Origin of the sequence: Herbaspirillum sp. alder98 (assembly GCF_020179755.1) — a bacterium.
Taxonomy (GTDB): domain Bacteria; phylum Pseudomonadota; class Gammaproteobacteria; order Burkholderiales; family Burkholderiaceae_D; genus Herbaspirillum.
Map to the genome: position 1 here is coordinate 1 of NZ_JAIUCY010000017.1, position 57,671 is coordinate 57,671.

51 protein-coding genes and 1 tRNA gene (1 of these 52 running past the window's edge) are annotated in these 57,671 nt (G+C 62.3%); 10 read left to right on the forward strand and 42 right to left on the reverse strand.

Going from position 1 to position 57,671, the window contains the following annotated elements; translation table 11 throughout:
- On the forward strand, positions 1-788 hold a 788-nt coding region (locus tag LBW87_RS23285), incomplete at its 5' end, for an electron transfer flavoprotein-ubiquinone oxidoreductase (RefSeq protein ID WP_225203613.1).
- Positions 789-1,024: 236 nt separating this feature from the next.
- Here LBW87_RS23285 and LBW87_RS23290 read toward each other — a convergent pair.
- Positions 1,025-1,924 carry a LysR family transcriptional regulator gene (locus tag LBW87_RS23290; RefSeq protein ID WP_225203867.1) on the reverse strand — a complete coding sequence of 300 codons (900 nt, stop codon included), beginning with the start codon at positions 1,922-1,924 and terminating at the stop codon, positions 1,025-1,027.
- A 127-nt stretch (positions 1,925-2,051) separates the two neighbouring features.
- Here LBW87_RS23290 and LBW87_RS23295 point away from each other — a divergent pair, with 127 nt between their 5' ends.
- A complete protein-coding gene (locus LBW87_RS23295) occupies positions 2,052-2,915 on the forward strand; it encodes an aldo/keto reductase family oxidoreductase (protein ID WP_225203868.1) in 864 nt (287 codons plus the stop codon).
- Between the two features lies 1 nt (position 2,916).
- On the opposite strand, the gene LBW87_RS23300 is transcribed toward LBW87_RS23295, so the two are convergent.
- The 28 genes from LBW87_RS23300 to LBW87_RS23435 all read right to left on the reverse strand — a co-directional run bounded on the left by LBW87_RS23300 (position 2,917) and on the right by LBW87_RS23435 (position 30,375).
- The gene (locus LBW87_RS23300) at positions 2,917-3,483 is read right to left on the reverse strand and encodes an NUDIX domain-containing protein (RefSeq protein ID WP_225203869.1); all 567 of its coding nucleotides are present in this window, start codon (positions 3,481-3,483) and stop codon (positions 2,917-2,919) included.
- A 114-nt stretch (positions 3,484-3,597) separates the two neighbouring features.
- Positions 3,598-3,912 (reverse strand): DUF2818 family protein, encoded by a 315-nt coding sequence (locus LBW87_RS23305; protein WP_225203870.1) that lies wholly within the window; start codon positions 3,910-3,912, stop codon positions 3,598-3,600.
- Positions 3,912-5,417 carry an NADH-quinone oxidoreductase subunit NuoN gene (gene nuoN, locus LBW87_RS23310; protein WP_225203871.1) on the reverse strand — a complete coding sequence of 502 codons (1,506 nt, stop codon included), beginning with the start codon at positions 5,415-5,417 and terminating at the stop codon, positions 3,912-3,914. The genes LBW87_RS23305 and nuoN overlap by 1 nt, the downstream gene beginning before the upstream one ends.
- A 143-nt stretch (positions 5,418-5,560) precedes the next feature.
- Positions 5,561-7,054, reverse strand: a complete 1,494-nt coding sequence (locus LBW87_RS23315) for an NADH-quinone oxidoreductase subunit M (protein ID WP_225203872.1) — start codon at positions 7,052-7,054, stop codon at positions 5,561-5,563.
- A gap of 9 nt (positions 7,055-7,063) precedes the next feature.
- Complete coding sequence (gene nuoL, locus LBW87_RS23320; protein WP_225203873.1) at positions 7,064-9,184, reverse strand: NADH-quinone oxidoreductase subunit L; 2,121 nt, start codon at positions 9,182-9,184, stop codon at positions 7,064-7,066.
- Positions 9,185-9,279: 95 nt separating this feature from the next.
- A complete protein-coding gene (nuoK, locus tag LBW87_RS23325) occupies positions 9,280-9,588 on the reverse strand; it encodes an NADH-quinone oxidoreductase subunit NuoK (RefSeq protein ID WP_225203874.1) in 309 nt (102 codons plus the stop codon).
- A gap of 18 nt (positions 9,589-9,606) precedes the next feature.
- Complete coding sequence (locus LBW87_RS23330; protein ID WP_225203875.1) at positions 9,607-10,269, reverse strand: NADH-quinone oxidoreductase subunit J; 663 nt, start codon at positions 10,267-10,269, stop codon at positions 9,607-9,609.
- 102 nt (positions 10,270-10,371) lie between these two features.
- Positions 10,372-10,860 carry an NADH-quinone oxidoreductase subunit NuoI gene (gene nuoI, locus LBW87_RS23335; protein ID WP_008115445.1) on the reverse strand — a complete coding sequence of 163 codons (489 nt, stop codon included), beginning with the start codon at positions 10,858-10,860 and terminating at the stop codon, positions 10,372-10,374.
- Positions 10,861-10,881: 21 nt separating this feature from the next.
- Complete coding sequence (nuoH, locus tag LBW87_RS23340) at positions 10,882-11,952, reverse strand: NADH-quinone oxidoreductase subunit NuoH (protein WP_225203876.1); 1,071 nt, start codon at positions 11,950-11,952, stop codon at positions 10,882-10,884.
- The gene (gene nuoG, locus LBW87_RS23345) at positions 11,952-14,282 is read right to left on the reverse strand and encodes an NADH-quinone oxidoreductase subunit NuoG (protein ID WP_225203877.1); all 2,331 of its coding nucleotides are present in this window, start codon (positions 14,280-14,282) and stop codon (positions 11,952-11,954) included. Before nuoG ends, nuoH begins: the two co-directional genes overlap by 1 nt.
- A gap of 74 nt (positions 14,283-14,356) precedes the next feature.
- Positions 14,357-15,652 carry an NADH-quinone oxidoreductase subunit NuoF gene (nuoF, locus tag LBW87_RS23350; RefSeq protein WP_225203878.1) on the reverse strand — a complete coding sequence of 432 codons (1,296 nt, stop codon included), beginning with the start codon at positions 15,650-15,652 and terminating at the stop codon, positions 14,357-14,359.
- Complete coding sequence (gene nuoE, locus LBW87_RS23355; RefSeq protein WP_225203879.1) at positions 15,649-16,140, reverse strand: NADH-quinone oxidoreductase subunit NuoE; 492 nt, start codon at positions 16,138-16,140, stop codon at positions 15,649-15,651. Before nuoE ends, nuoF begins: the two co-directional genes overlap by 4 nt.
- Positions 16,141-16,222: 82 nt before the next feature.
- Entirely contained in the window at positions 16,223-17,476 is a 1,254-nt protein-coding gene (locus LBW87_RS23360; protein ID WP_225203880.1) for an NADH-quinone oxidoreductase subunit D, read from the reverse strand.
- Positions 17,476-18,072: an NADH-quinone oxidoreductase subunit C gene (locus LBW87_RS23365; protein ID WP_225203881.1), complete on the reverse strand. Its 597-nt coding sequence runs from the start codon at positions 18,070-18,072 to the stop codon at positions 17,476-17,478. The genes LBW87_RS23360 and LBW87_RS23365 overlap by 1 nt, the downstream gene beginning before the upstream one ends.
- A gap of 10 nt (positions 18,073-18,082) precedes the next feature.
- Entirely contained in the window at positions 18,083-18,559 is a 477-nt protein-coding gene (locus tag LBW87_RS23370) for a NuoB/complex I 20 kDa subunit family protein (protein WP_006712940.1), read from the reverse strand.
- A 3-nt stretch (positions 18,560-18,562) separates the two neighbouring features.
- Positions 18,563-18,922, reverse strand: coding sequence for an NADH-quinone oxidoreductase subunit A (locus LBW87_RS23375; protein WP_225203882.1), 360 nt, complete (start codon positions 18,920-18,922; stop codon positions 18,563-18,565).
- Between the two features lie 122 nt (positions 18,923-19,044).
- Positions 19,045-19,129 (reverse strand) — tRNA-Leu (locus tag LBW87_RS23380).
- Between the two features lie 109 nt (positions 19,130-19,238).
- The gene (secG, locus tag LBW87_RS23385) at positions 19,239-19,613 is read right to left on the reverse strand and encodes a preprotein translocase subunit SecG (protein ID WP_225203883.1); all 375 of its coding nucleotides are present in this window, start codon (positions 19,611-19,613) and stop codon (positions 19,239-19,241) included.
- Between the two features lie 71 nt (positions 19,614-19,684).
- Positions 19,685-20,446: a triose-phosphate isomerase gene (gene tpiA, locus LBW87_RS23390; RefSeq protein WP_225203884.1), complete on the reverse strand. Its 762-nt coding sequence runs from the start codon at positions 20,444-20,446 to the stop codon at positions 19,685-19,687.
- A 104-nt stretch (positions 20,447-20,550) separates the two neighbouring features.
- On the reverse strand, positions 20,551-21,528 hold the full coding sequence (locus LBW87_RS23395) for an NAD(P)H-quinone oxidoreductase (protein ID WP_225203885.1): 978 nt from the start codon (positions 21,526-21,528) through the stop codon (positions 20,551-20,553).
- A 112-nt stretch (positions 21,529-21,640) separates the two neighbouring features.
- Positions 21,641-22,204, reverse strand: coding sequence for a winged helix DNA-binding protein (locus LBW87_RS23400; protein ID WP_225203886.1), 564 nt, complete (start codon positions 22,202-22,204; stop codon positions 21,641-21,643).
- Between the two features lie 107 nt (positions 22,205-22,311).
- Positions 22,312-23,925 (reverse strand): methyl-accepting chemotaxis protein, encoded by a 1,614-nt coding sequence (locus LBW87_RS23405; protein ID WP_265113049.1) that lies wholly within the window; start codon positions 23,923-23,925, stop codon positions 22,312-22,314.
- A gap of 171 nt (positions 23,926-24,096) precedes the next feature.
- Positions 24,097-25,188 (reverse strand): porin, encoded by a 1,092-nt coding sequence (locus tag LBW87_RS23410; protein WP_225203887.1) that lies wholly within the window; start codon positions 25,186-25,188, stop codon positions 24,097-24,099.
- 407 nt (positions 25,189-25,595) lie between these two features.
- Entirely contained in the window at positions 25,596-26,303 is a 708-nt protein-coding gene (locus LBW87_RS23415; protein ID WP_225203888.1) for an ABC transporter ATP-binding protein, read from the reverse strand.
- Positions 26,303-27,016 (reverse strand): ABC transporter ATP-binding protein, encoded by a 714-nt coding sequence (locus LBW87_RS23420; protein WP_225203889.1) that lies wholly within the window; start codon positions 27,014-27,016, stop codon positions 26,303-26,305. The genes LBW87_RS23415 and LBW87_RS23420 overlap by 1 nt, the downstream gene beginning before the upstream one ends.
- Complete coding sequence (locus LBW87_RS23425; RefSeq protein ID WP_225203890.1) at positions 27,013-28,047, reverse strand: branched-chain amino acid ABC transporter permease; 1,035 nt, start codon at positions 28,045-28,047, stop codon at positions 27,013-27,015. The genes LBW87_RS23420 and LBW87_RS23425 overlap by 4 nt, the downstream gene beginning before the upstream one ends.
- 32 nt (positions 28,048-28,079) lie before the next feature.
- Positions 28,080-28,946 (reverse strand): branched-chain amino acid ABC transporter permease, encoded by an 867-nt coding sequence (locus tag LBW87_RS23430; RefSeq protein ID WP_225203891.1) that lies wholly within the window; start codon positions 28,944-28,946, stop codon positions 28,080-28,082.
- Positions 28,947-29,097: 151 nt separating this feature from the next.
- Complete coding sequence (locus tag LBW87_RS23435) at positions 29,098-30,375, reverse strand: ABC transporter substrate-binding protein (protein ID WP_225203892.1); 1,278 nt, start codon at positions 30,373-30,375, stop codon at positions 29,098-29,100.
- A 684-nt stretch (positions 30,376-31,059) separates the two neighbouring features.
- On the opposite strand from LBW87_RS23435, the gene LBW87_RS23440 reads away from it, so the two are divergent.
- A complete protein-coding gene (locus LBW87_RS23440; RefSeq protein WP_225203893.1) occupies positions 31,060-34,686 on the forward strand; it encodes a hydantoinase B/oxoprolinase family protein in 3,627 nt (1,208 codons plus the stop codon).
- A gap of 101 nt (positions 34,687-34,787) precedes the next feature.
- Here LBW87_RS23440 and LBW87_RS23445 read toward each other — a convergent pair whose 3' ends face one another.
- From LBW87_RS23445 to rpsO, 3 genes are all read right to left on the reverse strand, one after another.
- On the reverse strand, positions 34,788-36,071 hold the full coding sequence (locus LBW87_RS23445) for an NAD(P)/FAD-dependent oxidoreductase (protein ID WP_225203894.1): 1,284 nt from the start codon (positions 36,069-36,071) through the stop codon (positions 34,788-34,790).
- 745 nt (positions 36,072-36,816) lie between these two features.
- Positions 36,817-38,934: a polyribonucleotide nucleotidyltransferase gene (pnp, locus tag LBW87_RS23450; protein ID WP_225203895.1), complete on the reverse strand. Its 2,118-nt coding sequence runs from the start codon at positions 38,932-38,934 to the stop codon at positions 36,817-36,819.
- 274 nt (positions 38,935-39,208) lie between these two features.
- Entirely contained in the window at positions 39,209-39,478 is a 270-nt protein-coding gene (gene rpsO, locus LBW87_RS23455; RefSeq protein WP_008119265.1) for a 30S ribosomal protein S15, read from the reverse strand.
- A gap of 222 nt (positions 39,479-39,700) precedes the next feature.
- On the opposite strand from rpsO, the gene LBW87_RS23460 reads away from it, so the two are divergent.
- Positions 39,701-40,213 (forward strand): DUF2845 domain-containing protein, encoded by a 513-nt coding sequence (locus LBW87_RS23460; protein ID WP_225203896.1) that lies wholly within the window; start codon positions 39,701-39,703, stop codon positions 40,211-40,213.
- A gap of 75 nt (positions 40,214-40,288) precedes the next feature.
- On the opposite strand, the gene LBW87_RS23465 is transcribed toward LBW87_RS23460, so the two are convergent.
- From LBW87_RS23465 to LBW87_RS23480, 4 genes are all read right to left on the reverse strand, one after another.
- Positions 40,289-41,641 (reverse strand): GntP family permease, encoded by a 1,353-nt coding sequence (locus tag LBW87_RS23465; protein WP_225203897.1) that lies wholly within the window; start codon positions 41,639-41,641, stop codon positions 40,289-40,291.
- 112 nt (positions 41,642-41,753) lie between these two features.
- Positions 41,754-42,137: a RidA family protein gene (locus LBW87_RS23470; RefSeq protein WP_006712914.1), complete on the reverse strand. Its 384-nt coding sequence runs from the start codon at positions 42,135-42,137 to the stop codon at positions 41,754-41,756.
- Between the two features lie 54 nt (positions 42,138-42,191).
- Positions 42,192-43,679: an N-acyl-D-amino-acid deacylase family protein gene (locus tag LBW87_RS23475; protein ID WP_225203898.1), complete on the reverse strand. Its 1,488-nt coding sequence runs from the start codon at positions 43,677-43,679 to the stop codon at positions 42,192-42,194.
- Between the two features lies 1 nt (position 43,680).
- A complete protein-coding gene (locus LBW87_RS23480) occupies positions 43,681-44,565 on the reverse strand; it encodes a MurR/RpiR family transcriptional regulator (RefSeq protein WP_225203899.1) in 885 nt (294 codons plus the stop codon).
- Positions 44,566-44,714: 149 nt separating this feature from the next.
- Here LBW87_RS23480 and LBW87_RS23485 point away from each other — a divergent pair, with 149 nt between their 5' ends.
- The 3 genes from LBW87_RS23485 (at position 44,715) to LBW87_RS23495 (ending at position 49,336) form a co-directional block, all read left to right on the forward strand.
- Positions 44,715-46,007: an amino acid deaminase gene (locus tag LBW87_RS23485; RefSeq protein WP_225203900.1), complete on the forward strand. Its 1,293-nt coding sequence runs from the start codon at positions 44,715-44,717 to the stop codon at positions 46,005-46,007.
- Positions 46,008-46,025: 18 nt separating this feature from the next.
- On the forward strand, positions 46,026-46,943 hold the full coding sequence (locus LBW87_RS23490) for a sugar kinase (protein ID WP_225203901.1): 918 nt from the start codon (positions 46,026-46,028) through the stop codon (positions 46,941-46,943).
- A 155-nt stretch (positions 46,944-47,098) separates the two neighbouring features.
- Entirely contained in the window at positions 47,099-49,336 is a 2,238-nt protein-coding gene (locus LBW87_RS23495) for a dermonecrotic toxin domain-containing protein (RefSeq protein WP_225203902.1), read from the forward strand.
- Positions 49,337-49,371: 35 nt separating this feature from the next.
- On the opposite strand, the gene LBW87_RS23500 is transcribed toward LBW87_RS23495, so the two are convergent.
- Positions 49,372-50,913, reverse strand: coding sequence for a PLP-dependent aminotransferase family protein (locus LBW87_RS23500; RefSeq protein ID WP_225203903.1), 1,542 nt, complete (start codon positions 50,911-50,913; stop codon positions 49,372-49,374).
- Positions 50,914-51,084: 171 nt separating this feature from the next.
- On the opposite strand from LBW87_RS23500, the gene LBW87_RS23505 reads away from it, so the two are divergent.
- From LBW87_RS23505 to LBW87_RS23515, 3 genes are all read left to right on the forward strand, one after another.
- A complete protein-coding gene (locus LBW87_RS23505) occupies positions 51,085-51,471 on the forward strand; it encodes a hypothetical protein (RefSeq protein ID WP_225203904.1) in 387 nt (128 codons plus the stop codon).
- Between the two features lie 82 nt (positions 51,472-51,553).
- Positions 51,554-53,050, forward strand: coding sequence for a sensor domain-containing diguanylate cyclase (locus LBW87_RS23510; RefSeq protein ID WP_225203905.1), 1,497 nt, complete (start codon positions 51,554-51,556; stop codon positions 53,048-53,050).
- Between the two features lie 3 nt (positions 53,051-53,053).
- Entirely contained in the window at positions 53,054-53,746 is a 693-nt protein-coding gene (locus LBW87_RS23515; protein WP_225203906.1) for an alpha/beta fold hydrolase, read from the forward strand.
- Between the two features lie 27 nt (positions 53,747-53,773).
- Here LBW87_RS23515 and LBW87_RS23520 read toward each other — a convergent pair whose 3' ends face one another.
- The 5 genes from LBW87_RS23520 to LBW87_RS23540 all read right to left on the reverse strand — a co-directional run.
- Positions 53,774-54,400: a hypothetical protein gene (locus LBW87_RS23520; protein WP_225203907.1), complete on the reverse strand. Its 627-nt coding sequence runs from the start codon at positions 54,398-54,400 to the stop codon at positions 53,774-53,776.
- Between the two features lie 177 nt (positions 54,401-54,577).
- Positions 54,578-55,447 carry a CDP-diacylglycerol--serine O-phosphatidyltransferase gene (gene pssA / locus LBW87_RS23525; RefSeq protein ID WP_225203908.1) on the reverse strand — a complete coding sequence of 290 codons (870 nt, stop codon included), beginning with the start codon at positions 55,445-55,447 and terminating at the stop codon, positions 54,578-54,580.
- Positions 55,448-55,545: 98 nt separating this feature from the next.
- Positions 55,546-56,190, reverse strand: a complete 645-nt coding sequence (locus LBW87_RS23530) for a phosphatidylserine decarboxylase (RefSeq protein WP_225203909.1) — start codon at positions 56,188-56,190, stop codon at positions 55,546-55,548.
- Positions 56,191-56,326: 136 nt separating this feature from the next.
- A complete protein-coding gene (locus tag LBW87_RS23535) occupies positions 56,327-56,872 on the reverse strand; it encodes a vesicle formation protein (RefSeq protein ID WP_225203910.1) in 546 nt (181 codons plus the stop codon).
- 81 nt (positions 56,873-56,953) lie between these two features.
- Positions 56,954-57,671, reverse strand: the 3' portion of a protein-coding gene (locus LBW87_RS23540) for an SIMPL domain-containing protein (RefSeq protein WP_225203911.1). 56 nt of this gene lie beyond the right edge of the window; the window shows 718 of its 774 coding nt (coding positions 57-774); its start codon lies beyond the right edge, outside the window; the stop codon is at positions 56,954-56,956.

Sequence of the window (57,671 nt, forward strand, 5' to 3'; positions counted from 1 at the left end):
AGATCAGCAAGTTCTTCGCGGGCGGCAAGCGCATTTCGTATGGTGCGCGGGCGATCACGGCGGGTGGCGTGCAGTCGTTGCCGAAGCTGGTCTTCCCCGGCGGCGCGCTGATCGGGTGCGATGCGGGTTTTTTGAATGCGTCGCGCATCAAGGGTAGCCATGCCGCGATCAAGAGCGGCATGCTGGCGGCGGAAGCGGCTTTCCATGCGCTGGGCGAAGACCGCCAGCTGGACGAATTGAGCAGTTACCCGGCCGCCTTCGAGCAATCGTGGCTGAAGGAAGAATTGCACAAGGCGCGCAACTTCAAGCCATCGATGAGCCGCGGTCTGGTCACCGGCACGCTACTGGTCGGCATCGACCAGGTATTGCTGGGCGGCCGTGCGCCGTGGACCCTGCATCACGCGCATGCCGATCACGAATGCCTGAAGCCGGCGTCGCAATTCACGCCTATCGTCTATCCGAAGCCGGATGGCAAGCTGACCTTCGATCGTTTGTCGTCGGTGTTCATCTCTAACACCAACCACAGCGAGAACCAACCGGCGCATTTGACGCTGAAGGACAAGAGCGTACCGGTGCAGATCAACCTGGCGCAGTATGCGGGGCCGGAATCGCGTTATTGCCCGGCGGGGGTGTATGAGTTCGTGAAGAACGAGGATAACTCGGAGCGGCTGCAGATCAATGCGCAGAACTGCGTGCATTGCAAGACCTGCGACATCAAGGACCCGACGCAGAATATCGTGTGGGTCACGCCTGAGGGCGGCGGTGGGCCTAACTATTCGGGGATGTAATTAAACCGCCCGTCATCTCGGCGATTTATGCAACAACATCGAGGTGCGCTGGAAGACGCTGGGTCCTGACCTTCGTCAGGACGACGGAGTTACTTCATAACCCAAATTTCGTCGTCCCGGCGAATGCCGGGACCCAGTGACTTATGCAACAACACCGAGACGCGCCGAAAGACGCTGGGTCCTGACTTTCGTCAGGACGACGGAGGTAGTGTTATAAACCAGCTTATCAACTCCCCCTACCACCGCATCCCCTGCACAAACTCCACGAACGCCCGCAACGGCGCTGGCAGATGGCGACGCCCCGGGTAATACAGCGAGGGACCGCCGAACTGCGGCCACCAGCGCTCCAGCACCGGTTCCAGCTGGCCACGGTCGATATAGGGCCGCAACCAGTCCTCGAACAGATACACCACCCCCGTCCCGCCCACCGCCGCCTCCACCGCCAGATCGGCGGCTGCCCCCAGCGTGACCAGCAGTGGCCCCGACGGCTCGATCTCTACGCGCTTGCCCCGATACTCGAATAGCCAGGCCGGCGTCGCCCCGCTGGCAAAGCGCCCGCGCATGCAGGTGTGATGGGCGAGATCCTGCGGATGGCGCGGTCGACCGCGTGCATCAAGGTAGGCGGGTGCAGCTGCGGCCGCCATGCGCTGGTGGCGCGGGCCGATGGGAATCGCCACCATGTCCTGCTCCATGCTTTCTTCATAGCGAATACCGGCGTCGCAACCCGCCTGCACCAGATCGACGAAGCGGTCCTCGACGATGACCTCCAGCGAAATCTCGGGATAAGCCGCCAGGAATGCCGGCACGATGCGCGGCAATACCAGTCGCGACGCGCTCAGCGGCACGTTGAGCCGCAGCCGCCCGGCAGGCCGGTCGCGAAAGCCATTGACCACATCGAGCGCCGCTTCGATCGCCCCCAATGCCGGACGCAACTGGTCAAGCAGGCGCTGCCCGGCTTCCGTGGCGACCACGCTGCGGGTGGTTCGGTGCAATAGCCGCACCCCCAGCCGGGTCTCGAGCCGGCGTATCGCTTCGCTCAGTTGCGAGGCGCTGTCCCCGCTGTGGCGCGCAGCACCGCGAAATCCGCCGTGGGTGGCCACGGCCACAAAGGCATTCAGGTCTTGCAGGTCGGCCATGGGGTTTCCGGGCTGGGAAGGAATAAGCATTGTACGATTTTCGGCACAGGGTGTGCGATTGTGCGGGATTGTGATACAGGCGTGACGTGCCTAGACTAGACCTGTCCACTCATTCAAAGGAATCCCGATGACACACGCAAGCAATGCCGGCCATTACACGCTCGGCGAATTCACCGTCAATCGCATGGGATATGGCGCCATGCAACTGGCCGGCCCCCATGTGTTCGGCCCGCCGCGCGATCGCGACCAGGCACTGGCAGTATTGCGGGCAACCGTCGAACTGGGGATCAATCACATCGATACCAGTGACTTCTACGGCCCGCACGTGACCAATCAACTGATCCGCGAGGCCTTGCACCCTTACCGCGATGAGCTGGTGATCGTGACCAAGATCGGCGCGCGACGCGGCAAGGACGGCAGCTGGTTGCCGGCGCAGTCGCCGGCCGACCTGCAATCGGCCGTGCACGACAACCTGCGCAACCTGGGGCTGGAGGCAATGGATGTGGTCAACCTGCGCTTGATGTTCGATGTGGCGGGACCAGCCGAAGGCGATATCGAGCCACACATGACGGCGCTGGCGCAATTGCAGCAGCAGGGGCTGGTGCGACACATCGGCCTGTCCAACGCGACGGCCGCCCAGGTGGCGCAGGCGCGCCGGATCGCGCCGATCGTGTGCGTGCAGAACCAGTACAACCTGGCACACCGGAAAGACGACGCGCTGATCACGCAACTGGCCGCCGACGGCATCGCCTATGTGCCGTTCTTTCCGCTCGGTGGATTTTCGCCGCTGCAGTCGTCGACGCTTGAAGAAGTGGCCGCCGAATATGGGGCCACACCACTACAGACGGCGCTGGCCTGGCTGCTGCAGCGCTCGCCCAATATCCTGGTGATCGCGGGTACCTCGTCGCCCGATCACCTGCGCCAGAACGTGGCAGCGGCCGACCTGAAGCTGTCGGCGCCATCCATCGCCGCGCTCGACAGCATCGCCTGAATCAGGCGCCGACCGGCGCCGTCCAGGCGCCGCTGGTGATCTTCTCCAGCCAGAACACGCCGATCACCGTCTTGACGTCGGTGATCTGGCCGCTGCGCACCTGTTCGATCAACTCGGACAAGGGCGCACGGTAGATATCGAGGAACTCGCCCTCGTCCAGCTGCCGTGGCCCTTCCTTCAGGCCACGCGCGACATACAGCTCCAGCCGCTCATCGGCATAGGCGATGGCGTTGTGGATGGTGCAGATATGCTGCCAGTCGGTGGCCGTATAACCGGTCTCTTCCAGCAGTTCGCGCTTGGCACAGGCCAATTCGTCCTCACCGGGATCGATCTTGCCAGCGGGAAATTCAATGAACACGCGATTCAGCGGATAACGGAACTGGCGCTCCATCAACACCGTGCCATCATCGAACACCGGCAGGACCGTGACGGCGCCGGGGTGCTTGATGTATTCGCGGATCGACTCCTTGCCGTCAGGCAGGATCACGGTGTCGCACTGCACTTTCAGAAAGTGACCATCGTAGACTTGCTGGCCGTCTTTCTTCGTTTCTTTCAGGTGGGCATCCATGGGGACTCTTCTCGTTGGCAAAGTGGGAGATCTGATGCAACAAAGGGCAGGCGGCCCGTGGTGGCCGCCTGCCCTTGGACAAGAGATTGTACCGAGTTGTCCCAGTTCGCGTGATCAGTTGTGCTTCTTGCGCAGATAGCGCAGCACATAACCAGGATAGGCCAGCACCAGGAATACGCAGGCGGTGATGGCATAGAACTCCCAGCCCTGCGAAAACGCATTGCCCTGGCTGGATTCCAGCAGGCGCGCCACGCCGCCGACGGCAAAATACAGTAGCAGCAATTCGATCAGCCGCACCCACACCGGCTTGACCCAGCCGCTGACCTTGCTCAGCGGGACCAGCGCAAACAGCTGCTGGTTGAAGAACGGCAAATTGGCCGCAAGCGCGGCCAACAGGATGATGCCCAGACTGAACAGGGAAACGTTCATCAAGCCACGACTTTGCTGAGGAACGTTGCCAGTGTGGTGACGATGGCATTGGTGCAGGCATCCATCAGGTGACCAGGCCACAGGCCCAACACCAGGGCCGCCAGGCCATTGATGCTCAACACCACGCGCACGTCCGGTGCGGCGACGATCTTGCTGGTGTCGACCGGCTCATCGAAGTACATCACTTTGACCACGCGGATGTAGTAGAACGCGCCGATCAGCGAGAACACCACCGCCAGCACTGCCAGCCAGATCTGGCCGGTACCCAGCACCGCCTGCAGCACCGACAGCTTGGCGTAGAAGCCAACCAGCGGCGGCAAGCCTGCCAGCGAGAACATCAGGATCATCATCACGGCGGCAAACCAGGGGCTGCGCTGGTTGAGGCCCTTGAAGTCGTCGATAGTGTCGGCTTCGAAACCGGCACGCGACAGCAGGATGATCACGCCGAAGGTGCCCAGCGTGGTCAGCACGTAGGTGACGCCGTAGAACAAGGCGGCGCTGTAGGCATTCACGGCCGAGAACAGGTTACCGTCAACCACGCCCGACAGCAGGCCCAGCAGCATGAAGCCCATGTGCGAGATGGTCGAGTAGGCCAGCATGCGCTTGAGGTTACTTTGCGCGATGGCGGTGACGTTGCCCAGCATGATCGACAGCACGGCCATCACCATCAGCATCTGCTGCCAGTCCACTGCCAGTGGCAGCAGGCCTTCGACCAGCAGGCGGAAAGTGATCGCGAAGGTCGCCAGCTTGGGCGCCGCGCCCAGCAGCAGCGTGACCGGCGTCGGCGAACCCTGGTAGACGTCCGGGACCCACATGTGGAACGGCACGGTACCCAGCTTGAAGGCCAGGCCGGCCACCACGAACACGATGCCGAATACCAGCACGGTGCGGTCGACGGTGCCCGAGACGATGGCGCGGAAGACTTCGTTGAGCTCCAGCGAACCGGTGGCGCCGTACAACATCGAGATGCCGTACAGCAGGAAGCCGGAGGCCAGTGCGCCCAGGATGAAATACTTCATGCCCGCTTCGGTCGCGGCGACGTTGTCGCGGCGCAGGGCGACCAGCGCATACAGCGACAGCGACATCAGTTCGAGGCCGAGGTAGATCGACAGGAAGCTGTTACCCGAGATCATCACCATCTGGCCCAGCGTGGCAAACAGCGCCAGCGCATAGAATTCGCCGCCCAGCTGGCCGCCGGTGATGCCGCGCACGCTGTTGTACTGGCGCGAATACACCAGCGTGACGCCAACGCCGAGGTAGGTGAACAGCTTCAACAGGGCCGACAGCGGGTCCGACACGAACATGTTGTTGAAGGTGTAGACCGTCGCACCGCTGTTGAGGTCGCCAAAGGTCAGCGCCGCGCAGACTGCCAGCGCCAGCAGCGACAGCAGGTAGGTGATGACGCGCTTGGCTTCCGGCAGGAACATATCGATCAGCAGGATCACGGAGGTCGCGATCAGCAGAAATATTTCCGGATAGACAGGGATCAGATTCATGTTGTTCATTTAGTTACTACCGCTTGTTCGCCGCTTGTCGCAGTGGCCCGCCAGGAATGACCGGCCTCTGCTTCGCTTTACCGGCATTGCCGCACCGGCTTGTCTCGTTGCCGGCGGGGCCTTGCTGCGCCCCGCCCTTTGCTGCCATTACATCAGGATGGAATCTTCGTCTGCGCCACGTGCTGCAGCAGGTCGGTCACCGAGGTCTGGATGGTATCGGTGATGATCGCCGGGTACAGGCCCATGACCATGGTGGCAATCGCCAGCACGCCCAGGATGAAGAATTCACGACCGTTCAGGTCGACCAGCTCCGACACGTGATGGTTGGTCACCGCGCCGAAGATGACGCGCTTGGCCAGCCACAGCGAGTACGCCGCGCCCAGGATCAGGGCGGTGGCCGCCAGCAGGCCGATCCAGAAATTGAACTTGACCGCGCCCAGGATCACCATGAATTCGCCGACGAAACCGGAAGTGGCCGGCAGGCCGCAGTTGGCCAGCGAGAACAGGATGAAGAAGAACGCAAAACGCGGCATCTTGTTGACCACGCCACCGTACTGGGCGATGTCGCGGGTATGCATCTGGTCGTACAGCACGCCGATACACATGAACATCGCTCCCGACACGAAGCCGTGCGAGATCATCTGCACGATACCGCCCTGCACTGCCATGTCGTTGAACATGAAGAAGCCCAGCGTGACGAAGCCCATGTGGGCAATCGACGAGTACGCCACCAGTTTCTTCATGTCCTGCTGCACCAGCGCCACCAGGCCAATGTAGATCACCGCCACCAGCGACAGGAAGATCATGAAGCCGGACAGCGCATGGCTGGCGTCAGGCAGGATCGGCAGCGAGAAGCGCAGGAAACCGTAGGCGCCCAGCTTGAGCATGATCGCCGCCAGCACGATGGAGCCGCCGGTCGGCGCCTGCACGTGGGCGTCGGGCAACCAGGTGTGCACCGGCCACATCGGCACCTTCACCGCAAAGGCGGCCAGGAAGGCGAAGAACAGGATCTTCTGCTCCAGCATCGACAGCGGCAAGGCGTGCCAGGTCGGGATGTCGAAGGTGCCGCCCGAGACGAAGTACAGGTAGATCAGCGCCACCAGCATCAGCAGCGAGCCGGCCAGCGTGTAGAGGAACAGCTTGAAGGCCGCATAGACGCGGTTGTCGCCGCCCCACACACCGACGATGATGAACATCGGGATCAGGGTCGCTTCGAAGAACACGTAGAACAGCATCGCGTCGAGCGACGAGAAGACGCCGATCATGATGCCCGACAGGATCAGGAAGGCGCCCATGTACTGGCCGACGCGCTTCTGGATCACGACCCAGCCGGCCAGCACCACGATCACCGTGATGAAGGCGGTCAGCGGCACGAACCACAGCGAGATGCCGTCCAGGCCCAGGAAGTACGAGATGTTGAAGCGATCGATCCAGGGCGTCTTCTCGACGAACTGGTAGCCGTGTGCGGCCGGATCGAAATGCTGGATCAGCGGGAAGGTCGCAACCAGGCCGACCAGCGCACCGAACAGGGACAGCCAGCGGGCCAGGCCCGGATTGCTGTCACGCCCGATGGCCAGAACAAGAATGCCGAAGACGATGGGTGTCCAGATCGCCAGGCTCAGGATGGGAAAAGTTGACTGCATCATGGTTGTTATTTACTTGGCGAACGGAAACGGCATGAACCACACCAGGAAGCCCAACACCCCGATGATCATCACGAAGGCATAGTGATAGATGTAACCGGACTGCCACAGGCGCGTGAACTTCGCAAACCAGCCAACTACCTTGGCGCTGCCGTTGACGGCCAGGCCATCGATGATGGCGCGATCGCCGATCGACGACAGACCACCGCCGAGCAGGCGCGCACCACCGGCAAACACCACTTCGTTGAACTTGTCCATGTAGTACTTGTTGTCCAGGATGGTGTAGATCACGCTGAACTTCTGCTTGAACCAGGCCGGCACGCGGGGGTTGATCATGTAGCAGTAGTAGGCAGTTGCCACACCGGCAATGGCCAGCCACAACGGCGCGGTCAAGAAGGCGTGGATCACCATGCCGACCGGACCGTGGAACTCGTGGGCCAGCTCTTCCATCACCTTGTGGTTTTCACCGAAGAAGATCACGCCCTTGAAGAAGTCGCCATACAGCATCGGCGAGATCGCGAAGAAACCGACGATCACCGAAGGAATGGCCAGCAGGATCAGCGGCAAGGTCACCACCAGTGGCGATTCGTGCGGCTTTTGTCCCGGCGCCAGGCCGTGGTGATGCTCGTCATGGCCGTGATCATCGTGCGCTGCATGATCGTCGTGGCCGTGCGCATCGTGACCATGTGCGTGGTCGTCGTGGGCCGCATGGGCCGCGGCCGGTGCGTGATGATCATCGTGCGCATGCGCCTTGCCGAAACGCTCTTCACCGTGGAACACCAGGAAGTACATCCGGAACGAATAGAAGGCGGTCACGAAGACGCTGGCCAGCACGGCGAAATAGGCAAAGCCCGAACCCGCCAGGTGCGACTCGGCGGCCGCTTCGATGATGCTGTCCTTCGAGTAGAAACCCGAGAAGAACGGGGTACCGATCAGCGCCAGCGAACCCAGCAGCGACGTGATCCAGGTGATCGGCATGTACTTGCGCAGGCCGCCCATGTTGCGCATGTCCTGGTCGTGGTGCATGCCGATGATGACCGAACCGGCGCCCAGGAACAGCAGTGCCTTGAAGAAGGCGTGGGTCATCAGGTGGAACACCGCCACCGAGTAGGCCGAGGCGCCCAGCGCCACGGTCATGTAGCCCAGCTGCGACAGGGTCGAGTAGGCGACCACGCGCTTGATGTCGGTCTGGATGGTGCCCAAAAAGCCCATGAACAGGGCCGTGATGGCGCCGATCACCAGGATCACCGACAAGGCCGTATCGGACAATTCGAACAGCGGCGACATGCGGGTGACCATGAAGATACCGGCCGTCACCATGGTGGCGGCGTGGATCAGCGCGGAAATCGGGGTCGGGCCTTCCATCGAGTCAGGCAGCCAGACGTGCAGCGGGAACTGGGCCGACTTGCCCATCGCGCCCACGAACAGGCAGATACATGCCACCGTCAGCAGCATCCAGTCGGTGCCCGGCAGGGTCAGCTGCGCCAGTTCGGCGCGCTTGTCGAACACTTCGGTGTAGTTCATCGAACCGGCGTAGGCCAGCAACAGGCCGATGCCGAGGATGAAGCCGAAGTCGCCCACGCGGTTGACCAGGAAGGCCTTCATGTTGGCCTTGATCGCCGTCGGGCGGGTGTACCAGAAACCGATCAGCAGGTACGACACCAGGCCCACCGCTTCCCAGCCGAAGAACAGCTGCAGGAAGTTGTTGCTCATGACCAGCATCAGCATCGAGAAGGTGAACAGCGAGATGTACGAGAAGAAGCGGTTGTAGCCTTCGTCGTCCTTCATGTAGCCGATCGTGTAGATGTGCACCATCAGCGACACCGAGGTCACCACGCACATCATCAACGCCGTCAGGCTGTCGACCATGAAGCCGATTTCCAGCTTCAGGCCAGCCACCGTCATCCAGGTGTACAGGGTGCCGTTGTAGGTGGCGCCGTCAAGCACCGCGAACAGGGTCTGCAACGAGATGATGGCAGCGATCAGCACGCCCAGGATGGTCGCGGTATGCGACACCTTGCGTCCGACCACATTGCCGAAGAACCTGGTGCCCAGGAAGCCGGCAATGGCAGAACCCACCAGCGGCGCCAGTGGGACTGCAAGAAGAAGATGTGGGTTAAGTTGCCCCGCCATGATGAACCTTATCGCTTATTGGCTGCCCCGCATTGCCGCCGCGGGGCCTCCCATCTTTAATTGAAATTCAAACCGTACCGCACCATGCGGGGTGATCAGCCCTTGAGGCTATCCAGATCTTCGACATTGATGGTGTCGAGGTTACGGAACAGCACCACCAGAATCGCCAGGCCGATGGCCGACTCGGCCGCCGCTACTGTCAGGATGAAGAACACGAAAATCTGTCCAGCTGCGTCACCCAGGTAATGCGAGAACGCAATGAAGTTCATGTTCACCGCCAACAGCATCAGTTCGATGGCCATCAGCAGCACGATGATGTTCTTGCGATTCAGGAAGATACCGACGACCGAGATCGCGAACAGGATCGCGCCGAGGGTCAGGTAATGAGAGAGCGGAATTGCCATGATGTCTTGTCGCCCTTCTTAAGATTGATTGCCGGAGGCCGGGGTGCCGTCGCCGCCGGTCTCGCCAGGCACGCTGGTGGCGCCCGCATTGCGGGTCGACTCGGCCTTCATGCTGACCAGACGGATACGGTCCGATGCCTTGACCTTGACCGCTTCGGCCGGGTCGAAATACTTGGTGTCCTTGCGACGACGCAGCGTCAGCGCCACGGCGGCGACGATGGCCACCAGCAGGATCACGGCAGCGATTTCGAAGGCGTACACGTATTCGGTGAAAATCAGCTTGCCCAGCGGCTTGGTCTGGCCGAGCGTGTCGGAAATGGCCGGGACGCTGGATTCCTTGAAGTTGGCCAGCAGCACCGACGACATCATGATCACGATCACCACGCCGATGGTGGTGGCCAACGGGAAGTAACCCCAGAAGCCTTCACGCATCTTGTCGAGGTTGATGTCGAGCATCATCACCACGAACAGGAACAGCACCATCACCGCCCCGACATAGACCAGCACCAGCACGATGGCCAGGAACTCCGCCTTGAGCAGCATCCAGATGGCGGCGGCCGCAAAGAACGACAGCACCAGGAACAGGGCCGCGTGGACCGGGTTGCGGGCCGTGATGACGCGTACGGCGCCGATCACGAGGATCAGCGAGAACACGTAGAACAAGACAGTTTTGAATTCCATAATCAACCAGAAGTTGGTTTTCTCAGCACCAGGGCGGCCACATCGGCTGCCCCATCGCGACATTCGCATCCGGCCGGCACATCGTGCCGGCCACCTACCGCATCAGCGATAGGCCGCATCGGCGGCGCGCGCCTCTGCGATGTCCTTCTCGTAACGATCCCCCACGGCCAGCAGCATTTCCTTGGTGTAGTACAGGTCACCGCGCTTTTCACCGTGATACTCGAGAATGTGGGTCTCGACGATCGAGTCGACCGGGCACGATTCTTCGCAGAAACCGCAGAAGATGCACTTGGTCAGGTCGATGTCGTAGCGGGTGGTGCGGCGCGAACCGTCATCACGCTGCTCGGACTCGATGGTGATCGCCATGGCCGGGCACACTGCTTCGCACAGTTTGCAGGCGATGCAACGCTCTTCGCCGTTCGGGTAGCGGCGCAACGCGTGCAGGCCGCGGAAACGCGGCGACATCGGCGTCTTTTCTTCGGGGAACTGCACCGTGATCTTGCGCTTGAACAGGTAGCGGCCAGTCAGGGCCAAGCCCTTGAACAGCTCCCGAAGCATCAGGCTGCCGAAAAAATCCTTAATAGCTTCCATGTTTAGCCTCAGCCCTCAATCTTATTTCCAGATATTCCAAGGCGACTGAATCCAGATCGCCACGACCACCAGCCACACCAGGGTCAGCGGAATGAAAACCTTCCAGCCGAGGCGCATGATCTGGTCATAACGGTAGCGCGGGAAAGAAGCGCGGACCCAGACGAACACCGACAGGAAGAAGAATGTTTTTGCACCCAGCCAGATCCAGCCCGGGATGAAATCGAGCGCCGAGATCGGAGCCGACCAGCCGCCGAAGAACAGCAGTGCGGTCAGGATCGAGATCAGGATCATGCTGGCGTATTCGGCCAGGAAGAACATCGCGAACGACATGCCCGAGTATTCGATCATGTGGCCGGCCACGATTTCGGATTCGCCTTCCACCACGTCGAACGGGTGACGGTTGGTTTCGGCGATGCCCGACACGAAATAGATCACGAACACCGGCAGCAGCGGCAGCCAGTTCCAGGACAGGAAGTTCAGGCCCATGTCGTGGAAGGTGCCCTTGGTCTGGGTCAACACGATATCGGTCATGTTCAAGCTGCCGGTGACCATCAGCACCACCACCAGACAGAAGCCCATCGAGATTTCGTACGACACCATCTGCGCCGACGCCCGCATGGCGCCCAGGAAAGCGTACTTCGAGTTGGACGCCCAGCCGGCGATGATGACGCCGTAGACTTCCAGGGAAGTGATGGCCATCAGGTACAGCAGACCGGCGTTGACGTTGGCCAGCACATGTTCAGGCGAGAACGGCACCACCGCCCAGGCCGCCAGCGCGGGCATGATGGTCATCACCGGCGCCAGGTAGAACAGGAACTTGTTGGCCTTGGCCGGGGTGTTGACCTCTTTGAAGATCAGCTTGACGGCATCGGCGATCGGCTGCAGCAGGCCGGCCGGACCGACACGGTTCGGGCCCAGACGCACGTGCATCCAACCGATCAGCTTGCGCTCCCAGTAGGTCATGTAGGCCACGCAGATCAGCAGCGGCACCATCACCACCAGGATCTTGACCAGGGTCCACACCAGGGTGAACAGGCTCGGACCCAGCAGTGCCGGACCGGCCGAGTTGATATGGGCGATCAGCTGATCCATTACGCTTTCTCCACTACGATTGCGCCGAACATGCCGCCCAGTGCTGCGGTCGAGGCGTGGCTGGCAGCAACGCGAACCACGTTCGCAGGCAGTTTCTTGTCGATACCGGCGGTCAGTTGCACACTGCCCTGCCCTTGCTTGACGGTCACGCGGTCACCGGCGAGCACGCCCAGCTTTTCAGCCAGCGCGGCCGGCAGCCATGCCTTGGGCGCCTGGCCGTCGGCAGTTTCCTGCAGCGGCGGCGAACGGCGGGCAACCGGGTCGGCCGCGTAGATCGGCACGTCGGCCACACGTTCCAGGGCGCCCGCCGCAGCCGGGGCCGCAGCTTGCGGTTGCAGCGTGGCGATGTTGTTCAGGCTGGCCGACAGGTCGGTCTGCTTGCCCAGCAGTTCGTCGCGGATCGATTCCGAAGTCTCGTAGTCGAAATTGGGCAGTTCCAGCAAGTTGCCCAGCACGCGCAGCACCTTCCAGCCCGGACGCGCATCGCCCTGCGGCTTGACGGTACCGTTGAAGCTCTGGGCGCGGCCTTCGGCGTTGACGAAGGTGCCGGAGGTTTCGGTGAAGGGCGCGATCGGCAGCAACACGTCGGCATAGTCGGCGCCGTGCTTGAAGGCCGACATCACCACCACCATCTCGGCCTGCTTCAGTGCGGCAGCGGCGGCTTGCGGGTTGTAGCTGTCGAGTTCAGGTTCTGCATTGAGCAGCAGGTAGGCCTTGCGCGGTTGGGCGAATGCGTCCAGCGCGTTGGCGCCACGACCGACGGTCGGCACCGCGTTGGCCAGGTAGCCGCCGACGGCATTGCCGCCTTCGACCAGCACGCCCAGCTTGGCGCCGGTCTGTTCGGCAATCCATTGTGCTGCTGCGTGCAGTTGCGAGGCTTGCGGGTGTTGCAGGGCGGTGTTGCCCAGGAACACGCCACGGCCTTCGCCCGACAGCAGGGTCGCAGCGGTAGCACGTGCGGCGTCGGAGACGGTCGCGCCGGCGAACGCTGCCGGTGCGGCTACGCCCTTGGACTCGGCCACGGCCACGGCGACTTCGGCCAACGCTGCCAGCCAGGCCGATGGTGCGGCCACGATCTTGCTGGCCAGCGGCAGCAGCAGGTCGTCGTCGGTGGCGTGCAGCACGCTGATCTTGGCGCCGCTCTTGGCCGATTGGCGCAGGCGTGCGGTCAGCAGCGGATGATCCTTGCGCAGGAAGGAACCGATCACGAAGACCCGGTTCAATTCGGCGAATTCGTTGATCGACATGCCCAGCCATGGCTTGATCTGGCCATCCAGCGCAAAGTCGGACTGGCGCAGGCGGAAGTCGACGTTGTCGGAACCGACACCGCGCACCAGCTTCTGCAGCAGGTTCAGTTCTTCCAGCGTGGAGTACGGGGTACCCAGCGCGGCGATCGATTCGGCGCCGTGCTCATGACGGATGTTGCGCAGGCCGTGGGCGACGTATTCGAGGGCGGTCTGCCAATCGACTTCCTGCCACTTGCCGTCCTGCTTGAGCATCGGCTTGGTCAGGCGCTCTTCGCTGCCCAGTGCCTCGTACGAGAAACGGTCCTTGTCCGAGATCCAGCATTCGTTGACGTCGTCGTTCTCGAGCGGCAGCACGCGCATGACGCGGCCGTTCTTGACCTGCACCGTCAGGTTGGCGCCGACGCTGTCGTGCGGGCTCACCGACTTGCGACGCGACAGTTCCCAGGTACGGGCGCTGTAGCGGAATGGCTTGGAGGTCAGGGCACCCACCGGGCACAGGTCGATCATGTTGCCCGACAGTTCGGAGTCGACCGTCTTGCCCACGAAGGTGGTGATCTCGGAATGCTCGCCACGACCCAGCATGCCCAGTTCCATCACGCCGGCCACTTCCTGGCCGAAGCGCACGCAACGGGTGCAGTGGATGCAGCGGTTCATTTCCTTCATCGAGATCAGCGGACCGACGTTCTTCGGTTCCACCACGCGCTTTTCTTCTTCGTAGCGCGAGGTCGAGCCGCCGTAGCCGACCGCCAGATCCTGCAGCTGGCATTCGCCGCCCTGGTCGCAGATCGGGCAATCCAGCGGGTGATTGATCAGGAGGAATTCCATCACGCCCTTCTGGGCCTTGATTGCCTTGTCGCTAGCGGTGCGCACGATCATGCCGGCGGTCACCGGCGTGGCGCAGGCAGGCAGCGGCTTCGGCGCCTTTTCGACGTCGACCAGGCACATGCGGCAGTTGGCCGCGATGGACAGTTTCTTGTGATAGCAGAAGTGAGGGATGTACGTGCCGAGTCTGTTGGCAGCGTCCATGACCATGCTGCCTTCCTGCACTTCAACCTTCTTGCCGTCTATTTCGATTTCAACCATGGCTGTTTGCCCAAGCTAAATATTCTTTCAATGATGACCGGTGGCGCCTGCCGCCAGTCATCCCCTGCCCTGGTTCAGATGTAGGCCGGAACCAGGCAGTGTTTATGCTCGATGTGGTATTCGAACTCTTCGCGGAAATTCTTGATGAACGCGCGCACCGGCATCGCCGCGGCATCCCCGAGCGCACAGATCGTACGCCCCTGGATGTTGTCGGCCACCGAATTGAGCACGTCCAGGTCTTCCAGCTTGCCGTGACCGCTTTCGATCCGTTCGACCATGCGGTACATCCAGCCCGTGCCTTCACGGCATGGAGTGCACTGACCGCAGGACTCTTCGAAGTAGAAGTACGACAGGCGCAGCAGCGACTTGACCATGCAGCGGGTCTCGTCCATCACGATCACCGCGCCCGAGCCCAGCATCGAGCCGGCCTTGGCGATGGCGTCGTAGTCCATCGTGGTGTCCATCATCACGTCGCCGCGAATCACCGGCGCCGACGATCCACCCGGGATCACGGCCTTGATCTTCTTGCCGCCGCGCATGCCGCCGGCCAATTCCAGCAAGGTCGAGAACGGCGTGCCCAGCGGGATTTCGTAGTTGCCCGGACGCTCGACGTCACCCGAGATCGAGAAGATCTTGGTGCCGCCGTTGTTGGGCTTGCCCATCTCGGCGTACGCCTGCGCGCCGATCTTGAAGATGAACGGCACCGCCGCGAAGGTCTCGGTGTTGTTGATCGTGGTCGGCTTGCCGTACAGGCCGAAACTGGCCGGGAACGGCGGCTTGAAGCGCGGCTGGCCCTTCTTGCCTTCGAGCGACTCCAGCAACGCGGTTTCTTCGCCGCAGATGTAGGCGCCGTAACCGTGGTGGGCGTGCAACTGGAAACTGAAACCGGTGCCCAGGATGTTGTCGCCCAGGAAGCCGGCAGCGCGGGCTTCTTCCAGCGCTTCCTCAAATACTTCGTAGGCCGAGAAGATCTCGCCGTGGATGTAGTTGTAGCCGACCGTGATGCCCATTGCGTAACCGCCGATGATCATGCCTTCGATCAGCGCGTGCGGGTTGTAGCGAATGATGTCGCGGTCCTTGAAGGTGCCCGGTTCGCCTTCGTCGGTGTTGCAGACGAGGTATTTCTGGCCCGGGAACTGGCGTGGCATGAAGCTCCACTTCAGGCCGGTCGGGAAACCCGCACCGCCACGACCGCGCAGGCCGGAGGCCTTGAGTTCGGCGATGACCTGTTCGGGCGTGATGTTGTCATTGAGGATGCGCTTGAGCGACTCGTAGCCGCCGCGCTTGACGTAATCCTCGAGGTGCCAGTTCTCGCCATTGAGATCGGCGAGGATCAGCGGCTTGATGTGACGATCGTGCAGGCAGGTCATTTCTTCAGTTCCTCCAGCAGTGCGTCGATCTTGTCGTCCGACATCCAGCTGCACATGCGATGGTTGTTGACCAGCATGACAGGTGCATCGCCACAGGCGCCCATGCACTCGCCTTCCATCAGGGTGAACTGGCCATCCTCGGTGGTCTCGCGGTAGTTCACGCCCAGCTTGTGCTTCAGATGATGGGCTGCACGCTCGCCACCCGACAGCAGGCAAGGCAGGTTGGTGCAGACCGTGATCTTGTGCTTGCCGACCGGGCTGGTGTTGAACATGTTGTAGAAGGTCGCGACCTCCTGCACCGCCACCGCAGGCATACCGATGTAATCGGCAATCTCCTGCTGCAGTTCGGCCGGCAACCAGCCGTGTTCAACCTGGGCGATGCGCAGTGCGGACATGACCGCAGACTGGCGCTGGTCGTCCGGATACTTCGCGAGTTCGCGATCGATCTTCTTCAGAGTTTCTTGACTTAACAACATATCGTTGGCCATCCATGCGCATTATGCTGCGCGGTGTTATTGGATATTCCCCAAACCCGGACGGTCCTTTGCGAGGACCCTCCGTTACTCGACATCAACGGTCGATTTCACCAAACACGATGTCCTGCGTTCCGATGATCGTGACCGCATCGGCAATCATGTGACCCTTGGCCATTTCGTTGAGGGCTTGCAAGTGCGCAAAGCCGGGAGCACGAATCTTCAGGCGGTAAGGCTTGTTGGCGCCATCCGAGACCAGGTAGATGCCGAACTCGCCCTTCGGGTGCTCGACCGCGGCATACGCTTCGCCTGGCGGCACGCGGAAGCCTTCGGTGAACAGCTTGAAGTGGTGGATCAGGTCTTCCATGTTGGACTTCATTTCAGTCCGCTTCGGAGGTGCAATCTTGTGGTTGTCGGTGATGACCGGGCCCGGATTGTTGCGCAGCCATTCGACGCATTGCTTGATGATGCGGTTGGACTGGCGCATTTCGGCCACGCGCACCAGGTAGCGGTCGTAGCTGTCGCCGTTCTTGCCCACCGGGATATCGAAATCGAGCAGGTCGTAGACTTCGTAGGGCTGCTTCTTGCGCAGATCCCATTCGACGCCCGAGCCACGCAGCATCGGACCCGAGAAGCCCATCGCCAATGCGCGCTCCGGCGACACCACGCCGATGCCGACCAGACGCTGTTTCCAGATGCGGTTGTCGGTCAGCAGGGTTTCGTATTCGTCGACATAGGTCGGGAAACGATTGGTGAAGTCTTCGATGAAGTCCAGCAGCGAACCCTGACGGTTTTCGTTCAGGGAGCGGATCGCCTTTTCGTTACGCACGATCGATGCCTTGTACTGCGGCATGCTGTCAGGCAGGTCACGATAGACGCCGCCCGGGCGGTAGTAGGCGGCGTGCATGCGCGCGCCGGATACCGCTTCGTAACAGTCGAACAGGTCTTCACGTTCGCGGAAGGCATACAGCAGCACGCCCATGGCGCCGACGTCGAGCGCGTGCGCGCCGATCCACATCAGGTGGTTCAGCAGACGGGTGATCTCGTCGTACATCACGCGGATGTACTGCGCCCGCAGCGGCACTTCGAGGCCCAGCAGACGCTCGATGGCCAGCACGTAACCGTGCTCGTTGCTCATCATCGAGACGTAGTCGAGGCGATCCATGTAGGGCACCGACTGCAGGTAGGTCTTTTGCTCGGCCAGCTTCTCGGTGCCACGGTGCAGCAGGCCGATGTGCGGGTCGGCACGCTGGATGACTTCGCCATCGAGCTCCAGCACCAGACGCAGCACGCCGTGCGCGGCCGGGTGCTGGGGACCGAAGTTCAGCGTGTAGTTTTTAATCTCAGCCATTATTTGATCCCGTAGTTTTCTTCACGAATGATGCGCGGCGTGATTTCGCGCGGCTCGATCGTTACGGGTTGATAAATGACGCGCTTCTGCTCGGGGTCGTAACGCATTTCGACATAGCCCGAAATCGGGAAGTCCTTGCGGAACGGATGGCCGATGAAGCCATAGTCGGTCAGGATGCGGCGCAGGTCGTTGTGACCATCGAACAGGATGCCGTAGAAGTCGAACGCTTCGCGCTCGTACCAGCCGGCCGAGTTCCAGATGCCATCGACCGATGCCACGATCGGCAGGTCGTCGTCAGGCGCAAACACGCGCACACGCACGCGCCAGTTGTGCGAGATCGACAGCAGGTGCGACACCACGGCAAAGCGCGGGCCTTCCCAGACGCCATCACCGTAGGTCGAGTAATCGACGCCAGCCAGGTCCTGCAACTGTTCGAAACGGGTATCGGCATGATCGCGCAGCACGCGCATGGCGGACAGGTAGTCGGCGGCCTTGACCACCACGGTGACCTCGCCCAGCGCCACCGTCAGGTTCTGCAGGTACCCTCCCAGCGCATTGCGCAGTGCGGCTTCGAGAGTTTCCAATTTTGTTGTCATTACTGCCCTCTCAGCGCGCGATGGTATTGGTACGCTTGATCTTGTTCTGCAGCTGGATCACGCCATACAGCAGCGCTTCAGCAGTCGGCGGACAGCCCGGCACATAGACGTCGACCGGGACGATGCGATCGCAACCGCGCACCACCGAATAGGAATAGTGATAGTAACCGCCGCCGTTGGCGCAGGAGCCCATCGAGATGACCCAGCGTGGCTCGGGCATCTGGTCATAGACCTTGCGCAATGCCGGCGCCATCTTGTTGCACAGGGTGCCGGCCACGATCATCAGATCGGACTGGCGCGGCGACGGACGAAACACTGCACCGAATCGGTCCAGGTCGTAACGCGAAGCGCCCACGTGCATCATCTCGACCGCACAGCAGGCCAGACCAAAGGTCATGGGCCATAACGAGCCGGTACGGGTCCAGTTGATTACCTTATCCAGCGAGGTGGTAACAAACCCCTCATTCAATACGCCTTCAATAGACATGGCTTACTCCCAATCCAGGGCACCCTTTTTCCAGATGTACCAAAACCCGACGGCAAATTCAGCGATGAACACCAGCATCGTGATAAAACCGGGCCAGCCAAGCTCACGCATGGACACACCCCACGGGAAGAAGAACGCGGTTTCCAGGTCGAACAAAATGAACAGAATAGCGATCAGGTAATAGCGCACATCGAACTTCATGCGCGCGTCTTCGAACGCTTCGAAACCACACTCGTAAGGAGAGGTCTTCGCGTCGTTCGGCTTGTGCGGACCAAGCAGGCGGCCCAGAACCTGGGGCGCAATACCGACGCCGATACCGACTAAGATAAACAGAAGTACTGGGAAGTAATTTTCGAGGTTCACGATTGTCCGTTTTTACTTTGGTTTAATCGGTGGGAATGATTCTCAATATCAATCAGAAACTTCCTCGACAAAAAGCCAGCTCAGGCGCAAGTCCTTTGCTGGCTTTTCGTTTCTTTCATTCATGGTGCCGACGACGAGACTCGAACTCGTACAGCTTTCGCCACTACCCCCTCAAGATAGCGTGTCTACCAATTTCACCACGTCGGCCTGAGACTGCAATTGTACCTTCTTTTGTTACTTTTATTCAATGCACAATCCGTCGAAAACAGCGATTCTTATAGCTTTATTTATCCATTGTTCCAGATTCAGCAAAAGATTATTTCGGAATCTGGCTGGATTGATCGCCAGGTTTGGCCACTTCGGCCGGCGCAGTCGCCGCGGCAGGTGCGGCCGGGGCTGGAACAGCTGCCGCTGGCAGGTTATCCATCACGCTACCACCACCGCTTGAAGCGTGATGATTGCCGAGGAAGGTCAAGCTCAGCGTTGCAACAAAAAACACACCTGCCGCGACCGCAGTCGACTTGGACAGGAAGTTGGAAGAACCGGTGGCACCGAACAGGCTGCCCGAGGCGCCCGAACCGAACGCCGCACCCATGTCGGCGCCCTTGCCGTGCTGCAACAACACCAGGCCGATGATGGCCAGGGCCGACACGATCTGCACTACCACCACTGCCAAAAACAAAGTATTCATTTCAACAAATCCACTCTTGATGTTTCAACTGTCCGCCATCGCCAGTATGCAAGCGCCGGCTGACAAACCCTTTACAGAACCACTCCGGATGCCGCCTCGACGATGACCAGGAAATCAGTCGCCTTCAACGCCGCACCACCGATCAAACCACCATCGATATCTTCCATGGCCAGCAATTGCGCCGCGTTATCGGGCTTCATGCTGCCGCCGTACAGAATCCGCACCTTGGCCGCAGCCTCGGCACTCTTGGCACCCAGGCGCGCACGCAGCATGGCGTGCACTTCCTGCGCCATTTCAGGCGTGGCTGTCTTGCCGGTACCGATCGCCCATACCGGCTCATAGGCCAGCACGATGCGCGCAGCATCTTCACCACTCAAGGCATCCAGCACCACGTCGAGCTGACCACCCACGATTTCCTTGGTCTGCCCGGCTTCGCGCTGCGCCAATGTTTCGCCGATGCACACCACCGGCACCAGGCCGGCCTGCAATGCAGCCACCGTCTTGGCCGCCACGGCAGCATCGGACTCGCCATGATAGGCGCGACGCTCGGAGTGACCGACGATGACATAGTGACAAGAAAACTCCTGCAACATGGCGGCCGACACTTCACCGGTGTAGGCGCCCGACGCATGCGCCGAGATATCCTGCGCACCGAGCGCCACCACCGAACCCGCCACCTCGCCCTGCACCTGCGCCAGATAGGGCGACGGCACGCACACGGCCACGTCACAGGCGTCAGCGGGCAAGCCTTGCTTGATACCAGCGACCAGGGCCGCGTTGGCAGCCAGGCTGCCATTCATCTTCCAGTTACCCGCTACAAGTTTGCGCCGCATGAGTCAGTCTCAGTTTTCTAACGAGATTAGTTTGAATTTGGATAACCTCGTATTGTAGCTGGTTGGCGTCCAAACGGTCAAACCACGCAGTTGCCATCGCACATTTATAACTGCAGCATCAACTTGCCGATATGGGCGCTGCTTTCCATCATGGCGTGGGCCTGTGCCGCCTGCTCCAGCGGGAAGGTCTGGTGAATCACCGGCTTGATGCGCCCCTGCTCCAGCAGCGGCCACACGTGCTGGCGCAATTGCGCAGCGATGGCGGCCTTGAACGACACCGGCCGCGGACGCAGGGTCGAACCGGTGATGGTGAGGCGACGGCGCATTACCTGCCCCATGTCGAGCTCGCCGCGGTTGCCGCCGAGCTGGGCGATGAAGACCAGGCGGCCATCGTCGGCCAGCGACTTGATCTCGCGCGGCAGGTAGTCGCCGCCGACCATGTCGAGGATGACATTGACGCCGGCGCCGCCGGTGAGCTCCTTGACGACGGCCTCGAAGTCTTCGCTCTTGTAGTTGATGCCGCGTTCGGCGCCCAGCGCTTCACAGGCAAGGCGTTTTTCTTCGCTGCCGGCGGTGGCGAACACCCGATGGCCGAGCGCACTGGCGATCTGGATCGCGGTCACGCCGATGCCGGACGACCCGCCCTGCACCAGCAGGCTTTCGCCCTGGCTCAACAGGCCACGGTCGAAGACGTTGCTCCAGACCGTGAAGTAGTTCTCCGGCAGCGCCGCGGCCTGCAGCGCACTCAAGCCCCGGGGTGCCGGCAGGCATTGCGCCAGCGGCGCGGCGCAGAACTCGGCATAGCCGCCGCCCTGCACCAGGGCGCACACCAGGTCGCCTTTTTTGAATCCGCTGTCGCCCAGTTCGCCGTCGACGATTTCGCCAGCCACTTCCAGGCCCGGCAGATCGGAGGCGCCCGGCGGCACCGGATACTGGCCCAGGCGCTGGAACACGTCGGGCCGGTTCACGCCCGCAGCGTGCACCTTGATCAGTATTTCACCCGGCTTCAGTACGGGAATGGGACGTTCGCACGGCACCAGAACCTCGGGGCCGCCTGCTTGTTTGATTTCGATTGCGCGCATTGATGCATTCTCCTGATGTTGGGCGGCCAACATCCTGCCCCGCCCGCAAATAAAAAACCGGGGTCAGGCCAGTGGCCTCCCCGGTCAGGCAAACCTGCCGATGGCATCCAGTCTACATCGAAGTGGCCGCGCGAGCAGCCTGCTCATACAGGCCCGACAGCAGCCGCAGAAAACGCGCCAGCTCTTCCAGCTCGAAGCTTTCGGTGCCGTCGCCGGTCAGGCCCGACACCAGCACCTGCTCGCGGATTTCGTAATAGCGCTTGCACAGCGCCTGGCCGGCCTCATTGGTCGAGTACAGCACTTCCTTGCCGCGCCGCTCGGTATTGACCAATCCCTGCGCATGCAGTTTCTTGAGCGAATAATTGACGATGTGGGTGTCTTCGATGTTGAGGATGAACGCGATATCGGCCAGCTTCTTTTCGCGCGCGCGGTGATTGATATGGTGCAGCACCAGCACGTCGGTGGGCGTCATGTCCTTCATGCCGGCGGCCGAGATGCAGCGGACCATCCAGCGGTTGAAGGCGTTGCTGGCGATGATCATGCCGAACTCGAACTCGGACAGCTCGGCACTGCGCCCCGAAGCCAGGTGCAGCGACGAGACGATCGGCACCTTGGGCTTGGCCGGCGCGGTGGGTTGGGCAAAATTCGCCTTCGGGCGACCTTTTTCTGACGACATGGAGACTCCGGACGACGTTCTTTTCTGGGCAATGAGGGATGCCTGTTCAGGCAATGATCCGGTATTAGACCCGATTTCGGCCTTTTTCGCGAGACCAGCGGCCCGCCTCACTCCAGCACCAGCACGGTCGGGGCCTGCGGCAAGGGCGCATCCCACTCAGGGGCAGCGCTGGCAGCCTGGGCCAGCTTGAAGATCGCCACCCCGCGTTCCAGCGCCTGCGCCTGGTCTTGCATCGTCTGCGCCGCGGCGGCAGCCTGCTCGACCAGCGCCGAGTTCTGCTGGGTCATCTCGTCGATCTGTCCGATGGCGCGGTTGACCTGCTCGATGCCACGGCTCTGCTCGTCGCTGGCAGCGCTGATCTCGACCATGATGTCGGCCACGTGCCGCACGCTGTCGACGATGTTGTGCATGGTCTGCCCGGCCGTATCGACCAGCGCGCTGCCGGCGTCGACCTTCTTCACCGAGGCTTGGATCAGGCCGGCGATTTCCTTGGCGGCGCCGGCGCTACGCTGGGCCAGCGCCCGCACCTCGGCCGCCACCACCGCAAACCCGCGCCCCTGCTCGCCGGCCCGGGCGGCTTCCACGGCGGCGTTCAGCGCCAGGATGTTGGTCTGGAAAGCGATGCCGTCGATGACACCGATGATGTCGACGATCTTGCGCGAGCTGTCCTTGATCTCCCGCATGGTCTCGACCACCTGGCTGACCACATCGCCGCCGCGACTGGCGACCTGGGATGCATTCATCACCAGCAGGTTGGCCTGGCGCGCATTCTCGGCATTCTGGCTTACGCCTCCGGTCAACTCGTCCATCGAACTGGCGGTTTCTTCCAGCGCCGCCGCCTGCGATTCGGTGCGCGAGGACAGGTCGGCGTTACCGGTTGCAATCTCACGTGCAGCCACCGAGATGGCGTCGGAGCCGTTACGCACCTGCCCCACCGCGCTGACCAGGCCATCGCGCATATGCTGCAAGGCCGCCAGCAAGCGCCCGGTTTCGTCGCGCGAACTGGTTTCGACCTGCACCGTCAGATCGCCCGCGGCGACCTTCTGGGCGACGTCGATGGCGGCATTGAGCGGGCGCGTGATGCTACGCATGACCGAGTAACCGACCAGTACCGCCAGCAGGGCGGCAATGCTGGCCATGCCGATCATCAGCATGGTGGCCGCGCCGGCGACCTGCTCGGCCTCGCGCCCGCCCTCCTCCATGCGTTGTCCCTGGTAGGCGATCAACTTGTCGAGCGCCTTGAAATAGGCCGCCTGGTAGGGCGCGATCTCGGGCAGGATCAGGTCGCGCGCCTGCTCCACCTGGCCGTCCTTGACCGCCGCCAGGAAACTGTTGAGCACCGGCGTGTACTGGGTCCGGGCAGCGATGACGGCGGCCAGCATGCGCTCGCCATCGGCCGAGTTGCTGCTGGCCGAAAATTGCTTGAGCGTGGCATCGATGGTCTTGCCGGCGCGCTCGATGGCGTCGAGTTCGCCCTTGATTTCGTCGACCGTACTCATGAACAGCAGGTTGCGCATGCTGCGCGCGGTCTCGTCGAGGGCGCCCTTGACGTTGTTGGCCATCACGGTGCGCGGATAGTAGTCGTTGGCGATGCTGCGAATGCCGCCGTTGATCTGGTTCAGGCGCAATACGCCAATGGCCGTCAGCCCCAGCATCAACAAGATCACCACGCCAAAGCCGATACCCAATCGCTGGCCGATATTGAGTCCATTCAGTTTCATGATTTCAAGCCCTTTTTTGCAAGCCGCAACTGCCGATAGGTTTCCAGGCCTGGCCGGCGACGCCATGACACTGGCGCCGCCGGCAATCAGGGCCGGCGCACGAACTGCCGGGGCCACAGGCGCCCGAACCGATTTCTTCCTCAAGACTGCGTGCGCCGGCGACAACCCCGCTTAAAACGTGTGGCGCATGCCGAAGTTCCAGGCGCTGTTGCCAGAGCCGGCCTCGATCGAGCTGCCCACCGTGTAGGGCGCGCCGTTCTTGTTATAGATGTGGGCATACATCGCATACAGATCGGTGCGCTTGGACAACGAATAGCGATAGCCCACCGCCACCTGGCTGGCATCCTGGTTGCGCGCGGTCTTGTCGTTCTTGTAGATGTACGAGCCCAGCACCGTATGCACGCCGCCGAATGGCACCGTCACGCCGATCAGCGCATCGGTGCTGTCGGTGGACGGCACCGGCGCCGTCAATGCGCCATAGGGATTGTTGGCATTGCGCAGCGGCGCACTGTTGACGCCCTTGTCGATGCCGTAGGCCGCATGCAGCTTGAGCACGCCGAAGTCATAGGTCGCGCCCAGCAGCGTGTTGCGACCGCTGCTGGTCTGGGTGGTGCCGGTGTCGTTGTTGCGACGGTGAACCCCCAGCTTCACGGTCAGCGGACCACTGCTGTAGCCCAGCGCTGCGCCCATCTGGCTGGCCGCCTGCGTGCTGCCGGCGGTCTCGCCGAAGCCATACGCCGCCTCACCCACGAACCCTGCCACGTTGGGCGAGATGTACTTCACGGTGTTGTCCATGCGGCTGGCCGCGTTGCCGGTGTTGGGCATGAGGTTGGCCGCATCACCGGCGTAACCGGTGCCGAACGGATCGATGGCTGCCATCACCAGGTATTGCGGCGTGTACTGGCGCCCCATCAGGACCGACCCGAACTGGCCGTTGAGGCCGACATAGCTCTGGCGACCGAACAGCACCGAGGTGGTGCTGGTGCTCTGGCCGAGTGCGCCGGTGTCATTCTGGAAACCCGTTTCGAGCAGGAACACTGCCGCCAGGCCGCCACCGAGGTCTTCGGTGCCCTTGAAGCCGATGCGCGAACCGCCGCTGATGCCGCTGGTCAGCTTGTTGACGCGGCCGGCAGCGCCGCCGGACTCGATCACGTAGCCGGTATCGATCAAGCCGTAGATGGTCACCGACGACTGCGCCAGCACTGGCAGTGCGCAAGAACCCAGGGCCGCCAGCATCGCCGCAGCCAATAACTTGTGTTTCATTGTGTTTCCCCGTTTGATGGTGTCAAAAAAAGCGTATCGGCTGATCGTGCGGGCCCTCACTGGCCGATACGCATAAACCCGCCAACCTTCCCGGAACAATTGGCCTTTTGCCCCGGGACGACCGGTCGGGAACTACAAACCACTAGCACTCACTTCATCAATAGACGCGAGATGCGTTCTACTTTCCTGCCGACCCTCTGCGGGGTCGTCGATCAAGTCGGTGCCGCGGTCTTCGACCGCAGCGAATTTCGGAACGAACGCGTCCATGGCGGGCTCATGCTTGGCACATGAACGCATCCTTTGTGGTGGCAGAAATCCTGCCTGATGGTGTCTGCACGGCCACCGGACGGTGGCCGCCGGCGCCGCCCCGACCAGTGGGCTGTAACGGTCAGGCCGGTGCGCTCATGTCAAAGGCCTCCCAGGTAAGCCTTCTTGATGTCCTCGTTGTTGAGCAGCTCGTCGCCGCGTCCCTCCATGACGATGCGCCCGGTCTGGATCACATAGCCGTAGTGGGCGATGTTGAGCGCCTTGTGCAGGTTCTGCTCGACCAGCAGGATCGACACCCCGCTGGCGTTGACCTGCTGGATCGTGTCGAGCACCTTGGTCACGAACTTGGGTGCGATGCCCCACGAGGGTTCATCCAGCAACAGCAGGCGCGGCTTGGCCATCAGGCCCCGGCCGATGGCCAGCATCTGTTGCTCGCCGCCGCTCATGGTGCCAGCCAGTTGATGGCGTCGCTCCTTGAGGATCGGGAAGGTGGCATACATCTCGTCGACCGATGCCGCCACTTCGTCGGCGTCGGTGCGGGTATAGGCGCCCAGTTCGAGATTGCGCTGCACCGTCAGGCGCGGGAACAGGCGTCGCCCTTCCGGCACCAGCGACAGGCCCAGCTTGACCCGGTCGAACGAGGCAACCTTGCCGATGTCGCTGCCCTCGAACACGATCTGGCCGGCGTCGGGCTTGTTGAGCCCGGCGATGGCGCGCAGCGTGGTCGACTTGCCGTTGCCGTTGCCTCCCACCAGCGCCACGATGCTGCCGGCCTTGACCTCGATGTCGACCTTGGACAAGGCCAGTACGCCGTCATAGCTGGCGCGTAGATTTTTCACCTGCAGCATCATTCGTCTCCCAGATAAGCGGCGATCACATGCGGATCGTTGGATACCTCTTGCGGCGGACCATCGGCGATCTTCTTGCCGTAGTCGAGCACCACGATCTGGTCGGCGATGGGCATGATGCCTTCCAGCACGTGCTCGACGATCAGGCACGAAATGCCCTGGTCGCGAATCTTCAGCACCACCTCCACCGTCTCGCGCACTTCGGTCGGATTGAGCCCGGCCATGACCTCATCCATCAGCAGCAGCTTGGGCTTGACCGCAAGCGCCCGCGCCACCGCCAGGCGGCGCTGCTCGCTGATGGTCATGCTGCCGGCAGGCTTGTCGACGAAGCGCCCCAGGTTGACGAACTCCAGCAGATCGCGCGCCGTCTGGCGCACCCGCGCCACGCTGTGGTCGTTGAGGAAGGCGCCGACCATCACGTTTTCCAGCGCGGTCATGCTGGTGAAGGTGCGCGCCACCTGGAAGGTGCGGGCGATGCCGATGCGCGCGCACTGCTCGGGATTCATGCCCGATATCTTGATGTCCTCGAGCCAGATGTCACCGGTGGTCGGCGGCGAGTAGCCGGCGATGCAGTTGAACATGGTGGTCTTGCCGGCGCCATTGGGGCCGATCAGGCCGACGATCTGGCCGCTCTGGACGGTGAATGAAATATCCTGGTTGGCGGTCAGGCCGCCGAATTTCTTGTAGACGTTCTCGACGCGAAGCAAGCTCATTTGCCTTCCTCCTGGTTTGCCTTGATCGCTTTGCGGCGGGCGATGTAACTGCGCACGTAGCCGACGATGCCGTTGGGGTAATACACGGCGATGACGATAATCAAGGCGGCATAGATGATCAGGTCGGTGCCGCGACCGGTGCCGCCGAACAGGGTGCGGGTGCCTTCTTCGATGAAGGTCAGCAACCCGGCGCCGACCACCGGACCGAACAGGGTGCCGACGCCGCCCAGGATGGACACCAGCGCCATCTTGATCGAGGTGCCGGTGCCCAGCACCGAGGCCGGATCGATGTAGAGCTCCTTCTGGGCATACAGGCTGCCGCCCATGGCCGTGAAGAAACTGCTCACCGCGAACGCGATCTGCTTGTAGCGCGACAGGCTCACGCCGAGGCTGCGGGCAGCGTCCGGTTCATCCTTGATGGCGCGGAAGTAGTAGCCCAGGTAGCTGCGTTCGATCAGTGCATTGGCCAGCAAGGTCACCAGCAACAGGCCCAGCGCGATGTAGTAGTACGGCTCCTTGCCGCTGAAGATCATCTTCGACCAGCCCTCTTCGTTCATCGGAATCGTCAGGCCCACGGCGGCGCCGGCAAAATCCCAGTTGGTGAAGATGATCTGGATGATCTCGGCCACCGCAATGGTGGCCATCGCAAAGTAGTGTCCCTTCAGGCGAAAGCACGACCAGCCGATCACCAGGCTCATGGCGGCGGCGATGACGCCGCCGACCAGCATGGCGATCCACGGGTTGACGCCCATGATCGAGAACAGGATCGCCGAACTGTAGGCGCCGATGCCATAGAAGGCGACATGACCCAGCGACACCTGGCCGGCATAGCCGCCCACGATGTTCCACGACACCCCGATCTGGGCCGCCATCAGGATCAGGATCGCCAGGTTGAGGTGGGTCGGCGAGGTCACGAACAGCGGCAAGGCCATGGCAATCGCCAGCAGCACCGCCAGCGCCACGCGCATCTTGTGGGCGCCCGACCCGGTGGGCGGCGCCGTCATGATCAGGCTGGATGGTTTCTTCAACATAAAATCCTCTTGTTCTGTAGTCGGTGGCGCACTCAGGCTTTACCCATCAGGCCCTGCGGACGCAGCATCAGCATCCCCAGGAACAAGGCCAGCACGATCAGCATCTTGTATTGCGGGCCCAGCAGGAAGCCGCCCACCACTTCGATCAATCCCACCAGCACCCCTGCGATCAGGGCGCCTACCACGCTACCGAAACCACCCAGGTTGACCACCACGAACGCGATCAGGATGAAGTTGGCGCCGACCTCGGGAAAGATCGGGAAGAAGGTCGACAGCAAGGCGCCGGCGACACCGGCGCAAGCCGCGCCGATGCCCCAGGCCAGGGCGAACATCTTCTGCGAATCGATGCCCATCAGCTGGGCCGCTTCCTTGTCGGCAGCGGTGGCCTCGAGGGCAGCTCCCAGGCGGGTGCGGGTCAGGAAGAAATAGATGGCGCCGGTGACGATGATGGCGCCGATGCCAGCCGTCAGTTGCGGCATGCCGATCTGGATCCCGGCGATCGAGACCTGGCCGCTGACCATCGAATTCTCGATGGTGCGAAAGTCGGCCTTCCAGAAGAACTGGGCGATGCCGCGAAACAGGATCATCAAGCCGAAGGTGGTAAAGATCTGCGACACCATCGGCGCATTGGTGATCTTGCGAATCACCAGCTTGTAGAGCAAGGCGCCCAGCGCGAACAGGAACAGCGCTGTCAGCGGCAGGGTAAAGATCGGATCAAGCGCGAACAGCGCAAACAGCCAGAAGCTCGAGTACATCCCGAACATCAGGAACTCGCCGTGCGAAAAATTGACGATGTCCATGACACCGAAGATCAGCGTCAGGCCGATCGCCACGAGCGCATAGATCAGCCCGATCAGCAGCCCGGACGCCAGGGTCTGCACCAGAATATCCCAAGACATAAGTTTTCCTCTAACAAACACCACACGCACCACAGTGCGGCCAGCGGGCCGACTGCGATGATGATTTCTCAGTGAGGAGGCGTGTCCCTCCAGGCGCGGCCGGACCGACCCGGCCGCGCACCTCCTTGCCTAATTGAAATGCGAAGCAGCCTTACTTGCGCTGATCCCACTTCGGCATCGGCCACACGATGTCGCGGGTAGCGATGTCGAACGGCCACACGGTGTAGTACTTGCCGCCGATGATCTGCAGCAGGATGCCCGAGCCCAGGGTGTTCTGGCCGGTGGCATCGAACTTGATGCCCTTCCACGGCATGATCAGCTTGTCGCCCGGGATGTTGGTCTCGGCCAGCGCCTTGCGGATCGCTTCCGGTTCGGTGCTGGCAGCACGGTTGATGGCGTCAGCCAGGGTCATCAGGCCGGTAAAGGTACGCGACGAGTTGCCGGTGAAGTTGATCTTGTAACGGCTATTGAACAGGTCGTTGACTTGCTTGATGAGGGGGTTCTTGGCCGCCAGGTCGAGCGACCAGACGTCACGGGTGACGATATAGTCGGCGTCCTTGCCGAGGGTCTTGATGAACTCGGTATCGATGAAGCCGGCGTCGTTGGCCAGGATCATGTCGGGATTGAAGCCCAGTTCCTTATAGGTCTTCATCGACAGGATGGCGTCGCCCAGGTAGGACGACTGCAACACCACTTGCGGCGCGGCCGCCTTCAGTTGCTGCACTTCCGATGTCAGCTGCGTGCTCTTGGCCGGATACACCACGGTCTTGACCAGATCGTAGCCGCGTTCCTTGGAGAGCTTGGTCTCGAGCTTGGTGGTCTCGTTGCCCCACAGCGTGTTCTCGTTGAAGGCGCCCAGCTTGTTGACCTTGATGCCCTTCTTGGCTTCGAGCTCCTTGAAGAACTCGTAGAAGTTGGTCACGAACAGGTCGTCGTGGGCCGTGGTGCGGAAGAACCACTTGAAGCCGCGCTGCGTGAGCGACGCCGACGACGACTCGGGGTTCAGGTAAGGTACCTTGTAGCGCTCGGCCACCTGGCTGGTGGTGGCGGTGACGTTACTGAAATAAGCCCCCACCACGGCCACCACCTTTTCTTGCGTGATCAGGCGCTCGGCTTCGGTCGCGCCTACCTGGGGATTGCCCTGGGAGTCGGCGAAAACCAGCTTGATCTTGGCGCCCTTCAGGTTAGGCAGGCCGCCACCGGCCGAGAACGGCAGGTTGGGAATGTTCTTGGCGCCGTTGTTGATGATGTCGGCTGCCAGTTCCAGCGCATCCTTCATCTCGGCGCCGGTCGAGGCTGCCGCGCCCGACAACGGATAGATGACGCCGATCTTGATTTCCTGCTGCTGCGCATAAGCACAGTAGGCCGATAGCGAGAACGACAGCGCGACCCCGATTTGCGCTGCGCGTTTGAAGACATTACCTAACATGATGAGACGCTCCTTTGTGTTGACACAAGATAAATTTCCCCCACCTGCATGACGCTGTTAGCGGGAGCAACCCAAGCTACTGCTGGCAGGCGCCGCCCCCCTCTTGCGAGCGTTACGGCGCATACCGGTGCGCGCCACTTGAAGATCCAAGTGGTGCGCAATGAAGCTTTCCATCGCTGGCCATGCAGCACCGGCTTGCACCGGCGACATGGCGCCTTATCGACTTGACTGGTTCAGGATTTGAAATGCATCGCACGCAGGACCCCACGCGTCGCACCCACCGGGCACGCCTGCAGGACTGCTTCGAAAATGGTGGCCGGATTGCGCTGGAGCGCACCCTGGCCGGCTATTGCTGATTCGAATGCCATTTTCATCTCCTCGATTTTTTTCTTGAATCCTAAACTTTTCATCGATAATATGTCAATAAATTGTTAACGTTTAAAAAAGCAAATGATCGCCAAATCATCGATGTTTCATTAAGCAAATGGCGTGCCTGAAATTCCGAGATTCGCCAAATCAGACTGGAACTCAAGCACAGCAAGGCTTTCGGGGCAATCGGCATGAATCATTGAGATCGCCCAAAACGAACAAGACGGTTTTACATTCACTTTTTATGTGCAAATCGTCGATGATTTATAAAAATAATGCACCTGAATAAGCACTCTTAACGAAAGGCAATGCATCATGGATCAACAACAGACGTCATCTGGAGACAAGCGCTGGCAATTCTGGATCGACCGTGGGGGTACCTTCACCGATATCGTCGCCCGTCGTCCGGATGGACGACTGCTGACGCACAAGTTGCTTTCCGAAAACCCGGAACAATATAAGGATGCGGCGGTAGCCGGCATCAAGCGCCTGCTGGGCCTGACGCCCGAGCAGGCGATCACGCCCGAACTGGTCGAGGCGGTGAAGATGGGCACCACGGTCGCCACCAATGCCCTGCTCGAACGCAAGGGCGACCCGACCGTGCTGCTGATCACCCGCGGCTTCAGGGATGCCTTGCGCATCGCATACCAAAACCGGCCGCGCCTGTTCGACCGCCATATCGTATTGCCCGAACTGCTGTTCGAGCAGGTGGTGGAAGTCGACGAGCGTATCGGCGCCCAGGGCGAGGTGGTGCAGCCGCTGGATGCAGCCTCGGCGCAGGCGCAGTTGCAGGCGCTCCATGACAAGGGCTATCGGGCGGTAGCGATTGTGCTGATGCACGGTTATCGCTATACCGAGCACGAACAGAAACTGGCGGCACTGGCCACTGCCATCGGTTACACCCAGGTATCGGTGTCGCACCAGGTCAGCCCGATGATGAAGCTGGTCTCGCGCGGCGACACCACCGTGGTCGATGCCTATCTGTCGCCGATCCTGCGCCGCTACGTCGACCAGGTCGCCAGCGAGATGGAAGGCGTGCGCCTGTTGTTCATGCAAAGCAATGGCGGTCTGACCGATGCGCATCGCTTCCAGGGCAAGGACTCGATCCTGTCCGGGCCAGCCGGCGGCATCGTGGGCATGGTGCGCACCGCCGAGACCGCCGGCTTCGACAAGATCATCGGCTTCGACATGGGCGGCACCTCAACCGATGTCTCGCACTATGCGGGCGAATTCGAGCGCGAGTTCGAGACCCAGGTGGCGGGCGTGCGCATGCGCGCGCCGATGATGAGCATTCATACGGTGGCCGCCGGCGGCGGCTCGATCCTGCATTTCGACGGCACCCGCTATCGGGTCGGCCCGGACAGCGCCGGCGCCAATCCTGGCCCGACCAGCTATCGCCGTGGCGGCCAGCTGGCGGTCACCGACTGTAACGTCATGCTGGGCAAGATCCAGCCGTCGCACTTTCCCAAGGTATTCGGCCCGGCTGCCGACGAAGCGCTGGACCGCGATGCCGTCGTTCAGAAATTCACCGAACTGGCCGAGCGCATCTACCAGGAAACCGGCAATCGCCGCACGCCCGAAGAAGTCGCCGAAGGCTTCATCGAGATCGCCGTGGGCAACATGGCCAATGCGATCAAGTTCATCTCGGTACAACGCGGCCACGACGTGACCGACTACACCCTCACCACCTTCGGCGGCGCCGGTGGCCAGCACGCCTGCCTGGTGGCCGATGCGCTGGGCATGACACGGGTCTTCGCGCACCCCTTCGCCGGCGTGCTGTCGGCCTATGGCATGGGCCTGGCCGACCAGACGGCGATGCGCGAGCAAGCCATGGAGTTGCCGCTCGATGCGTCCTCGCTGGAGCAGCTCGACCAGCATTTGCTGGCGCTGTCGGGCCAGGCCAGCGACGATCTGCTGACACAGGGCGTCGATGCCGGGCAGATCCAGATACTCAAACGCGTGCACCTGCGCTACGACGGCACCGATTCGGTGATCGTGGTCAACTTCGGCGAGATCGGCTTCATGGTCGAACAATTCGAATCGGCCTACAAGAAACGCTATTCGTTCCTGATGCCCGAAAAGACCATGATCATCGAAGCCATCTCGGTGGAAGCGGTGGGCGTGTCGGCAGATCGCGAAGAACAGATCGAGCAACTGGCGCCGCGCAGTGGTGCACTGGCCGCCACCGAGACCGTCAAGCTGTTCTCGGGCGGCCAGTGGCACGACACCGCGCTCTACCTGCGCGAAGACATGCGCCCGGGCGACGTGGTGCAGGGCCCGGCCATCATCGCCGAGAAGAACGCCACCAACATTGTCGAGCCTGGCTGGCGGGCCGAGGTGTCGGCCCTGAATCACCTGGTGCTGCAACGCTATCAGGCACGGGTGCAACGCAAGGCCATCGGCACCACGGCCGACCCGGTGATGCTGGAAGTATTCAATAACCTGTTCATGAGCATCGCCGAACAGATGGGGCTGCGCCTGCAGAACACTGCCTTCTCGGTCAACATCAAGGAGCGCCTGGACTTCTCGTGCGCGCTGTTCGACGCCGACGGCAACCTCATCGCCAATGCGCCGCACATCCCGGTGCACCTGGGTTCGATGGGTGAAAGCATCCGCACCATCATCCGCGAGAATGCCGGCAAGATGCAGCCGGGCGATGTCTTCATGCTCAACGATCCGTACCACGGCGGCACCCACCTGCCCGACATCACGGTGATCACGCCGGCCTTCGACAAGACCGGCAGCGAGATCCTGTTCTATGTCGGTTCGCGCGGGCACCACTCGGATATCGGCGGCATCACGCCCGGCTCGATGCCGGCCGACAGCCGGGTAGTGGAAGAAGAAGGGATCCTGATCAATAACTTCCAGCTGGTGCGCGAAGGTCGCTTCCTGGAACAGGAAACCATCGACCTGCTGTCATCGGGCCCCTACCCTGCCCGCAATGTGCCGCAGAACCTGGCCGACCTGCAGGCGCAGATCGCCGCCAACCAGAAGGGCGTGGACGAACTGCTGAAGATGGTCGATCACTTCAGCCTTGAAGTGGTGCAGGCCTACATGGCCCACGTGCAGGACAATGCCGAGGAAGCGGTGCGGCGCGTCATCACCCTGCTCAAGGACAGCGCCTATGAGTACCGGCTCGACAACGGCGCCGTGATCAAGGTGGCGATCCGCGTCAATCACGCCCAGCGCACGGCCGACATCGACTTCACCGGCACCTCGCCGCAGCTGGACAACAACTTCAACGCCCCCAGCGCGATCTGCATGGCGGCGGTGCTGTATGTGTTCCGTACGCTGGTGGACGACGAGATCCCGCTCAATGCGGGCTGCCTCAAGCCGCTCAACGTGATCATCCCTGCCGGCTCGATGCTCAATCCGCATTATCCGGCAGCAGTGGTGTCGGGCAACGTCGAGACCTCGAGCTGCATCACCAATGCATTGTATGGCGCGTTGGGCGTGCTGGCATCGGCGCCGGGCACGATGAACAACTTCACCTTCGGCAACGGCGAGCACCAGTACTACGAAACCATCTCGGGCGGCTCGGGCGCCGGACATGGCTTCAACGGTACCGACGTGGTGCAGACCCACATGACCAACTCGCGCCTGACCGACCCCGAGATACTGGAGTGGCGTTATCCGGTGCGGCTGGAAAGTTATGAAATCAACCCGGGTTCGGGTGGCACCGGCCAGTGGCATGGCGGCAATGGCGGCATCCGCAAGATTCGCTTCCTGGAAGCGATGACAGCCTCGATCCTGTCCAACAACCGCATCGTGCCGCCGTTTGGCGCCGCCGGTGGCGCGCCGGGCCGTTGTGGCCAGAACTATGCCATCCGCAACGACGGCAGCATCGAAAAACTGGGCTTCGTGGCCAGCACCGAGATGCAACCGGGCGAGGTATTCGTCATCGAGACCCCGGGCGGAGGCGGCTACGGCAGCGCCAGCTAATGGCGTGTGAAACGATCTCTCTGGAAGTAGTGTGACCTTGCGGTATCTTCCACGTCCCCAAGACGTGGAAGATACCGTTTTTTTATGCCCGTTCGCGGTGCTTACGGAGCGGGGTCCGGTTGCTCGGGTTTAGGCGTATGCATGGTCGCCGGAATCACCCGGGCGCTGCGCTTGAAGGTGAAATAGGCCCAGGCCCAGTCGCTCATGACGATGACGCGGTTGCGGAAACCGATCAGGAAATAGACGTGCACGAACAACCAGAACAGCCATGCCGAAAAGCCCGAGAACTTGAACTTGCCGACCATCGCAATGGCGGCCCGCCGGCCGATGGTGGCCAGTGAACCGTAGTCGCGATAGACGAAGCTTTCCAGCGGCTGGTTGGCGATGCGGTGCTTGATGTTCTTGCCCGCGATCCGCCCCATCTGCTTGGCCGCCGGCGACACGCCCGGCACCGGCTTGCCGTCGGACTGGGCGGCGGCCAGATCGCCGATGACATAGACATTGTCATGGCCGGCGATGTTGAGTTCGGGCGACACCGGCACCCGGCCGGCGCGATCGGTCTCGACGCCCAGCGCCTTGCCCAATGGCGAGGCGGCCACCCCGGCCGACCACACCACGGTGCGCGACGCCAGCGATTGCTCGCCATCGAAATTGCTGTAGCGCACGCATTGCTCGTCGATGTGCACCACGCGGCTGCCGGTGCGCACATCCACGCCCAGTGCCTGCAACTGCTCGCGCGCCTTTTCGGACAGGTCGGGCGGATAGGCGCCCAGGATACGGTCGGAGCCCTCGATGAGCACCACCCGCGCCGAATGCGGGTCGATGCGACGAAATTCGCCGCGCAGGGTATGGCGCGCGATCTCGACCAGGGTGCCGGCCATCTCGACGCCGGTGGCGCCACCGCCGATGACGGTGAAGGTCAGCCATTCCTGGCGACGGCGCTCGTCGCTCTCGCGCTCGGCATATTCGAACGCCATCAGCACGCGGCGGCGAATCTCGAAGGCATCGGCCAGCGTCTTCAGGCCCGGGGCCAGCCGCGCCCAGTCGTCGCGACCGAAATAGCTATGGGTCGAACCGGCGGCCACGATCAGGTGGTCATAGTCGATACGGGTGCCATCCTCCAGCGATACGGTGCGAGCATTGACATCGATGGCGGTGACATCGGCCATGAGCGTAGTCACGTTGGGCTGGTCAGACAGGATGTCGCGGATCGGTGCGCTGATGGCAGGGGCCGACAGGCCAGCGGTGGCGACCTGGTACAGCAGCGGCTGGAACAGGTGGTGATTGGTGCGATCGATCATGGTGATGCGAACGTCCGCATTGGCCAACTCGCGGGCCGCGGCGAGACCACCGAAACCACAGCCGATGATGACTACGTGGGGCATGGGCTTCCTTTCAAAAGTAAACTGTTTTTATGTCTGCCCGGCCTTGCGGCCACGGCGACGCTGTCCCCTACTCTCTATTCGGATTGCACCGACCGGTCATGGTTTTGGCTGGACCACCGGCGAGGCGATTTGACCTGCCTCAATGCAGACGGACAGGTTCTCACATATTTGGTTCTAAAGCACTTGGCCACTTTGTCATACCCCGGTCGCCGGCGGCGCTGAAAGACTAAAGACGCTGGGTCCTGACTTTCGTCAGGACGACGGAGGTTGAGCTATAAGTAATCCGTCGTGCCGGCGAAGGCCGGTACCCAGCGGCGTTGATGGAGCCCCGGAGGTTGCTTAAAGACGCTGGGTCCTGACTTTCGTCAGGACGACGGAGGTTGAGCTATAAGTAACTCGTCGTGCCGGCGAAGGCCGGTACCCAGCGGCGTTGACGGCGTCCCGGCGGCACTGAAAGACGCTGGGTCCTGACTTTCGTCAGGACGACGGAGGTTGAGCTATAAGTAACTCGTCGTGCCGGCGAAAGCCGGTACCCAGCGGCGTTGATGGAGCCCCGGAGGTTGCTTAAAGACACTGGGCCCTGACTTTCGTCAGGACGACGGAGGTTGAGCTATAAGTAACTCGTCGTGCCGGCGAAGGCCGGTACCCAGCGACGTTAGGAACACCAACGAAAAATCCCCCGCAGCCTCACGGCCACGGGGGATTCCTTACCGCCACTACCGGGAGCAGCCCGGCAGCGCAGGACTTACTGAGCCTGGGTAGCGGACTCTGGCGAGTCTTCACCCTGGGCAGCCTTCATCGACAGCTTCAGGCGGCCACGGTCGTCGGTCTCGAGGACCTTGACGCGTACTTGCTGGCCTTCCTTGAGGTAGTCGGCCACGGCATTGACGCGCTCGTTGGCGATCTGGCTGATGTGCAGCAGGCCATCCTTGCCCGGCAGGACCTGGACGATCGCGCCGAAGTCCAGCAGCTTCAGGACCGTGCCTTCGTAGACCTTGCCCACTTCGACCGAAGCAGTCAGTTCTTCGATGCGGCGACGGGCTTCCTGGCCGGCAGTCGCATCGACCGAAGCAATGGTGACCACGCCTTCGTCGCTGATGTCGATCTGGGTGCCGGTTTCTTCGGTCAGCGCACGGATCACGGCGCCGCCCTTGCCGATCACGTCACGGATCTTCTCGGGGTTGATCTTGATGGTGATCAGGCGCGGTGCGAAGTCGGACAGCTCGCCGGTGCCGGCAGGCACGGCTTCCTGCATCTTGCCCAGGATGTGGTGACGGCCTTCCTTGGCCTGCTCCAGCGCCACCTGCATGATTTCCTTGGTGATGCCCTGGATCTTGATGTCCATCTGCAACGCGGTGATGCCTTCGGCAGTACCGGCTACCTTGAAGTCCATGTCGCCCAGGTGATCTTCGTCGCCCAGGATGTCGGTCAGAACGGCAAACTTGTTGCCTTCCTTGATCAGGCCCATGGCGATACCGGCCACGTGCGACTTCATCGGCACGCCCGCATCCATCAGCGCCAGACAGCCGCCGCAGACCGATGCCATCGACGAGGAACCGTTCGACTCGGTGATTTCGGACACCAGGCGCACCGAGTAGCTGAACTCGTCAGCCGCCGGCAGAGCTGCCAGCAGTGCGCGCTTGGCCAGACGGCCGTGACCGATTTCGCGGCGCTTCGGGGTACCGACGCGGCCGGTTTCGCCCGTAGCGAACGGAGGCATGTTGTAGTGCAGCATGAAGCGATCGGTGTACTCGCCCAGCAGGCCGTCGATCTTCTGCTCGTCACGTGCCGTGCCCAGCGTGGCGATGACCAGCGCCTGGGTTTCGCCGCGGGTGAACAGGGCCGAACCGTGGGTACGCGGCAGCACGCCGGTACGGATCGAGATCGGACGCACGGTGCGGGTGTCGCGACCATCGATGCGTGGCTCGCCTTCCAGGATCTGCGAACGCACGATCTTGGCTTCCAGGTCGAACAGGATGGTGCTGACGTCGGACAGGTCGACATCGGCAGCATCGGCCACCAATGCGGCGTTGACCTGGCTGGTGACGCCCTTGAGCTTTTCGGTACGGGCTTGCTTGTCCTTGGTCTGGTAGGCTTCGCGCAGCGGGCCTTCGGCCAGTTGCGACACGCGGGCGATCAGCGCATCGTTCTTGGCAGGCGGCGCCCATTGCACTTCAGGCTTGCCACCGTCGCGCACCAGTTCGTGGATGGCGTCGATGACGGCCTTCGATTGCTCGTGGCCGAACACCACCGCGCCCAGCATCACTTCTTCGGACAGCTGGTCGGCTTCGGACTCGACCATCAGCACGGCCGATTCAGTACCCGCCACCACCAGGTTCAGTTGCGACGACTTCAGTTGGGTCGAGGTCGGGTTGAGCACGTACTGGCCATCGATATAGCCCACGCGTGCGGCGCCCACCGGGCCGCTGAACGGGATGCCGGCCAGCGACAGCGCAGCCGACGAACCGATCATCGCAGCGATGTCGGGATCGATCTCGGGGTTGACCGACAACACGTGCACGATCACTTGCACTTCGTTGAGGTAGCCTTCAGGGAACAGCGGACGGATCGGACGATCGATCAGGCGCGATGTCAGGGTTTCCTTCTCGGAAGGCTTGCCCTCACGCTTGAAGAAACCACCGGGGATACGGCCGGCAGCATAGGTCTTTTCGATGTAATCGACGGTCAGGGGGAAGAAGTCCTGGCCTGGCTTGGCTTCCTTGCGGGCCACGACGGTGGCCAGGATGACGGTGTCTTCGATCGACACCACCACGGCGCCAGATGCCTGGCGGGCGATTTCGCCGGTTTCCAGCGTAACTTGGTGCTGGCCGTACTGGAAGGTCTTGGTGACTTTATTAAACACGGTATTTCCTTTCTTTTATGGAGCTGGCCCCGACTGTGTTCACGGTGCACGGGCCCCTTTTGCCGACAGATTTTCAGGCGCTGTCGTTCACCTCACCACAGCCGCCGACAATTTTGCCTGCGGCTTACGACGAACGTGGCCATGCTGCGCCACGATGAGACAAAAACGTAAAACGGGACAATAACGGAATCGCAAAAAACAAAATGCCCGCGTCAACGAGTGACGCAGGCATTGTGGCTATGATCCGCGAAACGGATGCAGGCGCAAAATCAAATTACTTACGCAGGCCGAGCTTTTCGATCAGTGCGCGGTAACGATCAGCGTCCTTGCCCTTCAGGTAGGACAGCAGGCTCTTGCGACGGTTAACCATCTTGATCAGGCCGCGACGCGAGTGGTGATCCTTGCTGTGTGCCTTGAAGTGACCGTTCAGGTCGTTGATACGGGCGGTCAGCAGCGCGACTTGCACTTCCGGAGAACCGGTGTCGTTAGTGGCGCGTGCATTTTCGGAGATAATGGCAGCCTTGGCTGCTTTTTCGATGGACATGCTAATTTACCTTTCACAGGCGGTATGTGTAGCCTTGGTGGCAATCTGATTGCCGGCCGCGCATACCGTGAACAAAAAAAATGAATCCGGTCAAATTCGACCAGACGCGCAGTATATAGCAAAATCCCTTTCATTCAAATACTTAGAGACAACGCCGGTAGCGCGCGATGGCATTCATTGCCATTGAACAACACGACATCCGCCGAATCAGGACCCATGACCATGCGACAACTCATTTCCCGCTTTTCTCCGCGCCTGCTGAGCGCGGCCGCCCTGCTCAGCCTGGCCGGCTGCGCCTCGCTGTTCCAGCCGCCGGTCAACCCGGGCGAATCCGAAGAGCAGGTGCTCACGCGCCTGGGTGCGCCCACCAATATTTATCAGGATGGCAACACCCGCCTGTTCGAATACGGCGCGGGCGCCTTCAGCCAGTACCAGTACATGGCGCGCATCGGCCCCGATCACCGCCTGATCTCGTATCAGCAGGTGTGGACGATCGAGAACTTCCGCGCCATCCGTACCAACCAAGACACCAAGCAGGACGTGCTGAACCGGGTCGGACGCCCAAGCGAAATCACGCGCTACGCGCGCGTCCCCTTTGAAGCGTGGAACTACAGCTTCAAGGAAAGCGGCGTGTGGAATTCGCAGATGACGGTGTACTTCACCGACCAGGGCATCGTGCAGAAGGTCGAGAACGGCCCCGATCCGCGGTACGACGATTCGCGCATGCGCTTCTGAGACTGCCGGCCCCAACGAAAAAATGCCGTCCGATGCAACCCGGACGGCATTTTTTTTGACCAGCGCAGCAACTTGTCAGATCACCGTCGCCAGGCCCAGCGTGAATAGCAAGGCCAGCACCGAGATCAGGGTTTCCATCACGGTCCAGGTCTTGAAGGTCTGCGGCACGGTCATGTTGAAGTATTCCTTGACCAGCCAGAAACCGCCGTCGTTGACGTGCGACAGGATCAGCGAACCGGCGCCGGTGGCCAGCACCATCAGCTCGGGACGCACGCCGCCGACGGTAGAGACGATGGGCGCGACGATACCGCAGGCGGTGGTCATGGCGACCGTGGCCGAACCGGTGGCCACCCGAATCAGGGCCGCCACGAACCAGCCCAGCAGCAGCGGCGACAGATGCGCATCGGTGGCAATGCCGACGATCGCCTTGGACACGCCGCCATCCATCAGGATGCGGCCGAAACCGGCGCCCGCGCCCACCACCAGGGTGATGCTGGCAATCGGCGCCAGGCATTCGTTGGTGAACTTCAGGATCTGGTCGGCGCCGAAACCGCGCGCACGACCGAAGGTCCAGAAACTGACCAGGGTCGCGATCAGCAGCGCGATGACCGAGTTGCCGATCAGGCGCAGGAAATCGTTGGCGAAGGTCTTGGGGGCGAAGAACACGTCGGCCCAGCTGCCGATCAGCATCAGTGCCACCGGCAACAGGATGGTGAAGAGCGTGATGCCGAAGCCCGGCAATTCGCGCTGTTCCTTCTTGGCGTCGACGAACTGCTCGATCAGCGGATTATCCGGGTTGGGGATCACCACCTTCGACACCAGCTTGCCGAAGATCGGACCGGCGATGATGGCCGTAGGAATACCGACGATCAGCGCGTACATGATGGTGTGGCCGATATCGGCGTTGTAGGCGGTCACCGCCAGCAGCGCTGCCGGATGCGGCGGGATCAGGCCGTGCACCACCGACAGACCGGCCACCATCGGAATACCGACCAGCACCATGTTGGTCCCGGTGCGCTTGGCGATGTTGAAGGCAATCGGCACCAGCAGCACGAAACCGACTTCGAAGAACACCGGCAGGCCGACGATGAAGGCCACCGTCATCATGGCCCAGTGCACGTTCTTTTCACCGAAGGCCTTGATCATGGTGTTGGCGATGCGCTCGGCACCGCCCGACTCGGCCATCATCTTGCCCAGCATGGTCCCCAGGCCCACCACCAGCGCGATGTGCCCCAGCGCGCCACCGACGCCGGTCTCGAAGGCCTTGACGATATTGCCCATCGGCATGCCCACCGCCAGGCCCAGCACCAACGACACCACGATCAATACGATGAACGGGTTCAACTTGAATTTCGCGATCAATACGATCAGTGCGATCACCGCCACCAATGCATAGATCAGCAATGCGCTTCCCTGTACAGCCTCCATCTTGCTCTCCTCTTCCGAAGGTTAAAAGTCACCCGCCGGCGCGCCGGGTTTCTGGCTCCCGTGCTGCACCGACGTATTCAATGCAATCGCAATGCAATTCTTATCGTGCGGTTCAGCGCTTGAAGGCCACGCAGTCGACCTCGACCTTGCAGTCGACCACCATGCTCGACACCACGCAGGCGCGGGCCGGCGGATTGGCGCCGAAGTATTCCTTGAATACCTTGTTGAAGGACTGGAAGTCACGCGCGTCGTCCAGCCAGACGCCACAGCGCACCACGTGCTCGGGGCCGTAGCCGGCTTCCTTCAGGATCGCCAGCACGTTCTGGATAGCCTTGTGCGACTGCGCCACGATGCCGCCGTCGATCACTTCGCCGTTTTCCATCGCCACCTGCCCCGACACGTACAGCCAGCCGTCAGCGGCCACTGCCCGTGCAAACGGCAAATGCTGGCCGCCGGTGCCACTGCCGCCTTCCACGCCAAATCGTTGAATGCTCATACCTGCTCCTTTGCTTGAAAAAATGATGCGCGATGCGCCTCGAATGAAAATCAGTTAGTTGGTAGTAGCCGCGCGCTGGCGTGCCAGAAAGCGTCCGGCGCGTTCGCCGGTGGCGCGTTTCTGGTCGCCCCGATAGGTCAGTTGACCATTGACCCAGACCGCTTCGATGCCGTGCGCCGGTTGCATCGGGTCGGTAAAGCTGGCGGCGTCGCGCACGGTCTCGGGATCGAACAGGACCAGGTCGGCCCAATAGCCTTCGCGCACCAGGCCTCGCTCATGCAGGCCGAAACGCTGGGCCGACAGGCCGGTCATCTTGTGCACCGCCACGGCCAGCGAGAACAGCTTCTGCTCGCGGCTGTAATAGCCCAGCACCCGCGGGAAGGCGCCCCACAGGCGAGGATGCGGCAAGGGGTCGTTGGGCAGGCCGTCGGAACCCACCACGGTGGCCGGATGCGACAGGATGCGGTTGACGTCGTCGTCCGACATGCAGTGATAGACCGCGCCGGCCGGCATCAGGCGTGCGGCGGCCGCGTGCAGGTCGAGCTGCCATTCGGCGGCGATCTGCTTGAGCATCTTGCCGCCCATCTCGGGATGCGGTTCGGACCAGGTGACCTGGATATCGTAGGTGTCGGTGACCTGCTTGAGATCCAGCGTGGACGAACTGGCGGTATAGGGATAGCAGTCGCAACCGACATGCTGGTGACGCCCGGCGATCTCCAGCGCCTGCAACACCTCGCTGCTGCGCCCCCAATTCTCGACCCCGGCGCATTTCAGGTGCGAGATCACCACCGGCACCCGGGCCCCGCGACCGATGCGAAAGGCTTCATCCATGGCCTCCAGGATGTCGGCGAATTCGCTGCGCAGGTGGGTCGCGTACAGGCCGCCGAATTCGGCCAGCGGCTCGGCCAGCGCCAGCACCTCGTCGGTGGGCGCATTGATGGCATTGCCATAGGCCAGGCCGGTCGACAGGCCCAGCGCGCCGTGTTGCAGCGCTTCGCGCAGTTGCGCGCGCATGGCCGCGATCTCGTCGGCGCTGGCGGCGCGGTCGAGGCGGTCCATGTGGTTCTGGCGCAAGGCCGTGTGACCGACCAGCGCGGCCACGTTGATGGCCGGCTGCGCCGCATTGACGGCCTCGACGTAGCTGGCGAAGGTGGGATAGTCGAAGGCGGCCGACTTGCCCAGCAGGTTCATCGGATCCGGCGGGTCGCCCTTGAGCGTGACCGGCGCGGCGCTGATGCCGCAATTGCCGACTACCACCGTGGTCACGCCCTGCGACAGCTTGGGAAACATCTCGGGGGTGCGGATGACGTTGGTGTCGTCGTGGGTGTGGACGTCGATGAAACCGGGCGCCAGTACCCGGCCATTGGCGTCGAACACTTGCCCGGCATGCCAGTCGGCCAGGCTGCCGATGGCGACGATGCGGCCCTGGTGCACGGCCACGTCGGCGGCGATGGAACCGGTTCCAGAACCGTCAATGACAAGCGCGCCCACGATCAGCGTGTCGCAGATCCGGGCCGAAGGGTTGTTCGTGTCGAGGGTCATGTTAGTCTCCCAGCGGCTGGTGGCGATCGCCACCGCCGCGATGTGTATCGAGTACGTACTTGAGCCGGCGCAGGCGTTCCTGGCTGCTGTCTTTCTGCAGCAGGGCCAGCTCCAGCACCAGCATGTCGAGGGTCATCATCATCGCGTAGCGCGACGACGATGGTTTGAAGATCAGGTCGGTCTCGACCGTCTTGATGGGCAGCAGCACATCGGCCAGCCCGGCCAGGGGCGAACCCAGCGCGGTGATGGCGATCAGCTTGACGCCGTATTCGCGGGCCACTTCGCAACTGGCCAGCAACTCGGGCACGTTGCCGGTGGTCGAGAAGGCCAGCACCACGTCTTTCTTGTCGAGCGTGGCAGCCACCATCTTCTGCAGCACGGCGTCGTGATAGGTGGCCACCGGGCGCCCCAGGCGCACCAGGCGATAGCGCGCCTCGTCCGACATCATGGTCGAGCCGCCGCCCATGCCGAAGCAGTAGATCATGCGGGCCTCGGCCAGCAGCCCGGCCGCCGCCAGCAGCATGTCGGCGTTGAGCATGGCGCGATTGAGGTCGAGCACTGCATGGATATCATTGCAGACGATGTCGGCCAGTTCGGGCGGGTGCGCGTCCGGCGCGCGCTTGGCGCCATCGAAGAAACGCTGCCCCACCGCCACCGCTTGCGCCAGCAGGAACTTGAATTCGCGCACGTCGCGACAGCCCATCGCCTTGGCAAAACGCGTCACGCTGGCTACCGACACGCCGGCGCTGGCCGCCAGCTCGCCAATGCTGGCGCTGGCCGCGCCCGCCAGGTCGCCGAGGATGGCTTGCGCCACCTTTTGCTCGGCCAGTCGCAACTGGCTGCTGCGTTCGGTGATGCGGGATACGATGTCGAAGGTCTGCGCCATGCGTGAAGCTTGTCGAAAGGGTTGAGATGACCCGGAAAGAAATCACCCAAATAATTTATGTTATTTACTAACACGCCGCAAACAGTGTAAATTCAAGGCTATTATCAGGTCAATCCAATTTTTACAGACCATTTCAGGACTTTTTTGCGATGAATGATACAAACTACCAAATTGCTTATCAAACCGGCATCATCGACTCTGTGAACAAAGGGCTGGGCAGCCTGCCCGGGCCAGTGGCGCCGGACCAGGCCGGGGCGCTGAAGTGGAATCTGCTCAATGAAGACATCAGCCTGCCGGCGGCGGTTCTGTACGACGAAAAGCTGCAACACAATCTTGACTGGATGCAAGAATTCGTCACCCGCTACCAGGTGAAGCTGGCGCCGCACGGCAAGACCACGATGGCGCCCAAGCTGTTCAAGCGCCAGCTCGACACCGGCGCCTGGGGCATCACCCTGGCCACCGCGCACCAGACGCTGGCGGGTTACCAGCATGGCGTGCGGCGCGTGATCATGGCCAACCAGCTGGTCGGCAAGCGCAACATGGCGATCATCTCCGAACTGTTGGCCGACCCGGATTTCGAGTTCTTCTGCCTGGTCGATTCGGCCGATCTGGTCGATCAGCTGGGCCGCTTCTTCAGCGAGCGCAAGCAAACCCTCAACGTGCTGCTGGAACTGGGTCCGCTGGGCGGACGCACCGGCGTGCGCGACGCCGCGCAGCAGGCGGCCGTGGTAGCGGCCATCAAGCGCTGGGACAGCATCGCGCTGGCCGGGGTCGAAGTGTATGAAGGGGTGCTCAAGGAAGAGGCTGAGATTCGTCAGTTCCTGCAACGGGCGGTGGCCTGTGCCAGCGAACTGGCCGCACAGGGCCTGCTGGCCAAGCGCGGCGCGCGCGGCCCGGCCGTGCTGACCGGCGCCGGCTCGGCCTGGTATGACGTGGTGGCCGAGGAATTTGCCCGGGCCGACATCGGCATGCCGCTCGACGTGGTGCTGCGTCCGGGCTGCTACCTGACCCACGACGTCGGCATCTACCGCGCCGCGCAGGCGCAGATCCAGGTGCGCAATCCGGTGGCGCACCAGATGCGCAGCCAGTTGCAACCGGCCCTGCAGTTGTGGGCCTACGTGCAATCGATCCCCGAAGCCGACAAAGCCATCATCGCGCTGGGCAAGCGCGACGCCGCCTTCGACGCAGGCCTGCCGCTGCCGGTCTCGCGTTTCCGCCCGGGCTCCGACAGCACGCCATCGGCCACCCCTGCGCATTGGGAAGTGACCGGCATGATGGACCAGCACGCCTACCTCAAGATCGAAGCCGGCGATGATATTCGCGTGGGCGACATGCTGGCCTTCGACATTTCCCACCCCTGCCTGACCTTCGACAAATGGCGTCACCTGCCGGTGGTGAATCCGCAATTCGACGTGGTCGACGTGGTACAGACCTTTTTCTGAACAGAGCCCGAGCCCTTCATGCGCAAAACCATCCTGGCCTTTGGCGAAGCCATGGTCGAATTCAACCAGAGTATCCAGCAGCGGCGTAACTACCTCGAAGGCTTCGGTGGCGACACCTCCAACTTCTGCATCGCCGCCGCCCGCCAGGGCGCCGAGACGGCTTACATCAGCGCCGTCGGCGACGACCATTTCGGACGCAACCTGCTGGCGCTATGGCAGGCCGAGCAGGTCGGCATACAACACATCGAAGTGGCCGCAGGCGTAGCCACCGGCATCTACTTCGTCACCCACGACGACGCCGGACATCACTTCCACTATCTGCGCAGCGGCTCGGCCGCCAGCCGCTATAGCGCCGGCCAGTTGCCACTGGCGGCGATCGAGCAGGCGCGCGTGCTGCACCTGTCGGGCATCAGCCTGGCCATCAGCGAGAGCGCCTGCGACAGCGGCCTGGCGGCGATGGCCCATGCCCGCCGGCACGGCGTGCTGACCTCGCTCGACACCAACCTGCGGCTGCGCCTGTGGCCGCTGGAACGCGCCCGTGAAAAGATGATCGAGGCCTTCAAGCTGTGCGACATCTGCCTGCCAAGCTGGGAAGACGTCTCCCTGCTGACCGGCCTCGATGAGCGCGACGCCATCGTCGACCAGTTGCTGTCCTACGGCGTCAAGCTGGTGGCCTTCAAGCTGGGCCACGAAGGCTGCTATGTCGCCACTGCCGACGAGCGCCGCATGGTCGCGCCCCATCCGGTGCAGGCACTGGACGCCACCGGCGCCGGCGACTGTTTCGGCGGCGCCTTCATCGCCGAACTGGTGGCCGGACGCGACCCGTTCAGCGCAGCACGCTATGCCAACGTGGCAGCGGCGCTGTCGACCACCGGCTACGGTGCGGTCGAGCCGATTCCCCGGCGCGAACAGGTAGAGGCAGCGTTGCAGCGCTAGACAGCAACGCTGCCGGTACATAGACGACGAGAATCGAAAAATTTTTATTCTTCGTCGCATCTTTGTAGAGAGGCGCAATGCCCCGGGTAGGTGGTGAGCACAATACGACTTCGATGGAGTGACATCTTGTCGTGTCCTTACCCCCCGGAGGCAATATGATTCATCCCCTTGGCTACCCCGCCACCCCGACGCTCGAGCGCATGCCCGCCGCGCCCGCACAGCATGAAACGCGCTCGATGCGTCGCGCCGCCGTCCCCACCGCACACACCCGGCGCAGTGCGGTCATCGGCGACAGCATCGTCACGCTGGCGCCGCCCCCGTTGTCTGCTGCGGCCACAGGCGCCGCACCGACTGCAGCCATGCGCCGGTCGTCCCTCGATACCACAGCCAGCGGCGAACTTGCAGCACTGCGCATGCAGGCAGCTGAGTTGCTGGGCGCAGACTTTCCCGATCTGCGCGATGAGGCCCGGCGCCGCCACCAGGAAGTCCGCGATCCGGCCTTCCAGCGCGACTATCTCGCCCGCCTGGAAGCTTTCTGGAGCCGCAATGCCGACACCGTGCAGACGGCTGCCGAAGCCGACATCCTCGATTTCGCCCTGTCCCATCGTCGTGCCGACGAACGCGCGCGGGCATTGGGCATCAACGACCATGCCGCCGCCCGCCTGCAGCTATCCGACCAGGCGCTGGGCATGCTGGCCGAAGCCGGCGGCAATCGCGACCCCGACCTGCGCGACTACGGCACCTCCACCTACGCTTTCGACATCAATGGCTACGCGGCCGACGACATGGCCTGGCTGCGCGCGCGCAACGGGCATGTGGTGCTGCTGATGCCGGGCAACGAGCGGCACATCCGCGAGTACCCTTCCCTGCGCGCGATGCGCGACGACATCCGCCAGATGCTGCAGGACGAAGCGGGCCGCCAGGAAATCGCCCGGCATTTCTCGCCCTACAACCGCAGCGACGGCATGTTCCTCCAGGGGGTCGACAAATGGCTGGTCGACATCGCTCATGGTCAGTACAACGAGCGCATTGCGCGCAGCAACCTCGCCCTCCAGGCGGACTTCCGTAGCTTGCTGGGACAACCGGACGCCCGCGGCCAGGCGCTGCTGTCGGATCGCGCGCTGGCCATGCTGTGCGAAGCGGCCGGGCAAGCTGACCCGACGCTGGGCGCCCAGGGCACGCAAGCCTTCGTGTTTGATATCAACACCTACCAGTCCAGCGACATGAGCTGGCTGCGTGCGGCCGACGGCCACGTGGTGCTGATCATGCCGGGCGGCGCGCGGCCGGTGCGCGAATATGCGGATGCCGACGCCATGCGGGCAGCCATCGTCGAGATGACCAGGAGCGCCGATGGCCTGCGCGAGCTGGCGCAGCATTTCTCGGTCTACAACCGACGCGACGGCATCACCTACCAAGGTGTGGACCAGTGGCTGACCGATATCCGGGAGGGGCTCTACAACCGTCGCATCGCCTATCTTCCGCAATACGTGAACGGCAACGTGTTCCAGCGCCAGGTCGCCGCGGGCTTTGCCGCCGATCGCGAGAAACTGCAGTACCTGAGCGGTGGGCGGGCGTCATCGGCGGCAGAGGAACAACGCTGGCTGGCCGACTTCGCTACCGCACATCAAGCCTTTGCACGGCTGCGCGAGCCCCAGGCCGACTGCGCCGCCGAGCCCGGTCGACATCCGCGCTCGATCAGCGATGACTTGATCCTGGCGTGCCGGCGCGGCGGCCAGCGCGCAGGACAATGGGCACGCTCAATACAGCACCGGCTGCTGGCGGGCATCGACCGGCTGCGACGCGATGCTGCCGTCGACACTGCAACCGAGGCCGAGCCTACCGCAGCGGCCACACCAGCGCAGCGCCCCACGCCGGCGCGGCACATCGATACTCGCCAACCCAACGAGCGGGGCTTCCTAGAAAGTCGCAACTTCACTGTGCTTTATCGCTACATGTACGTGACGCCCCGTTCCAATCCGCACGGCATGTATCGGCGCGATCCGGAGGTACTCGGGTTCCCGTTTCAGTACCGCTTCGCTGCCGGCAGGCCAGCGATGGAGGGTGAGATCATGGACGCCTTCCTCACCCCTGAAGCGGCGCAGCGCGCCATCGAGGTGTCGTCGCGCCATCGCCGCTATTACTGGCTGTATGAGATCGACGCCCGGGGATTGCGCGGCGTGTCGTTTGGCGACAACCGGCTGCACAACCCGAACTACGCTGCCTTGATGGCAGATGGCGGGTGGGAAACCATGGTCAGGGTGGCCGACAGCGTGTTCGTGGCCCCTTATTCAAGCAGCGGCTATCGCGCCATCGAAGACCAGATCGTGCAGATAGAAATGGAAGGCAACATGTCACAACGCACGACGCGTATCGACGGCCGCTTCATCAACTGAGCGATGCTCAATGCCGCCGGCGGCGAACGATGCGCCTATCGTCCGTCGCCGTCGAGCAGTTGCTGGCCGATGCGTCCCAGCTTGCGCAATGCCTGATCGAGCTCACGCGTAAACGGGTGGCCGCAGCAGATGCGCAAGAAATGCCCATAGCGGTCGGAATTCGAAAAAATCGTCCCGGGTGACACCCCTACGCCCTCCACCAGCGCCAGCTCGAACAATCGCTGCGACGAAATCTGCTGCGGCAACTCGACCCACATGCCGACGCCGCCCTTGGGCACGTTCATGCGCGAGCCCTCCGGAAAATACGCCGCAATCGACTCGGCCATGCGCTCGCGTTGTTCGCGCAGTATCTCGCGCAGCCGCCGCAGGTGACGATCGTAGGCCGGGCTGCCGATGAAATCCGCCGCCGTGACCTGGGTCCATTCTTCATTGGCGCGGGTATGCGCAAACTTGAGCATGCCGACCCGTTCATGCCAGCGACCGCCGTTCATCCACCCCAATCGCATGCCGGGCGCCAGCACCTTGTTGAGCGAGGCGCAATAGATCACGTTGCCGCTGCGGTCGCGACTCTTCAGCGATGACGGCGCGACGTTGCCATCGGCCAGTTCGGTATAGGCGTCATCTTCGATCAGCGGCAGCTTGAGTTCGTCGCACAGCGCCACCAGCGCATCCTTGCTGGCCTCGGGCATGATGCAGCCGAGCGGATTCTGCAGGTTCGGCACCACCACCACCGCCTTGATGTTGCCGTAGGTGCGCACCGCCAGCTCCAGCGCCTCGACCGAAATGCCGGTATGCGGGCTGGTCGGTATCTCCAGCGCCCGCATGCCCAGGTTCTCGAGTGCCTGCAGCAAACCGAAATAAGTGGGCGACTCCACCGCGATGGTGTCGCCCGGCCCCGCCACTGCGCGCAAGGCCAGGTTGAGGGCCTCGATACAACCATGCGTGACCACCACTTCATCGGCGCTGATGCGCATGCCGGCATTGAGCGCACGACGCGCCACTGCGTGGCGAAACGCCATGTTGCCGTTATGGGGCATGGCGCTGGTCAGCAGCTCCGGGCGTTCGCGCAAGGCGCGCATGGCCGCCTGGCGCAGCGTATCCACCGCATACAGCTCGGGCGCGCAGGTCATGCCGGACAAATCGATGGCCGGCGCCGACTTCTGGCGCAGGGCGATGTACTGCGAGACCTTTTCGTGGATACCCACATATTGCGCCGGGTCCAGCGCCAGCAGGCTGCTCGGTTCCTGCACCGGCCGGATCACCGAACGCTTCGGCTGTCGCACGAAATACCCGGAGCGCGGCCGGGCTTCGAGCCAACCGGCCTCTTCCATATAGCGCAGGCTTTGCAGCGCGGTCGACAAACTCACCTGGTGCTGGCGCATCAGATCGCGCACCGATGGCATGCGGTCGCCCACGGCCAGCGTGCCGGCATCGATGGCTTCCTGATAATGATCGGCCAGGCGGCGATACAGGGGCAGGCGCGCAGGGGGACGAGGCTGAGCCTGTGCATCAGCGGGCGCGCAAAACGGCGCGGCAGGAACGGCGACAGGGGCTGAAACAAGCAGGCTGGTATCCATAAGACATCTTGTTCCGGACGGAAAAACCAGAACAGATACAGAGTATTCGAAAAGCAACGATAACAGATTCAAGGAAAGCCTTCTGTTGCGCGATCTTCTGCACGCCGTTGTGCCTGTCCGGAGCCGGCCCGCAATCCTAGACTGGCACCGTCACTATCGCTGGAGAAAATCATGACCCGCCCGCTGCCGTCCCTTGCTATCCCCGCCGCCCCCGCCGTCCGCCGCATCTGCCTGGCGCCCGGCCAGACCCTGCGCACCTGGCTGCCGGCCGGCGCCACATTGGTCTCGAACGGCCCCGGCCTGACCATCGCCGGCGCGCCACAATGGATCTCCGGCCACCTGCTGCAACCGCGCCAGCTCATCAACGAAGGCCAGACCCATTGGCTGGAGCATGGCGGCTGGGTGCAGATCGATGCCGCGCGCGGCGGCGAACTGCTGTGGCTGAACCCGCCGCCGCATTGGCCGGCACGATTGGCCCGAGCCATGCGCCAGTTGAGCGGCCGGATCCGCGGCGCCACCCGCAGCAAGGGATTGTCCGGCGTCAGTAAAACTGGATAAAAAGTTTTCTGGTGCGCAACCAAGTCCGTTAAGTCAATCGTAAAACCATTACACTTGCTGATCCAATTACCATGCATGTGTTATGCAGAACGACATTCCTTCCGGCAACACCCAGCAGCATGCGACCCGCGCCGGGGTCGACGAAGAAACCTTCGACCTGGCGCCGGTCTCGCTCTGGAAAGAAGACTATAGCGGCATGAAGCGGCTGTTCGACCAGTGGCGCGCCGAGGGCATCTCCGACCTCGGCGCCTGGCTGCGGGAAGACCCCAGTCGCGCCAAGCAGTGCGCGCACCAGATCAAGGTGGTGGCGGTCAATCGCCGCACGCTGGAGCTCTACGAAGCCACCGACCGCGAGCACCTGGTCGCCAATCTCGACCAGGTATTTCGCGATGACATGATCGACACCTTCATCGACGAACTGGTGCAACTGTGGCAAGGCGGGCTCAATTTTTCGAGTTACACCGTCAACTACACGCTGGGCGGCCGCCGCATCGACATCCAGCTGAGCGGGCGCATCATGCCCGGCAGCGAGCAGAGCTGGGATTACATCCTGCTGGCGATCGAGAACGTGACCGAGCGCGAGACCGCGCGCAAGAAACTGTCGCGCAGCGAAAACTATGCGCGCGGCCTGTTCGAGTATTCGCCGATCTCGCTGTGGGTCGAGGACTTCAGCCATGTGAAGCGCCTGTTCGATGACCTGCACCGCATCGGCATTACCGACTTCCGCACCTTCATCGATGTCCATCCCGAGTTCGTCGAGCGCTGCATGCAGGAGATCCGCGTCATCGACGTCAACCTGCAGACGCTGTCGATGTTCGGCGCCCAGGACAAGCCGGCGCTGCTGTCGCGCCTGTCGGATGTGTTTCGCGACGACATGCGGCCGCACTTCAGCCAGCAACTGATCGAGTTATGGAATGGCAATCTGCTGCACCAGCGCGAGGTGGTCAACTATTCGCTCAGCGGCGAAGCGCTCAATGTGCACATGCAGTTCTCGGTGTTTCCCGGCCATGAGGATAGCTGGGGCCTGGTGCTGGTGGCGCTTACCGATATCACCGCGCGCAAGAAGGCCGAAGCGTATCTCGAGTTCCTCGGCAAGCACGATGAACTGACCAAGCTGCACAATCGCGCCTTCATGGTCGACGAGTTGAACCGGCTGGAACGCAAGGGCCCCTTCCCGGTGAGCGTGATCGTGGCCGACCTCAATGGCCTCAAGCAGGTCAACGACGAGCGCGGCCATGCCGCAGGCGACGCCTTGCTGCGGCGCGTCGGCGAGGTGCTGTCGAAGGCGGTCGAACGCCCGGCCAGTGTGGCGCGCACCGGCGGCGACGAATTCGCGATCCTGCTGCCGGCCACCGATGAGCGTGGCGCCGGCGCATTGATCGAGCAGATCCAGCAATTGGTCGACCTCAACAACCAGTTCTATTCGGGGGTGGCGGTGAGCCTGTCGATGGGCGCTGCCACGGCGGTCCCCGGCGAACGCCTGGAAGCGGTGGTGCAGCGCGCCGACGTGCTGATGTACGAAGCCAAGCGGGCGTTCTACAGCGGGCCGGGCCAAGAGCGACGGCTCGGGCTGGACTGAGCGGTGTCTTTCACCAGCTTCTCGCTGCAGGTCGATGACGAATGCGTGGCCTGCGACGTGCTAGGCGCGTCGCCGGTCCAGACACTGGTCCTGCACGGTGCCGGCCAGAGCTCGCGCCAGCGCCAGCAACCACTGCGACAGACACTGGCCGACCTGGGATGCGCCAGCGCTGCGCTGGACTTTTCGGGCCACGGCGCCAGCACTTCCCATCAACCTGCTTCACTGGAAAAAAGACTGGAACAGGCCCAGGCCTTGCTGGACCATGCCACCACAGGCCCCCGCACAGTGGTGGGGGTGAGCATGGGCGGTGAGATCGCCCTGCGCCTGGCCTGCAGAGCGCAAAACCAGATTACACATGTCGTCACGATAGTGGGCGCGATCTATGATGGTTCCGCCTTTGCGCTGCCATTCGGCCCCGCGTTCAGCGCCGCCCTGCGCCGCCACGAAAGCTGGCGCGATGCCGAGGTGCTGCAACTGCTTGCGACCTATACCGGCCGCCTGACCCTGGTGCGCGCCCTCGATGATGCCGTCATTCCTTACGATGTTGCCGATCTGGTGCGGGACCACGCCCGGGCATCACGACACTGTTGCATCGTCGATCTACCCAGCGTCGACCACCGCATCAGCGAACGCTGTGCCAACGATCATGCGTTACGACATTGGCTGGCCCAGCTGATCGCCAATCCCCCTGCCTGACTCCCTCCCCCCGATTCGACTCCAGGCCTACGCCGTTACCGACAGCAATGCGCCCGTCACGCCCTGGGCGGCGATCTCGCCGCTGATGGTGTCGGCCAGATCAGGGTTGGCCTGCAGCACCTGTGCCAACTGGGTCGCATACGCGGTATCGATGCCGGTGAAACTGCCGTTGGTGGTGTACAGGCCGACCGTCGATGGCGCCGTGGCCAGCCCCGACAGCACACCTGCATAGAAAAGGTTGGACGACTGTTCGGTCGACAGGTTGGTCTCCAGTCCGTTATCGGCCTGTTGCGACTGCTGCGCCTGTTGAGCTTGTTGCGCCTGCTCGGCGGCTCGCACTTCGGCAGCGTCATTGGCCGCTGCGATCGCCTGCGCCACGCTGGTCGCAGTGTTGATCGCCACGGCGGTGTTGAGCAAGCCGGCGGCGTTGTAGGTCAGCGGTTGCGTCTGGTTCAGCAGGTTGGCGTTCGACAGCGACACCACCACCGCAGCATCTGCGGCCAGGTCGGTGGCACGTTGCAGCGCACCCTGGTTGACGTTCAGTGCAGCGTTGTTGTTGACCCCGGTGTTGATGGTCAGTGCGGCGTTGACTGCGCTGGCGTTGAGGTAGGCAGCGGTCAGGTTATTGATGTTGTTACTGGTATCGATTGCCATGTCCAAGACTCCTGAAATGATCTGTCTTGAAAAAAGCTTAGAAAACCAAACGGCATGGGGCAAGCTGAGCGGCGCCTGCAAAATGTAAGCAAGTACTACCGACCATTTCCGAAGCGCAATGAAAAACGCCCGCAGATGCGGGCGTTTGACGTATCAGAATCACATACGGCAGAGGTATCAACGACTGTCGTCGGCATGCTCATCACTGGTCTGCACCAGGCTCACCGGGCGTCCCTTGATGCGGCGCCAGATATAGACTCCATAGCCCGACAGGCCATACAGCACGAACAGGCCAAACAGTACCTTGGACGGATCGCTGGAAATGGCCACCAGCAGCAACACCACGATCAAGGCCGCGATGAACGGCATGGGCTTGCGGAAATTGACGTCCTTGAAACTATAGAATGGCACGTTGGTGACCATGGTGATACCGGCATACAGCGTGATTACCCAGGCCGCCCAGCTGAGGTCGGTACCGGCGAAGCGCAGATCATCCATCAGCCACACGAAACCGGCCACCATGGCCGCGGCGGCGGGACTGGGCAGGCCCTGGAAATAACGCTTGTCGACCACCGCGATGTTGGTATTGAAGCGTGCCAGGCGCAACGCGCCGCCGACGCAATACACAAACGCGGCCAGCCAGCCGAGCTTGCCCATGCCGCGCAGCGACCATTCGTACACCACCAGCGCCGGCGCCGCGCCGAAGGAGACCATGTCCGACAGGCTGTCGTACTGGGCGCCGAATTCGCTCTGGGTGTTGGTCATGCGGGCCACGCGACCGTCCAGGCTATCGAGCACCATGGCCACGAAGATGGCGATGGAGGCGTAGTCGAACTTCAGGTTCATCGCCATCACGATGGCGTAGAAGCCGCAGAACAGCGCGGCCGTGGTGAAGGCGTTGGGCAGCAGGTAGATACCGCGGGCGCGGCGACGACGCACCGGGCCCTCGCCCGACGGATCCAGTTGCGCAGAATAAGGCTTGGGTCCGCGCAGGGACTTCGGTAGAGGAATGCCGCCCTTGGCTTTACGTCGTCGGAAAGTTGCCATCGATGTTTATTGTTGGAAAGTACAAAAGAAAGCTCGACCGACTGCACGCCGAGCCCGACAGTCGACGCGCCTGCTGTGGCGCGCCGACAGGAGTGTGATCAGAGTTCGGCCAGAATGGTTTCTGTGGCCGAGACTTTTTCACCGACGGTGACCTTGGGCACTGCCGTCAGGGGCAGGTAGACGTCGACCCGCGAACCAAAACGGATGAAACCGTAGCGCTGGCCACGCGCCAAGGTGTCGCCGGCCTTGACGTAGCACAGGATGCGACGGGCGATCAGTCCGGCCACCTGCACGCAAGTCACGCTGTGACCGCTGGTGGTGGTGATGGCCAGGGCATTGCGCTCGTTTTCCAGCGAGGCCTTGTCGAGATCGGCATTGACGAACTTGCCGGGGAAATACTGCACGGTCTCGATCTTGCCATCCACCGGCGCCCGGTTGGAGTGCACATTGAACACGTTCATGAAGACGCTGATCTTGAGCGCTTCGCGATCGGTATAAGGATCGTGGGCGCGTGCCACCACCACGATACGGCCATCGGCCGGCGACAGCACGGCATTGGCCTGTTGCGGGATGACGCGTGGCGGATCGCGGAAGAACTGCAACACGAACAGCGCGATGATCCAGAACGGAATGGACCAGGCGCCCCACAACGCGCTGGTCAGCAATGCCACCACTACGGCGATGGTCAGGAACGGCCAGCCTTCGCGGGCGATAATGGGGTGGGGATAATGGTTATTGTTCAATGTCGCTCCGATGATCGCAGTAAATTCAAAAGTAAAAGCGTGCCTATTCTAGTCGAGCCCTCGCCAAATGCAACGCCAGGCACTGCATCCAGACCGATGCAGCGCGGTTTTACCCGGTTTTTCAGCCGCAACCGGCTCAGCGCGGGCTGCTGCCGGAGCGGGCAAACGAAAACCGCAACTGATTGCTGGTCTGCGCCGGCTTGCCGCCGCTCACTTCCAGGCGCCCTACCAGCACCGTAACCTCGGCATCGGCGAAATCGAAACCGGTGATTTCCATGGTCTGGCGCACGCCGTCCCGGGTGCGCTCCTCTGGCTGATCATTGAGGATGGCGGGCAGCTCCTTGCCCAGCGGGGGACAAGCCTTGACCTGCTCGACCATGCGCGCATAAGCGCTGCGCAATTCGGTCGGCGAGGCCAGTTGCCAGACGCAGGAATAATGGGTGGAATTACCGCCGATGACGCAGCGGGTGGCGCCATCGAGCACGAAGGAAGAGCTGAACTGACGGCGCGCGCCCTCTTCGACCGACTCTTTCTTCCAGCCGTCGAAATGGCTTTTGGACTGGGACTGGATGACCCGCAGGTCAGCGCAGATATCGGCATGCGCCAGGTTGGCGGCGAGGCTTGCGATCAGCAGCAGGCCCAGCTTGTTGAATCGGAGGAATGGATGAATGAGTTTGTTCATGGCCCGCAGGGGTTGCAACGCAAAGACTAAAGAAGCCGATTATATAGACCTCTTTAGTCCCGGCTGCGATGCGGACCTCTGTTACTTGAAGCGCACCTTGCCGACCAGGCGCATGCTGACCGTCGATTCACCCGGCTCGAAGCTGGGTTCTGCCACGCTGGCCGCTTCCGGCGCGGCCATGTCCGAGCGCATCATCATGGCGCTCTTGGCCATCGGGCGTTCGGGGCTGGCGTAGTTGCCCGAGCCTTCGAAGTCGAGCGTTTCAAGCACGGCGTCGGCAGGCGAACGACGCATCGATCCGGCGATGAAGCCGATGCGCTCTTCCAGGTTCTTGTAGGTGGCGTCGAACAGGGCCGCATCGAGCTTCTTGCTGGCGCTCGGGCTCAAGCCGAATTGCAGGCCATTGAGGTTCAGCAGGCTTTGCGCCGACGACACGGTCCTGGGCAGGGCATTGAGATTCTGGGTGGTCACTTCAAGGTACTGGCCAACCCGCCAGCCCACCACCGGGCGCGCCTTGGGTGGGGTGCGACCGGCTTGCGGCGCGACGGTCTGCGGTTCGGCGTATACCGCATAGGTGTAATAACCATAACTCTTCAACACGGCCTGCGGGTCTTGCTTGCGCAGCAATTCGACGCCCTGCTTCATCTTCTGGTTCACGCGCGAGGCGGCGGCGGTCTTGTCCTTGTCCTGCTCCTCGACCTGCAAGGTGACGTGGGCCTGGTCATTGGGCACGGTCAATTCACCGGTGGCCGGTACCACCACCATGCTGCCATTGGTCTGCACGCTCTGCGCTTGCGCA

Excerpts from the sequence above, each read along its gene's own strand:
- LBW87_RS23495 (WP_225203902.1), top strand. The coding sequence starts at position 47,099 with ATGATTCATCCCCTTGGCTACCCCGCCACCCCGACGCTCGAGCGCATG.
- nuoL (WP_225203873.1), bottom strand. The coding sequence starts at position 9,184 with ATGGCGGGGCAACTTAACCCACATCTTCTTCTTGCAGTCCCACTGGCG.
- LBW87_RS23460 (WP_225203896.1), top strand. The coding sequence starts at position 39,701 with ATGCGACAACTCATTTCCCGCTTTTCTCCGCGCCTGCTGAGCGCGGCC.
- LBW87_RS23360 (WP_225203880.1), bottom strand. The coding sequence starts at position 17,476 with ATGGCTGAGATTAAAAACTACACGCTGAACTTCGGTCCCCAGCACCCG.
- LBW87_RS23520 (WP_225203907.1), bottom strand. The coding sequence starts at position 54,400 with ATGGCAATCGATACCAGTAACAACATCAATAACCTGACCGCTGCCTAC.
- nuoK (WP_225203874.1), bottom strand. The coding sequence starts at position 9,588 with ATGGCAATTCCGCTCTCTCATTACCTGACCCTCGGCGCGATCCTGTTC.
- secG (WP_225203883.1), bottom strand. The coding sequence starts at position 19,613 with ATGAATACTTTGTTTTTGGCAGTGGTGGTAGTGCAGATCGTGTCGGCC.
- LBW87_RS23290 (WP_225203867.1), bottom strand. The coding sequence starts at position 1,924 with ATGGCCGACCTGCAAGACCTGAATGCCTTTGTGGCCGTGGCCACCCAC.
- tpiA (WP_225203884.1), bottom strand. The coding sequence starts at position 20,446 with ATGCGGCGCAAACTTGTAGCGGGTAACTGGAAGATGAATGGCAGCCTG.
- LBW87_RS23445 (WP_225203894.1), bottom strand. The coding sequence starts at position 36,071 with ATGCCCCACGTAGTCATCATCGGCTGTGGTTTCGGTGGTCTCGCCGCG.
- LBW87_RS23465 (WP_225203897.1), bottom strand. The coding sequence starts at position 41,641 with ATGGAGGCTGTACAGGGAAGCGCATTGCTGATCTATGCATTGGTGGCG.
- LBW87_RS23510 (WP_225203905.1), top strand. The coding sequence starts at position 51,554 with ATGCAGAACGACATTCCTTCCGGCAACACCCAGCAGCATGCGACCCGC.
- nuoE (WP_225203879.1), bottom strand. The coding sequence starts at position 16,140 with ATGGCCAACGATATGTTGTTAAGTCAAGAAACTCTGAAGAAGATCGAT.
- LBW87_RS23300 (WP_225203869.1), bottom strand. The coding sequence starts at position 3,483 with ATGGATGCCCACCTGAAAGAAACGAAGAAAGACGGCCAGCAAGTCTAC.
- LBW87_RS23400 (WP_225203886.1), bottom strand. The coding sequence starts at position 22,204 with ATGTCGTCAGAAAAAGGTCGCCCGAAGGCGAATTTTGCCCAACCCACC.
- nuoN (WP_225203871.1), bottom strand. The coding sequence starts at position 5,417 with ATGAACAACATGAATCTGATCCCTGTCTATCCGGAAATATTTCTGCTG.
- LBW87_RS23420 (WP_225203889.1), bottom strand. The coding sequence starts at position 27,016 with ATGAGCTTGCTTCGCGTCGAGAACGTCTACAAGAAATTCGGCGGCCTG.
- LBW87_RS23500 (WP_225203903.1), bottom strand. The coding sequence starts at position 50,913 with ATGGATACCAGCCTGCTTGTTTCAGCCCCTGTCGCCGTTCCTGCCGCG.
- LBW87_RS23505 (WP_225203904.1), top strand. The coding sequence starts at position 51,085 with ATGACCCGCCCGCTGCCGTCCCTTGCTATCCCCGCCGCCCCCGCCGTC.
- LBW87_RS23370 (WP_006712940.1), bottom strand. The coding sequence starts at position 18,559 with ATGTCTATTGAAGGCGTATTGAATGAGGGGTTTGTTACCACCTCGCTG.
- LBW87_RS23295 (WP_225203868.1), top strand. The coding sequence starts at position 2,052 with ATGACACACGCAAGCAATGCCGGCCATTACACGCTCGGCGAATTCACC.
- LBW87_RS23435 (WP_225203892.1), bottom strand. The coding sequence starts at position 30,375 with ATGTTAGGTAATGTCTTCAAACGCGCAGCGCAAATCGGGGTCGCGCTG.
- LBW87_RS23410 (WP_225203887.1), bottom strand. The coding sequence starts at position 25,188 with ATGAAACACAAGTTATTGGCTGCGGCGATGCTGGCGGCCCTGGGTTCT.
- nuoI (WP_008115445.1), bottom strand. The coding sequence starts at position 10,860 with ATGGAAGCTATTAAGGATTTTTTCGGCAGCCTGATGCTTCGGGAGCTG.
- LBW87_RS23305 (WP_225203870.1), bottom strand. The coding sequence starts at position 3,912 with ATGAACGTTTCCCTGTTCAGTCTGGGCATCATCCTGTTGGCCGCGCTT.
- LBW87_RS23485 (WP_225203900.1), top strand. The coding sequence starts at position 44,715 with ATGAATGATACAAACTACCAAATTGCTTATCAAACCGGCATCATCGAC.
- rpsO (WP_008119265.1), bottom strand. The coding sequence starts at position 39,478 with ATGTCCATCGAAAAAGCAGCCAAGGCTGCCATTATCTCCGAAAATGCA.
- LBW87_RS23330 (WP_225203875.1), bottom strand. The coding sequence starts at position 10,269 with ATGGAATTCAAAACTGTCTTGTTCTACGTGTTCTCGCTGATCCTCGTG.
- LBW87_RS23415 (WP_225203888.1), bottom strand. The coding sequence starts at position 26,303 with ATGCTGCAGGTGAAAAATCTACGCGCCAGCTATGACGGCGTACTGGCC.
- LBW87_RS23365 (WP_225203881.1), bottom strand. The coding sequence starts at position 18,072 with ATGACAACAAAATTGGAAACTCTCGAAGCCGCACTGCGCAATGCGCTG.
- pssA (WP_225203908.1), bottom strand. The coding sequence starts at position 55,447 with ATGGCAACTTTCCGACGACGTAAAGCCAAGGGCGGCATTCCTCTACCG.
- LBW87_RS23315 (WP_225203872.1), bottom strand. The coding sequence starts at position 7,054 with ATGATGCAGTCAACTTTTCCCATCCTGAGCCTGGCGATCTGGACACCC.
- nuoF (WP_225203878.1), bottom strand. The coding sequence starts at position 15,652 with ATGACCTGCCTGCACGATCGTCACATCAAGCCGCTGATCCTCGCCGAT.
- LBW87_RS23470 (WP_006712914.1), bottom strand. The coding sequence starts at position 42,137 with ATGAGCATTCAACGATTTGGCGTGGAAGGCGGCAGTGGCACCGGCGGC.
- LBW87_RS23440 (WP_225203893.1), top strand. The coding sequence starts at position 31,060 with ATGGATCAACAACAGACGTCATCTGGAGACAAGCGCTGGCAATTCTGG.
- nuoH (WP_225203876.1), bottom strand. The coding sequence starts at position 11,952 with ATGGATCAGCTGATCGCCCATATCAACTCGGCCGGTCCGGCACTGCTG.
- nuoG (WP_225203877.1), bottom strand. The coding sequence starts at position 14,282 with ATGGTTGAAATCGAAATAGACGGCAAGAAGGTTGAAGTGCAGGAAGGC.
- LBW87_RS23490 (WP_225203901.1), top strand. The coding sequence starts at position 46,026 with ATGCGCAAAACCATCCTGGCCTTTGGCGAAGCCATGGTCGAATTCAAC.
- LBW87_RS23430 (WP_225203891.1), bottom strand. The coding sequence starts at position 28,946 with ATGTCTTGGGATATTCTGGTGCAGACCCTGGCGTCCGGGCTGCTGATC.
- LBW87_RS23535 (WP_225203910.1), bottom strand. The coding sequence starts at position 56,872 with ATGAACAAACTCATTCATCCATTCCTCCGATTCAACAAGCTGGGCCTG.
- LBW87_RS23475 (WP_225203898.1), bottom strand. The coding sequence starts at position 43,679 with ATGACCCTCGACACGAACAACCCTTCGGCCCGGATCTGCGACACGCTG.
- LBW87_RS23480 (WP_225203899.1), bottom strand. The coding sequence starts at position 44,565 with ATGGCGCAGACCTTCGACATCGTATCCCGCATCACCGAACGCAGCAGC.
- LBW87_RS23405 (WP_265113049.1), bottom strand. The coding sequence starts at position 23,925 with ATGAAACTGAATGGACTCAATATCGGCCAGCGATTGGGTATCGGCTTT.
- LBW87_RS23395 (WP_225203885.1), bottom strand. The coding sequence starts at position 21,528 with ATGCGCGCAATCGAAATCAAACAAGCAGGCGGCCCCGAGGTTCTGGTG.
- LBW87_RS23425 (WP_225203890.1), bottom strand. The coding sequence starts at position 28,047 with ATGTTGAAGAAACCATCCAGCCTGATCATGACGGCGCCGCCCACCGGG.